Source organism: Streptomyces sp. NPDC031445 (genome assembly GCF_055581365.1).
Window position 1 is genome coordinate 113699 of the sequence record NZ_JBVIJO010000005.1, and the last position, 56842, is coordinate 170540.

Annotated in this window: 52 protein-coding genes (2 of these 52 cut by a window edge); 28 read left to right on the top strand and 24 right to left on the bottom strand. The window is 71.5% G+C overall.

The window, feature by feature from the left end:
- Nucleotides 1–322, top strand: the 3' portion of a protein-coding gene (locus ACZ5DC_RS15630; RefSeq protein ID WP_468652983.1) for a GNAT family N-acetyltransferase. 134 nt of this gene lie to the left of the window's left edge; 322 of the gene's 456 nt are visible here — the last part of the coding sequence; its start codon lies beyond the left edge, outside the window; the stop codon is at nt 320–322.
- A gap of 22 nt (nt 323–344) precedes the next feature.
- Here the strand turns inward: ACZ5DC_RS15630 and galK are convergent, their stop codons facing one another.
- The 3 genes from galK to galT are packed head-to-tail and all read right to left on the bottom strand — an operon-like array spanning nt 345 to nt 3519.
- Nucleotides 345–1499 (bottom strand): galactokinase, encoded by a 1155-nt coding sequence (gene galK, locus ACZ5DC_RS15635; protein WP_468652985.1) that lies wholly within the window; start codon nt 1497–1499, stop codon nt 345–347.
- Entirely contained in the window at nt 1499–2461 is a 963-nt protein-coding gene (galE, locus tag ACZ5DC_RS15640; RefSeq protein WP_468652987.1) for a UDP-glucose 4-epimerase GalE, read from the bottom strand. The genes galK and galE overlap by 1 nt, the downstream gene beginning before the upstream one ends.
- A complete protein-coding gene (gene galT, locus ACZ5DC_RS15645) occupies nt 2458–3519 on the bottom strand; it encodes a galactose-1-phosphate uridylyltransferase (protein ID WP_468652989.1) in 1062 nt (353 codons plus the stop codon). The genes galE and galT overlap by 4 nt, the downstream gene beginning before the upstream one ends.
- Nucleotides 3520–3713: 194 nt before the next feature.
- Between galT and ACZ5DC_RS15650 the strand changes: the two genes are divergently transcribed.
- Both ACZ5DC_RS15650 and ACZ5DC_RS15655 read left to right on the top strand, forming a co-directional pair.
- A complete protein-coding gene (locus tag ACZ5DC_RS15650) occupies nt 3714–5405 on the top strand; it encodes a sodium:solute symporter family protein (protein WP_468652991.1) in 1692 nt (563 codons plus the stop codon).
- A 20-nt stretch (nt 5406–5425) separates the two neighbouring features.
- Nucleotides 5426–5770: a hypothetical protein gene (locus ACZ5DC_RS15655; protein WP_468652993.1), complete on the top strand. Its 345-nt coding sequence runs from the start codon at nt 5426–5428 to the stop codon at nt 5768–5770.
- Nucleotides 5771–5867: 97 nt separating this feature from the next.
- On the opposite strand, the gene ACZ5DC_RS15660 is transcribed toward ACZ5DC_RS15655, so the two are convergent.
- The 4 genes from ACZ5DC_RS15660 to ACZ5DC_RS15675 form a co-directional block, all read right to left on the bottom strand.
- The gene (locus ACZ5DC_RS15660; RefSeq protein ID WP_468652995.1) at nt 5868–6557 is read right to left on the bottom strand and encodes a helix-turn-helix transcriptional regulator; all 690 of its coding nucleotides are present in this window, start codon (nt 6555–6557) and stop codon (nt 5868–5870) included.
- 150 nt (nt 6558–6707) lie between these two features.
- The gene (locus ACZ5DC_RS15665; protein ID WP_468652997.1) at nt 6708–8534 is read right to left on the bottom strand and encodes an outer membrane protein assembly factor BamB family protein; all 1827 of its coding nucleotides are present in this window, start codon (nt 8532–8534) and stop codon (nt 6708–6710) included.
- Between the two features lie 103 nt (nt 8535–8637).
- Nucleotides 8638–10509 (bottom strand): outer membrane protein assembly factor BamB family protein, encoded by a 1872-nt coding sequence (locus tag ACZ5DC_RS15670; RefSeq protein ID WP_468652999.1) that lies wholly within the window; start codon nt 10507–10509, stop codon nt 8638–8640.
- Nucleotides 10510–10744: 235 nt separating this feature from the next.
- On the bottom strand, nt 10745–12553 hold the full coding sequence (locus tag ACZ5DC_RS15675; RefSeq protein ID WP_468653001.1) for an ABC-F family ATP-binding cassette domain-containing protein: 1809 nt from the start codon (nt 12551–12553) through the stop codon (nt 10745–10747).
- 183 nt (nt 12554–12736) lie between these two features.
- Here ACZ5DC_RS15675 and ACZ5DC_RS15680 point away from each other — a divergent pair, with 183 nt between their 5' ends.
- Nucleotides 12737–13354: a Uma2 family endonuclease gene (locus ACZ5DC_RS15680; RefSeq protein WP_468653003.1), complete on the top strand. Its 618-nt coding sequence runs from the start codon at nt 12737–12739 to the stop codon at nt 13352–13354.
- A gap of 12 nt (nt 13355–13366) precedes the next feature.
- Here the strand turns inward: ACZ5DC_RS15680 and ACZ5DC_RS15685 are convergent, their stop codons facing one another.
- From ACZ5DC_RS15685 to rsmI, 6 genes are all read right to left on the bottom strand, one after another.
- Nucleotides 13367–14260 (bottom strand): 4-(cytidine 5'-diphospho)-2-C-methyl-D-erythritol kinase, encoded by an 894-nt coding sequence (locus ACZ5DC_RS15685; protein ID WP_468653005.1) that lies wholly within the window; start codon nt 14258–14260, stop codon nt 13367–13369.
- Nucleotides 14257–15138: a 16S rRNA (adenine(1518)-N(6)/adenine(1519)-N(6))-dimethyltransferase RsmA gene (rsmA, locus tag ACZ5DC_RS15690; RefSeq protein ID WP_468653007.1), complete on the bottom strand. Its 882-nt coding sequence runs from the start codon at nt 15136–15138 to the stop codon at nt 14257–14259. Before rsmA ends, ACZ5DC_RS15685 begins: the two co-directional genes overlap by 4 nt.
- Before the next feature lie 61 nt (nt 15139–15199).
- Nucleotides 15200–16543 (bottom strand): ubiquitin-like domain-containing protein, encoded by a 1344-nt coding sequence (locus tag ACZ5DC_RS15695; protein WP_468653009.1) that lies wholly within the window; start codon nt 16541–16543, stop codon nt 15200–15202.
- Nucleotides 16544–16708: 165 nt separating this feature from the next.
- Complete coding sequence (locus ACZ5DC_RS15700; protein ID WP_468653011.1) at nt 16709–17608, bottom strand: TatD family hydrolase; 900 nt, start codon at nt 17606–17608, stop codon at nt 16709–16711.
- Between the two features lie 49 nt (nt 17609–17657).
- Nucleotides 17658–18035, bottom strand: coding sequence for a hypothetical protein (locus tag ACZ5DC_RS15705; RefSeq protein WP_468653013.1), 378 nt, complete (start codon nt 18033–18035; stop codon nt 17658–17660).
- A gap of 238 nt (nt 18036–18273) precedes the next feature.
- Nucleotides 18274–19122: a 16S rRNA (cytidine(1402)-2'-O)-methyltransferase gene (gene rsmI / locus ACZ5DC_RS15710; protein WP_351790207.1), complete on the bottom strand. Its 849-nt coding sequence runs from the start codon at nt 19120–19122 to the stop codon at nt 18274–18276.
- A 148-nt stretch (nt 19123–19270) separates the two neighbouring features.
- Here rsmI and ACZ5DC_RS15715 point away from each other — a divergent pair, with 148 nt between their 5' ends.
- Together ACZ5DC_RS15715 and ACZ5DC_RS15720 are read left to right on the top strand one after the other, a co-directional pair.
- The gene (locus ACZ5DC_RS15715) at nt 19271–21028 is read left to right on the top strand and encodes a dolichyl-phosphate-mannose--protein mannosyltransferase (RefSeq protein WP_468653015.1); all 1758 of its coding nucleotides are present in this window, start codon (nt 19271–19273) and stop codon (nt 21026–21028) included.
- Nucleotides 21029–21378: 350 nt separating this feature from the next.
- Nucleotides 21379–22134 (top strand): DUF5677 domain-containing protein, encoded by a 756-nt coding sequence (locus ACZ5DC_RS15720; protein WP_468653017.1) that lies wholly within the window; start codon nt 21379–21381, stop codon nt 22132–22134.
- A 2970-nt stretch (nt 22135–25104) separates the two neighbouring features.
- Here ACZ5DC_RS15720 and ACZ5DC_RS15725 read toward each other — a convergent pair.
- On the bottom strand, nt 25105–25839 hold the full coding sequence (locus tag ACZ5DC_RS15725) for a GNAT family N-acetyltransferase (RefSeq protein WP_468653019.1): 735 nt from the start codon (nt 25837–25839) through the stop codon (nt 25105–25107).
- Entirely contained in the window at nt 25751–26509 is a 759-nt protein-coding gene (locus tag ACZ5DC_RS15730) for a GntR family transcriptional regulator (protein WP_468653021.1), read from the bottom strand. Before ACZ5DC_RS15730 ends, ACZ5DC_RS15725 begins: the two co-directional genes overlap by 89 nt.
- Nucleotides 26510–27299: 790 nt before the next feature.
- Here ACZ5DC_RS15730 and ACZ5DC_RS15735 point away from each other — a divergent pair.
- The 17 genes from ACZ5DC_RS15735 (at nt 27300) to ACZ5DC_RS15815 (ending at nt 42637) form a co-directional block, all read left to right on the top strand.
- Nucleotides 27300–27563 carry a DUF6284 family protein gene (locus ACZ5DC_RS15735; RefSeq protein WP_468653023.1) on the top strand — a complete coding sequence of 88 codons (264 nt, stop codon included), beginning with the start codon at nt 27300–27302 and terminating at the stop codon, nt 27561–27563.
- Nucleotides 27560–27874: a hypothetical protein gene (locus ACZ5DC_RS15740; protein WP_468653025.1), complete on the top strand. Its 315-nt coding sequence runs from the start codon at nt 27560–27562 to the stop codon at nt 27872–27874. The genes ACZ5DC_RS15735 and ACZ5DC_RS15740 overlap by 4 nt, the downstream gene beginning before the upstream one ends.
- 50 nt (nt 27875–27924) lie before the next feature.
- Nucleotides 27925–28755 carry a DUF2637 domain-containing protein gene (locus tag ACZ5DC_RS15745; RefSeq protein WP_468653537.1) on the top strand — a complete coding sequence of 277 codons (831 nt, stop codon included), beginning with the start codon at nt 27925–27927 and terminating at the stop codon, nt 28753–28755.
- The gene (locus ACZ5DC_RS15750; protein ID WP_468653027.1) at nt 28755–29096 is read left to right on the top strand and encodes an RRQRL motif-containing zinc-binding protein; all 342 of its coding nucleotides are present in this window, start codon (nt 28755–28757) and stop codon (nt 29094–29096) included. The genes ACZ5DC_RS15745 and ACZ5DC_RS15750 overlap by 1 nt, the downstream gene beginning before the upstream one ends.
- A 48-nt stretch (nt 29097–29144) precedes the next feature.
- Complete coding sequence (locus ACZ5DC_RS15755; RefSeq protein WP_468653029.1) at nt 29145–29642, top strand: hypothetical protein; 498 nt, start codon at nt 29145–29147, stop codon at nt 29640–29642.
- A gap of 19 nt (nt 29643–29661) precedes the next feature.
- Nucleotides 29662–30207, top strand: coding sequence for a plasmid transfer protein TraA (traA, locus tag ACZ5DC_RS15760; RefSeq protein WP_468653031.1), 546 nt, complete (start codon nt 29662–29664; stop codon nt 30205–30207).
- A gap of 17 nt (nt 30208–30224) precedes the next feature.
- A complete protein-coding gene (traB, locus tag ACZ5DC_RS15765) occupies nt 30225–32303 on the top strand; it encodes a plasmid transfer protein TraB (protein WP_468653033.1) in 2079 nt (692 codons plus the stop codon).
- 168 nt (nt 32304–32471) lie between these two features.
- A complete protein-coding gene (locus tag ACZ5DC_RS15770) occupies nt 32472–32780 on the top strand; it encodes a hypothetical protein (protein ID WP_468653035.1) in 309 nt (102 codons plus the stop codon).
- A 13-nt stretch (nt 32781–32793) separates the two neighbouring features.
- Nucleotides 32794–33087, top strand: a complete 294-nt coding sequence (locus ACZ5DC_RS15775) for a hypothetical protein (RefSeq protein ID WP_468653036.1) — start codon at nt 32794–32796, stop codon at nt 33085–33087.
- A gap of 86 nt (nt 33088–33173) precedes the next feature.
- Nucleotides 33174–33905: a DNA methylase gene (locus ACZ5DC_RS15780; RefSeq protein WP_468653038.1), complete on the top strand. Its 732-nt coding sequence runs from the start codon at nt 33174–33176 to the stop codon at nt 33903–33905.
- Entirely contained in the window at nt 33902–34744 is an 843-nt protein-coding gene (locus ACZ5DC_RS15785; protein ID WP_468653040.1) for a bifunctional DNA primase/polymerase, read from the top strand. The genes ACZ5DC_RS15780 and ACZ5DC_RS15785 overlap by 4 nt, the downstream gene beginning before the upstream one ends.
- A gap of 2 nt (nt 34745–34746) precedes the next feature.
- Entirely contained in the window at nt 34747–36225 is a 1479-nt protein-coding gene (locus tag ACZ5DC_RS15790) for an ATP-binding protein (protein WP_468653539.1), read from the top strand.
- A 442-nt stretch (nt 36226–36667) separates the two neighbouring features.
- Nucleotides 36668–36907 (top strand): helix-turn-helix transcriptional regulator, encoded by a 240-nt coding sequence (locus ACZ5DC_RS15795; protein ID WP_468653042.1) that lies wholly within the window; start codon nt 36668–36670, stop codon nt 36905–36907.
- An 82-nt stretch (nt 36908–36989) separates the two neighbouring features.
- Nucleotides 36990–38255 carry a tyrosine-type recombinase/integrase gene (locus ACZ5DC_RS15800; protein ID WP_468653043.1) on the top strand — a complete coding sequence of 422 codons (1266 nt, stop codon included), beginning with the start codon at nt 36990–36992 and terminating at the stop codon, nt 38253–38255.
- A 94-nt stretch (nt 38256–38349) separates the two neighbouring features.
- Entirely contained in the window at nt 38350–38913 is a 564-nt protein-coding gene (locus tag ACZ5DC_RS15805; RefSeq protein ID WP_468653045.1) for a hypothetical protein, read from the top strand.
- A 325-nt stretch (nt 38914–39238) separates the two neighbouring features.
- Nucleotides 39239–40873, top strand: a complete 1635-nt coding sequence (locus ACZ5DC_RS15810) for a penicillin-binding transpeptidase domain-containing protein (protein ID WP_468653047.1) — start codon at nt 39239–39241, stop codon at nt 40871–40873.
- Nucleotides 40874–40969: 96 nt separating this feature from the next.
- Nucleotides 40970–42637, top strand: a complete 1668-nt coding sequence (locus ACZ5DC_RS15815; RefSeq protein WP_468653049.1) for a penicillin-binding transpeptidase domain-containing protein — start codon at nt 40970–40972, stop codon at nt 42635–42637.
- Nucleotides 42638–42657: 20 nt separating this feature from the next.
- Here ACZ5DC_RS15815 and ACZ5DC_RS15820 read toward each other — a convergent pair whose 3' ends face one another.
- A complete protein-coding gene (locus tag ACZ5DC_RS15820) occupies nt 42658–42996 on the bottom strand; it encodes an SsgA family sporulation/cell division regulator (protein WP_468653051.1) in 339 nt (112 codons plus the stop codon).
- Nucleotides 42997–43146: 150 nt separating this feature from the next.
- Between ACZ5DC_RS15820 and ACZ5DC_RS15825 the strand changes: the two genes are divergently transcribed.
- The 4 genes from ACZ5DC_RS15825 (at nt 43147) to ACZ5DC_RS15840 (ending at nt 47037) form a co-directional block, all read left to right on the top strand.
- Complete coding sequence (locus ACZ5DC_RS15825; RefSeq protein ID WP_468653053.1) at nt 43147–44190, top strand: energy-coupling factor ABC transporter permease; 1044 nt, start codon at nt 43147–43149, stop codon at nt 44188–44190.
- Nucleotide 44191: 1 nt separating this feature from the next.
- Nucleotides 44192–44953: a cobalt ECF transporter T component CbiQ gene (cbiQ, locus tag ACZ5DC_RS15830; protein WP_468653055.1), complete on the top strand. Its 762-nt coding sequence runs from the start codon at nt 44192–44194 to the stop codon at nt 44951–44953.
- Nucleotides 44953–45711, top strand: coding sequence for an energy-coupling factor ABC transporter ATP-binding protein (locus tag ACZ5DC_RS15835; protein WP_366749734.1), 759 nt, complete (start codon nt 44953–44955; stop codon nt 45709–45711). Before cbiQ ends, ACZ5DC_RS15835 begins: the two co-directional genes overlap by 1 nt.
- 165 nt (nt 45712–45876) lie before the next feature.
- Nucleotides 45877–47037, top strand: a complete 1161-nt coding sequence (locus tag ACZ5DC_RS15840) for a serine hydrolase domain-containing protein (protein WP_468653541.1) — start codon at nt 45877–45879, stop codon at nt 47035–47037.
- Nucleotides 47038–47071: 34 nt separating this feature from the next.
- On the opposite strand, the gene ACZ5DC_RS15845 is transcribed toward ACZ5DC_RS15840, so the two are convergent.
- From ACZ5DC_RS15845 to ACZ5DC_RS15865, 5 genes are all read right to left on the bottom strand, one after another.
- Nucleotides 47072–47347 carry a DUF1876 domain-containing protein gene (locus ACZ5DC_RS15845; RefSeq protein ID WP_366749735.1) on the bottom strand — a complete coding sequence of 92 codons (276 nt, stop codon included), beginning with the start codon at nt 47345–47347 and terminating at the stop codon, nt 47072–47074.
- A gap of 77 nt (nt 47348–47424) precedes the next feature.
- Nucleotides 47425–48270: an EamA family transporter gene (locus tag ACZ5DC_RS15850; RefSeq protein ID WP_468653058.1), complete on the bottom strand. Its 846-nt coding sequence runs from the start codon at nt 48268–48270 to the stop codon at nt 47425–47427.
- Nucleotides 48267–48755, bottom strand: a complete 489-nt coding sequence (locus tag ACZ5DC_RS15855; protein WP_468653060.1) for a YbaK/EbsC family protein — start codon at nt 48753–48755, stop codon at nt 48267–48269. The genes ACZ5DC_RS15850 and ACZ5DC_RS15855 overlap by 4 nt, the downstream gene beginning before the upstream one ends.
- An 87-nt stretch (nt 48756–48842) precedes the next feature.
- Nucleotides 48843–51047, bottom strand: a complete 2205-nt coding sequence (locus tag ACZ5DC_RS15860) for an MMPL family transporter (protein ID WP_468653062.1) — start codon at nt 51045–51047, stop codon at nt 48843–48845.
- Nucleotides 51048–51150: 103 nt separating this feature from the next.
- On the bottom strand, nt 51151–51753 hold the full coding sequence (locus ACZ5DC_RS15865; protein WP_468653064.1) for a TetR/AcrR family transcriptional regulator: 603 nt from the start codon (nt 51751–51753) through the stop codon (nt 51151–51153).
- 180 nt (nt 51754–51933) lie between these two features.
- On the opposite strand from ACZ5DC_RS15865, the gene ACZ5DC_RS15870 reads away from it, so the two are divergent.
- Nucleotides 51934–55233: a S41 family peptidase gene (locus tag ACZ5DC_RS15870; RefSeq protein WP_468653066.1), complete on the top strand. Its 3300-nt coding sequence runs from the start codon at nt 51934–51936 to the stop codon at nt 55231–55233.
- 76 nt (nt 55234–55309) lie between these two features.
- Here ACZ5DC_RS15870 and ACZ5DC_RS15875 read toward each other — a convergent pair whose 3' ends face one another.
- The 3 genes from ACZ5DC_RS15875 to ACZ5DC_RS15885 form a co-directional block, all read right to left on the bottom strand.
- On the bottom strand, nt 55310–55534 hold the full coding sequence (locus ACZ5DC_RS15875; RefSeq protein ID WP_468653068.1) for a hypothetical protein: 225 nt from the start codon (nt 55532–55534) through the stop codon (nt 55310–55312).
- 89 nt (nt 55535–55623) lie between these two features.
- Nucleotides 55624–56508, bottom strand: coding sequence for an SDR family oxidoreductase (locus ACZ5DC_RS15880; RefSeq protein ID WP_366749743.1), 885 nt, complete (start codon nt 56506–56508; stop codon nt 55624–55626).
- On the bottom strand, nt 56505–56842 hold the end of the coding sequence (locus tag ACZ5DC_RS15885; RefSeq protein WP_468653070.1) for an alpha/beta fold hydrolase. 616 nt of this gene lie beyond the right edge of the window; 338 of the gene's 954 nt are visible here — the last part of the coding sequence; its start codon lies off the right edge, out of view; its stop codon occupies nt 56505–56507. Before ACZ5DC_RS15885 ends, ACZ5DC_RS15880 begins: the two co-directional genes overlap by 4 nt.

A 56842-nucleotide genomic window follows, 5' to 3' on the forward strand; every position in this document is an offset into this window, starting at 1 on the left:
CGAGACGCCCCTCCACCTGTGGGCCCTGGACACCGCGGGCGGCCTGGCGGGCGGCCTGGTCGGCCACACCTGGACGACCTGGCTGCACGTCACCTATCTCTGGGTGGACACCGCACACCGCGGCGCGGGCCTCGGCACCCGCCTGCTGGCGGAGGCGGAACGCATCGCCGCGACCGACCGCGGCTGCACGGCGTCCCGCCTGGAGACCTGGAACTTCCAGGCCCCGGACTTCTACCGGAAACAGGGCTACGAGGTGGTGTGCGTGATCCCCGACTACCCGCCGGGGATCACGGAGTACACACTGACGAAGCGACTGGGCTGACGAGTGCTCGGCTGACGGGGACTCAGACGAGTCGCCGGGCCCCCGGCGAGGGGATCGCTTCGAAGACTCGGGGAGCCGTGAAGTCCGCCGTGGCGAACGCCTCTTCGATCGCCTTGGTCAGGGTGCCGACGTCGGTCGCCTCCGCCAGGACGATCGCCGAGCCGCCGAAGCCGCCGCCGGTCATGCGGGCGCCCAGGGCGCCGGTGGCGAGGGCCGTGTCGACGACCAGGTCCAGCTCCGGGCAGGAGATGCGGAAGTCGTCGCGCAGGGAGGCGTGGCCCTCGGTGAGGACCGGGCCGATGGCGCGGGTGTCGCCGGCGCGCAGGAGGGCGACGGTGCGTTCCACCCGCTCGTCCTCCGTGACGACGTGGCGGACCAGGCGGACGACCTCCTCCTCGTCGCCGAGCCGGGCGAGGGCGGCGTCCAGGCCGTCGTAGGGGATGTCCCGCAGGGCGTCGACGCCGAGCAGGGCCGCGCCCTTCTCGCAGCCGGCCCGGCGCTTGCCGTACTCGCCGCCGCTGTGGGCGTGCTTGACCTGGGTGTCGACCACCAGCAGGCGCAGGCCCCCGGCCACGAGGTCGAAGGGGATCTGCTGCTGGGACAGGTCACGGGTGTCCAGGAACAGCGCGTGGCCCTGCTCGCAGCAGGCCGACGCCGTCTGGTCCATGATCCCGGTCGGCGCGCCGACGTAGACGTTCTCGGCCCGCTGGCACAGGCGGGCCAGCCGCCAGCGCTGCAGGCCCAGGTCGTACAGGTCGTTCAGGGCCAGGGCGATCACGACCTCCAGCGCGGCCGACGAGGACAGGCCCGCGCCCGTCGGGACCGTGGAGGACAGGTGGACGTCGGCGCCGGTCACCTCGTGACCCGCCTCGCGCAGCGCCCACACCACGCCCGCCGGGTACGCCGTCCACGCCTGGTCGGTCCCCGGGGCGAGGGCGTCCAGCCGCAGCTCCACGACCCCGCCCTCGACGTCCTCCGAGTGCAGGCGCAGGACGCCGTCGTCGCGGCGGGAGACCGCGGCGACCGCCTGGTGCGGCAGCGCGAACGGCATGACGAAGCCGTCGTTGTAGTCGGTGTGCTCACCGATCAGGTTGACCCGGCCGGGCGCCGCCCACACGCCCTGCGGTCCGGCCCCGTACAGCTCGGCGAAGCGCTCCGCGACCTGCTCTGCACCCACTAGTGCTCCTTCGAGATGTCCTGCGCGAACTGCCACGCGTCCGCGACGATGCCCGCGAGATCCGCGCGGGTCGGGTTCCAGCCCAGTTTCTCGCGGGCGGTGTCCGCGGAGGCGACCAGGACGGCCGGGTCGCCGCCCCGGCGCGGGGCCACCACCTCGGGGATCGGGTGGCCGGTGACCTCGCGGACGGTCTCGATGACCTGGCGGACGGAGAAGCCGTTGCCGTTGCCGAGGTTGCAGATCAGGTGCTCGCCCGGGGTGGCGGCGCGGACGGCCAGCAGGTGGGCCTCGGCCAGGTCGGCGACGTGGATGTAGTCGCGGACGCAGGTGCCGTCGGGGGTCGGGTAGTCGTCGCCGAAGACCGAGATCGCGTCACGGCGGCCCTGGGCGACCTGGAGGACCAGCGGGATCAGGTGCGACTCGGGGTCGTGCCGCTCGCCGTACGCGCCGTACGCGCCCGCCACGTTGAAGTAGCGCAGGGAGACCGCCGCCAGGCCGTGCGCGTGCGCCTCGCCGGTGATCATGTGGTCGACGGCGAGCTTGGAGGCGCCGTAGGGGCTGGTGGGCCGCGTCGGCGCGGTCTCCTGGATCGGGGTCTGCTCCGGCTCGCCGTAGGTGGCGGCGGTGGAGGAGAAGACCAGCTTGCGGACGCCGGCCTCGCGCATCGCGGCGAGCAGGGCCATGCTGCCGCCGACGTTGTTGTCCCAGTACTTCTCCGGCTTCACCACCGACTCGCCGACCTGCGAGAACGCGGCGAAGTGCAGCACGCCGTCGAAGGACGGGTCGAGCCACTTGGCGGCGTCGCGGATGTCGCCCTCGACGAAGGCCGCGCCGGCCGGGACGCCCTCGCGGAAGCCGGTGGAGAGGTTGTCGAGGACGGTGACCTCGTGGCCGGCCTCCAGCAGGTGCTGGGCCACGACACTGCCGACGTATCCCGCGCCACCCGTCACCAGGTACTTCATGAACTCGCTACCTCTCGCAGTCGCTCGGCCGCGCGCTCCGGCGGCACGTCGTTGATGAACACGCTCATGCCGGACTCGGAACCCGCGAGGAACTTCAGCTTGCCGGAAGTACGGCGGATGGTGAAAAGCTCGAGGTGCAGCGCGAAGTCGTCGCGCGTGACACCGTCGAACTCCTCCAGCGCGCCGAACGGGGCCTGGTGCCAGGCCGAGATGTACGGCGTCGCGGGCTCACCCTCGCCGAAGATCCGGTCGAAGCGCCTCAAGAGTTCCAGATAGACCTGGGGGAATTCTGTGCGGGCGGCCTCGTCGAGCGCGAGCAGGTCGGGCACGCGGCGCCTGGGGTAGAGGTGGACCTCGTACGGCCAGTGCGCCGCGTACGGCACGAAGGCCGCCCAATGTTCACCCTCGAGGACGACCCGCTCGCCGGCGAGTTCCCGTTCCAGGACCGCGTCGAACAGGTTCTCCCCGCCGGTGGCCTCCTTGTGGGCGGCGAGGGAGCGGAGCATCAGCGCGGTGCGCGGGGTGGTGAAGGGGTAGGCGTAGATCTGCCCGTGCGGGTGACCGAGGGTCACGCCGATCTCGGCGCCGCGGTTCTCGAAGCAGAACACCTGCTCGACGGAGGGCAGATGCGACAGCTCCGACGTGCGGTCCGTCCACGCGTCCAGCACCAGCCGCGCCTGCTCGACGCTCAGGTCCGCGAAGGAGGCGTCGTGGTCGGAGGTGAAGCAGACGACCTCGCAGCGGCCGGAGTCACCGGCGAGGGAGGGGAACCGGTTCTCGAAGACGACGACGTCGTACGAGGAGTCCGGGATCTCGCTGAGCCGGTCGCCGCGGGTGGGGCACAGGGGGCACTCGTCGGCGGGAGGGTGGTAGGTGCGGCCCTGGCGGTGCGAGGCCACGGCGACCGCGTCGCCGAGCAGCGGGTCGCGGCGGATCTCGGACGTGGTGACCGTACGGTCCAGCGGGCGCCGGTCGACCGCGTCGCGCACGGTGTCGTCCCGCAGGTCGTAGTAGATCAGCTCACGACCGTCGGCCAGCCGGGTCGAGGTCTTCTTCACGCCGGACTCCTTGTTCGGGCCCTACGGGTGTGTCCGCACCCAATCACTCAACACAAACAAACATAACAGACCACAACTCCACAACTCCTCGGTCGATCACAATCAAACAAAGAACACCAGTCGGAGTGTTCAAATATCGAACACGGCGGCGTAGGTTCCGCTCTGGATCAGTTCGCGCAACGAAGCGAGTTCTCATGCAAACCCCCACATACGCCCCCACCTACCTGGCGGCGGAGCTACGGCTCCCCACCAACTGGCTGGACTACACGATCCTGGCGATCTACTTCGTCGTCGTCCTGGGCATCGGCTTCGCGGCCCGCCGCTCGGTCAAGACGAGCCTCGACTTCTTCCTCTCCGGACGCTCGCTGCCCGCCTGGATCACCGGCCTCGCCTTCATCTCGGCGAACCTGGCGGCCACCGAGATCCTCGGCATGGCCGCGAACAGCGCCCAGTACGGCGCCTACACCGTCCACTGGTACTGGATCGGCGCCATCCCCGCCATGGTCTTCCTCGGCCTGGTGATGATGCCCTTCTACTACGGCAGCAAGGTCCGCTCGGTCCCCGAGTTCCTGCTGCTGCGCTTCGACCGCGGCGCCCACCTGCTCGCGTCGGTCCTGTTCGCGTTCGCCGCCATCCTGATCGCGGGCGTCAACCTCTACGCCCTCGCGATCGTCGTCCAGGCCCTGCTCGGCTGGCCGCAGTGGGTCGCCATCGTCGTCGCCGGCGCGTTCGTCCTCGCGTACATCACCCTGGGCGGCCTGTCCTCGGCGATCTACAACGAGGTCCTCCAGTTCTTCGTGATCCTGGCCGCGCTCATCCCGATCACCATCCTCGGCCTGAAGAAGGTCGGCGGCTGGGGCGGCCTGACCGACAAGCTGACCGCGGCCCACGGCGCCGACTTCACCACCGCCTGGGGCGGCACCGGCATCGGGCACGCCAACCCGCTCGGCGCGAACTGGCTGACCATCGTCCTCGGCCTCGGTTTCGTGCTCTCCTTCGGCTACTGGACCACCAACTTCGCCGAGGTGCAGCGCGCCCTGTCGGCGAAGAACCTCTCGGCGGCTCAGCGCACACCGCTCATCGCCGCCTACCCCAAGATCTTCATCGTCTTCCTGGTGATGATCCCGGGCCTGGTCGCCGCCGCGATCGTGCCGAAGTTCGGCGCCGCCGGCTCCGGCTACCAGTACAACGACGCGATCCCCTTCCTGATGCAGGAGCTGCTGCCCAACGGCGTGCTCGGCATCGCCGTCACCGGTCTGCTGGCGGCCTTCATGGCGGGCATGGCGGCGAACGTGTCGTCCTTCAACACGGTGTTCACCAACGACATCTGGGCGAAGTACGTGGTGCGGGGGCGCGAGGACGGCTACTACGTCCGCTTCGGCCGGCTGATCACCGCGATCGGCGTCTGCGCCTCCGTCGGCACGGCGTTCCTGGCGTCCTCGTTCTCGAACATCATGAGCTACCTCCAGACGCTGTTCTCCTTCTTCAACGTGCCGATGTTCGCCGTCTTCATCGTCGGCATGTTCTGGAAGCGGGCGTCCGCGAAGTCCGGCTTCTGGGGCCTGCTCGCCGGCACCGTGACCGCGATGGTCAACTACTTCGTCCTCTACAAGAAGGGCATCATCTCCCTCCCGACCGACCAGGGCGCCAACTTCGTCTCCGCCATCGCCGGCTTCGTCGCCGGCGCGGTGGTGATGGCCGCGGTGTCCCTGTTCACCAGGCCGAAGCCGGCGGAGGAGTTGCGGGGCCTGGTCTACGGCACCGCCACCCCCGGCATGTCCGAAGCGCCCGCCGCGGGCGACGACGCGTGGTACCGCAAGCCGGCCCTGCTGGGCTGGGGCGCGGTCGCGCTGGCCGCCGTCTGCTACATCCCGTTCTCGTTCTGACGCGGGAGGATCGAGGAACCATGACCGAGCATCCTGAACACCCCGAGCGGGCCCGTCGCCCGCACTACAGCGAGCAGGACGTCCAGCGGGAGGTCTCCGAGCTGGAGACCAAGTCGGCGACCGCGGCGCGCATCTTCGACCTGCGGCGCATCATCGGCGGCCTCTTCGTGGTCTACGGCGTCATCGTCACGATCACCGGGATCACCGACTCGCAGGCCGCGATCGACAAGGCCGAGGGCGTGAACATCAATCTGTGGACCGGGATCGGCATGCTGCTCCTGGGCGTCTTCTTCCTGGCCTGGCTGAAGCTGCGGCCCACTCCCCCGCCGCTTCCTCCGGAGGGTCTGCCGGAGGAGAAGGAGTAGGTCCGGGGCCGACAGGCCGTGTCCCGACCGCGGGCGCGCGGGGGCCGGTCGCGCGGTTCCCGCGCCCCTTCGGGGCGCTGCCTCGGCCGCGGGGCGCCTATCCGGGGCCGCCGACGCCCCGCGCGGGGCCCGCTCGGTCCAGGAGGCCCGTCCGGGCCGCCAGGGCCGCCGCCTCCAGGCGGGAGCCCACGCCCAGTTTCATCAGCACCCGCTGGACGTGCGTACGCGCCGTGCTCGGTGCGATGCCCATGCCCGCCGCGATCCGCCGCGTGTCCTCCCCGTCGGCCACCCGCACCAGCACCTCCACCTCCCGCGGCGTCAGCATCTCCAGCAGCCGCTGGGCCTCGTCATCGGGCTGCGCGGCCGGGTTCAGCAGTTCACCGAAGGCCCCCTGGAGCAGTTGCGGAGCCACCGCCGCCTCCCCGGCGCGGGCCTTCATGATGGCCCGCTCGACCCCCTCGATCCGCTCGTCGTGCCGCACGTACCCCGACGCCCCCGCGGCGAAGGCCGCCGCGATGCCGCGCGGTGACGTCACCGGGCCCAGCACCAGCACCGCCACCTGCGGACGCTCCCGCTTGATCTTGACCACCGGGTCGAAGATCCCCGGCTCGGCCGGTGCCGCCGTGCCCAGCAGGCACACCTCCGGCGCCCGCGCGATCACGAGGTCCGCCGCGCCCGCGGCCGGCGCCGCCGCGGCGAGCACCCGGTGCCCGCGCAGCTTCAGCGCGGACGCCAGCGCCTCCGCGAGCAGCCGATGGTCGTCCACGACCATGAGCCGCACTCCCATAGAGCAACCCCCCAGTCCCCCCGCCCTTCATGCCCCCGGAAGCTACACGCTTGTTCGACATCGCGCTGCCCCTCTTCATGAGAAGTGCCCCGGATCGATGAAATCCGGGGCACTTCTCGGCAAGTCACTCATTCAGGTGAGGCCGGCGGATCAGCCGTCCGCGCCGAACGCCATCACGAGGTACTCCTTGCTGTACGACGACATGTCCCGCTCCTTGGCGAACACGGCGGACATGTACAGCCGGCCCTTGCCGAAGCGGAGTTCGGCGTACTCCGGCAGCAGGTTGGCCTCGGAGTCCCGCACGCTCTTGGTGGACGGGTTCTCCAGCAGCCTGGTCACCTTGAACGAGCCGCCGTCGATGCTGACGACCTGGCCGCCCCTGTTGTACGGCGGCGCGTTGTAGGCGATCAGGCTGCCGCCGTCCATGCGCAGCGGGGAGAGCGTGTAGCCGTCGCCGGCCTCGGCGCGCTGGCCGGTCGGCTTGCCGGTCCTCAGGTCGAAGGCGACGATCTCGTTGGTCCGGGTGTACTCGCCCTTGCCGTCGTGCGCCTCGGTCATCAGGTACAGCCTGCCGTTGCCCGCCACGATCTGCCGGCAGTCCTCGACGCGGGTGGTGCCGTCGCAGCGGCCCCCGTACGTGTCGCCGGGCGCCGGGATGCGGGCGAGCAGCTTGCCGGTCCTGCCGTCGATGGAGAAGTAGTCCGAGACGCCGCTGCCGTCGCCCGCGCTCTGCCCGACGTCGGCCGCGACCACCAGCGGGTCGGTCGACACGACGGAGGCGTACGCGACGCCGTTCGGCATCCTGTACTCGGAGATCACCTTGCCGCTGACCGGGTCGATGGTCTGGATGTCGAGCTGCGGGTCGTCGTACTCGCCGCACTTGCGCACCGCGACCAGCCGGGTGCCGCCGCCGTACCCCTCGTCGTGGCAGGTGTCGTCCGGCTTCGGCTGCCACAGCGTCTTGCCGGACTCGATGTCGAACGCGGCGCCGCCGTCGGTGCCGCCGACCGCGACGGTGTGCTGAGCGACCGTCACATTGGCGAAGTTGACCGGGTAGTCACCGGACTTGACCGACTTCGTCCACAGTTTCTTCCCCGCGGTGAGGTCGATCGCGGCGACCTGACTGCATCCCGCGGACGAGCCCTTCGCCGGCATCCTCGGCTGGAAGGCGACCGCCGTCCGGCCGTCCCCGTCGACGTGCTTGCTGGCCGCGCAGACCGGGCCGGGCAGCTTGACCGTCCACAGCTCGGTGCCCTTCACCGGGTCGTAGCCGGTGATCTTCGCGATGCCGCTCTTGGCGTACACCGTGTCCGTCAGCCACGAGCCCGCGGTGCTGACCGTGTCGTCCGCCTTGGGCAGCGGCACCCCGAAGAGCAGCCGGGCGGACGGGTCGGCGGGCGCCTTCTCCTTGCCGCCGCCGGTGCCCCCGGAACCCTTGTCGTCCGGGCCGCCGGTGCCGCCGCCGGAGGACGCGGTGCCGTGCCTGCCGTCGTCCCCGGAGGACCTGGCGTACCAGATGCCGCCGCCGATGATCAGCGCGATGGCGACGGCCGCCGCGACGACGATGAACAGCACGGCGTTGTTCCGCCCGCCGCCGCCCGCCCCCGGCTGGGGCGCCATCGGCACGGTCGGCGGCTGCCCCTGGCCCGGATAGCCGTAACCCGGCTGCACGCCCGTCGGCTGCATGGGCTGCGTGGGCTGGGCGTAGGGGTTGTGCGGCTGGGCGCCGTAGCCGGGGAACTGCGGGGCGGTGGGGGCCGGGGGCTGCTGCGCGTACGGGTTCTGCTGCGCGCCGGGATAGCCGTAACCGGGCTGCGGCGGCTGCGGGGGCGGGACCGGCGGATAGCCGTACCCCGGCTGCGGCTGCCGCGGCGGCTGGGGAGGCTGGGCCGGCGGCTGCGGGGGCTGGGCCGGCGGCTGGTTCCCGGGCGGCTGGTCGGAGGGCTGGTTCGGGGGCGGCTGGGGCGGCTGGGTCATGGCGCGGGTACCTCGGTGACGCTCGGAAGGCCGTACGGCGGGCGGGACTCGAAAAGGACGGGCCGCGGCCGGCGCGGGGGCCGGCCGGGGCGGCGCGCCGGGCTCAGTTGCCGAAGGCCATCATGAGCTTCTCCTTCGAGTGGTCGTCGCCGGACAGCCGGCCCGAGGAGATGAAGAACCGCCCGCCGGCCCAGTCCACGACGCCGTCGTAGAAGGCGTCCTCGGCGCCGGCGGCGCCCTGCGGGTTCTGCAGGAGCCTGGTGGTCCTGTGGGACGAGCCCGTGACCGGCACCGACACCACCTGGCCGCCCGCGTCGTACGACGGCCGCACGTACGCGATGAGCTTGCCGCCCTCGACCTTCACCGGCGCCATCGGCCGGTCCGCCGGGGACTTCACCCGCCACTTCGCCTTGCCGTCAAAGAGGCTGATCGCGACGATCTCGTTGGCGCTGACGGTGGAGTCGGTGGGCAGGTAGAGCATGCCGGCGTCGACCGCGACGCCCTGGCAGCCCTGCAACTCGCGTTGGAGGACGGCCCAGCCGCAGCGGGGGGCGAACTTCTCGTTCACCTTCACCTCCGAGCGGAACGTGCCGTCCTCGGTGAACGTGGAGATGTTCCAGGCCTTCTTGTCCCGGTTGGTCAGGTAGACCACGAGCGGGTCGACCGAGTAGGCGCGGGTCACCTCCCAGCCCTTCTTGACCGTCCGGGTCCAGCGCACCTTGCCGGTCGCCGGGTCGAGTTCCTGGATCTCCTCGTGCTCCTTGGCGGTGCCGGCGCCGCAGGAGGCCACCTGGATCAGCCGGCCGGTGCCGCCCGCGAAGGCGGCCGGGAAGCAGGCCGCGCCGTACTTCTTCTTGTCGTACAGCTTCTTGCCGCTGTCGATGTCGTACGCGGTGCCCGACTGCGAACGGCCCACCATCAGCGTCTTGCCGCTGACCGTCAGTTCGACGCTGAGCGCGCTGTCGAACAGCCCGCCGTCGGCGACCTCGGCGCTCCAGCCCTTCTCGCCGGTGCGCAGGTCGAGCTGCTGGAGCTGGTTGCACTTGGCGCGGTCGCCGCCGCCGTTCATGTACGCCACGACGATCTTGTCGTCGGCCGACTTCTGCGGGGTGACCGCGCAGATCTTCTGCGGGAGGGCGAGCGGGCCCCAGGCGGTGCCGCCGTCCCCGGTGCGGAAGGCGAAGACCTGCTTGTAGGCCGCCTTCACCGCCGTGCCGCCGGTGATCCACATGCCGGGGGCGTCGGCGCCGGAGGCCGGGGCGTCGGGCGCCGGCTTGTACCAGAGCACCTTCGCCTCGCCGGGCCGGCGGCCCTCGTTGAGGTTCTCCGGGTCCTCACCGCCGCCGGACGTGGTCGGCGAGGCGGTGGCGGAGTTCTTGGGGTCGTCGCTTGGCCGGGCGACCGGCTTCTTCGTGCCGCCACCGCCGCTGTCGTCGCCGGTGACCGCGAACACCGTGCACCCGATGACGAACAGCGCGGCCACCGCGGACCCGATGATCAGCGCGGTCTTCTTCCGGGAGGCCCGCTTGCCGTCGAAGGGCCCGCCGGGCGCGGCGCCGGGCATGCCCGGGTACGGCGGCTGCTGCGGGTGACCGTAGCCGGGCTGCGGGGCGCCGTACCGGCCGGGCTGCTGCGGGTGGCCGTAGGGGCCGGACTGCTGCGGGTGGCCGTAGGGGCCGGGGGCGGCGCCGTACGGGCCCGGCTGCGGATAGCCGTAGCCCGGCGGGGGCTGCGGGGTCTGCTGCGGAGGACCGGCGGGCGGCTGCGGCGCGCCGAAACCGCCCTGGACCGGCGGGACCTGGGGAGCGGGGCCGAAACCGCCCTGGGCCGGCGGCGTCTGCGGGGCCGGGCCGAAACCGCCGGCCTGCGCAGGCTCGTCCTGTGCAGGCCGGTCCTGCGGAGGCTGGTCCCCCGGCGGCTGGTCCTGCGGCGGGCCGAATGCGCCGTGCGGCGGCTGGCCGGGCGGCTGAGTCATCAGCGCTCTTCCCCCTCGTTCACTGATTTTTAGCCACGCCCTGAGGTTCGTGACGGACTCAAGGTCGTTCTCAGACTGTTCTCAGACGGCTCTTTCTATCACCCGGTACGGACAGCACACGGGGCCGTGTCCTCCCCTGTTCCCAAGGGACGACCGGCCCGTGATGCCGTCGTTACGCGCCTTCACGCCCCCTTCACGCGGCGCTCGCGCCCCCCGCGTGAGCGGGCGTCAGGGATCAGGCGTCCTCCGCCAGTTCCAGCCAGCGCAGCTCCAGTTCCTCGCGCTCCCCGGCGAGGTCCCGCAACTGGGCGTCGAGTCCGGCCACCTTCGCGAAGTCGGTGGCGTTGTCGGCGATCTGGGCGTGCAGCTTGGACTCCTTCTCGGAGATCTTGTCCAACTGGCGCTCGATCTTCTGGAGTTCCTTCTTCGCGGCGCGCTGGTCGGCCGCGCTCCTCTCCTGCGTGGCCGGCTTGGGCGCCGCGGCGGCGGTCTGCGCGGCGACCGCCTCCTCCATCCGCTGCCGTCGCTCCAGGTACTCGTCGATGCCGCGCGGCAGCATCCGCAGCGTGCCGTCGCCGAGCAGGGCGAACACCCGGTCCGTCGTCCGTTCCAGGAAGAACCGGTCGTGGGAGATGACGATCATCGAGCCGGGCCAGCCGTCGAGGACGTCCTCCAGCTGGGTGAGGGTCTCGATGTCGAGGTCGTTGGTGGGCTCGTCCAGGAAGAGGACGTTGGGCTCGTCCATCAGGAGCCGCAGCAGTTGCAGCCGCCGCCGCTCACCGCCGGAGAGGTCCCCGACCGGCGTCCACTGCTTCTCCTTGCCGAACCCGAACGTCTCGCACAGCTGCCCGGCCGTCATCTCGCGGCCCTTGCCGAGGTCGACGCGCTCCCGGACCCGCTGCACGGCCTCCAGCACGCGCCAGGCCGGGTCGAGTTCGGCGACCTCCTGGGAGAGGTAGGCGAGCTTGACGGTCTTGCCGACGGCGATCCGGCCGCCGGCGGGCTGCTCCTCGCCCTCGGTCCGCGCGGCCTCGGCCATGGCGCGCAGCAGCGAGGTCTTGCCGGCGCCGTTGACCCCGACGAGGCCGATCCGGTCGCCCGGGCCGAGCTGCCAGGTGACGTGCTTGAGCAGCACCTTCGGCCCGGCCTGCACGGTGACGTCCTCCAGGTCGAAGACGGTCCTGCCGAGCCGGGAGGAGGCGAACTTCATCAGCTCGCTGCTGTCCCGGGGCGGGGGCACGTCCGCGATCAGCTCGTTGGCGGCCTCCACGCGGAAGCGCGGCTTGGAGGTGCGGGCGGGTGCGCCCCGCCGCAGCCACGCCAGCTCCTTGCGGATCAGGTTCTGCCGCTTGACCTCCTCGGTGGCGGCGATCCGCTCGCGCTCGGCACGGGCGAAGACGTAGTCGGAGTAGCCGCCCTCGTACTCGTACACGTCACCGCGCTGCACGTCCCACATGCGCGTGCACACCTGGTCCAGGAACCACCGGTCGTGCGTCACGCACACCAGCGCCGAGCGCCGGTTCTGCAGGTGCCGGGCGAGCCAGGCGATGCCCTCGACGTCGAGGTGGTTGGTGGGCTCGTCCAGGACGAGCAGGTCCTGCTCCTCGATGAGCAGCTTGGCGAGCGCGATCCGGCGCCGCTCGCCACCGGACAGCGGGCCGATGACGGTGTCCAGCCCCTTCGGGAAGCCCGGCAGGTCCAGCCCGCCGAACAGCCCGGTCAGGACGTCCCTGACCTTGGCGTCGCCGGCCCACTCGTGGTCGGCCATGTCGCCGATGACCTCGTGACGCACGGTGGCCGCGGGGTCGAGGGAGTCGTGCTGGGTGAGCACGCCGATCCGCAGTCCGCCGGAGTGCGTGACCCGTCCGGTGTCGGCCTCCTCCAGCTTGGCGAGCATCCGGATGAGGGTGGTCTTGCCGTCGCCGTTGCGTCCGACGACCCCGATCCGGTCCCCTTCCTGCACACCGAGCGAGACACCGTCCAGCAGGGCACGGGTGCCGTACACCTTGCTGACGTTCTCGACATTGACCAGGTTGACGGCCATTTCACTCCTGTGCGCGGGGCTGTGACGGTGTGCGGCTCCGCCGCGTGGGTCAGCCTTCTAGCGTAGGGCCTGCGGGGGCGGGGGCGGGGCGCGAGGAGGTTGTCACTCTTTGTGATGACGTGATCGGGAAAGGGTCGCTACGGTGGGAAGGCAGGCCGCAGGATCCCGTCCATGGGAGGAACCATGACCGCCGAGCCGATCTCCGAGGCCGCCGCGCCCGACGACGAGCCGTCCTCGCGATGGCCGGTGCCTCCGGCGGACGGCTGGACGGTGGACGACCTGTTCACCCTGCCCGGCCTCCCGCCGCACACCGAGTTGATCGACGGGAGCCTGGTCTTCGGGAGCCCGCAGCGGGATTTCCACAGCATTGTCATCGACCTGCTGGTGAGTGGCCTCCGCCGTACAGTGCCGACGAGGTTCAAGGTTCGCCGCGAGATGACCGTTGTCATCGACCGCAAAAACGGGCCCGAGCCGGACGTCTCCGTGCTCCACTCAGAGGCAGTCGCCAGCCGCAGCCAGACCTCGTTCCGAGCCGCCGATGTGGTCCTCGCCGTGGAGGTGGTCTCGCCGGATTCGGAGTCCCGCGACCGTGACACCAAACCGCGCAAGTACGCAGCCGCGGGGATCGATCACTTCTGGCTGGTGGAGATGGTGGGAGAGGACGAGCGGCCGGTCGTCTACGTGTACGAGCGTGATCCGGTTACCAAGAGTTACACTGTCACCGGCATCCACCACGACCGGCTGAAACTGTCCGTCCCGTTCGACATCGACATCGACCTGACGGAAATCGACTCCCTCTGAGCCGCCCACCGCTCAGAGCACCGTCGCCCCCGCCACCGGCCCCACCGCCACCCGCACCGCCCTGCACGTCCCCGATGCCCCGAGGGCCCCGGCCACCTTCTGCGCCGACTCCGCGTCCCGCGTCAGGAAGGCCGTCGTAGGCCCGGATCCCGAGACCAGCGCGGCGAGCGCACCCGCCCCGCGCCCCGCCGCCAGCGTGCCGGCCAGCTCGGGGAAGAGGGACAGCGCGGCCGGCTGGAGATCGTTGGAGACCGAGGCGGCCAGCGCCTCGGCGTCCCCCTTCGCCAGCGCCGCCACCAGCTCCGCCGAGGCCACCGGCTCCGGGATCTCCCGGCCCTCGGCCAGCCGGTCGAACTCCCGGAACACCGCCGGCGTCGACAGCCCCCGCTCCGCCATCGCGAAGACCCAGTGGAAGGTGCCGCCCGCCTCCAGGGCCGTCAGCCGCTCACCACGCCCCACCCCGAGCGCCACACCGCCGACCAGGCTGAACGGCACGTCACTGCCCAGCTCCGCGCAGATCGCCAGCAGTTCGGCGCGCGAGGCGCCCGTGCCCCACAGCCGGTCGCAGGCGAGCAGTGCGCCCGCGCCGTCCGCGCTGCCGCCCGCCATGCCACCGGCGACCGGGATGTCCTTGGCGATGTGGACGTGGACGTTCGGTTCGATCCCCCGGCGCGCGGCGAGCGCGATCGCGGCGCGCGCGGCGAGGTTGGTGCGGTCCAGCGGGACCTGGGCGGCGTCCGGGCCCGCGCAGGTGATCCGGAGCTCGTCCGCGGGGGTCACCGTGACCTCGTCGTACAGCCCGACGGCGAGGAAGACGTTGGCGAGGTCGTGGAAGCCGTCGGGGCGGGCGGCGCCGACCGCGAGCTGGACGTTGACCTTGGCCGGGACCCGGACCGTGACGCTCACGCGCCCGCCTCCTTGTGCTCGGCGATCCGCGCGAACTCCTCCACCGTCAGCGACTCCCCGCGCGCCTGCGGCGAGACCCCGGCCGCGACCAGGGCCGCCTCGGCCGCCGCCGCGGACCCGGCCCAGCCGGCGAGCGCGGCCCGCAGGGTCTTGCGGCGCTGGGCGAAGGCCGCGTCGACGACGGCGAAGACCTCGGCCTTGGAGGCGGTGGTCTTGACCGGCTCGGCCCGCCGCACCAGGGACACCAGCCCGCTGTCGACGTTCGGCGCGGGCCAGAAGACGGTGCGCCCGATGGCCCCGGCCCGCTTCACGTCGGCGTACCAGTTGGCCTTCACGGACGGCACGCCGTACACCTTGTTGCCGGGCGCGGCGGCGAGCCGGTCGGCGACCTCGGACTGCACCATCACCAGCGTCCGCTCGATGCTCGGGAAGGTGTCGAGCATGTGCAGCAGCACGGGGACGGCGACGTTGTACGGCAGGTTCGCCACCAGGGCCGTCGGCGCCGGTCCGGGCAGCTCGGTGACGTGCATGGCGTCGGAGTGGACCAGCGCGAAGCGGTCGGCGCGGTCCGGCACGCGCGCGGCGACGGTGGCGGGGAGGGCGGCGGCGAGGACGTCGTCGATCTCCACGGCGGTGACGCGGTCGGCGGTCTCCAGCAGCGCGAGGGTGAGCGAGCCCAGCCCCGGGCCGACCTCGACGACCACGTCGTCGGGGCGGACCTCGGCGGTACGGACGATACGGCGGACCGTGTTGGCGTCGATCACGAAGTTCTGGCCGCGCTGCTTGGTGGGACGGACACCGAGCGCCGCCGCGAGTTCGCGGATGTCGGCGGGACCGAGGAGGGAATCGGGGGTGGGGCTTGGGGTGGGGCTGCTCACGGGACAAGGGTACGGGGCCGTACCGGGCCGGGTCGCCAGGTGCGCCGGAGCCAGGGCCCCCCTACCCCCGCAGCCTCACCCCGCAGTGCGGCCACGGGGTCGCCCCCCGCCGGATGTACAGCTTCTTCGCCCGGTACGTCTGTTCTTCCGCCGAGGCGTCCTGGGGACGGCCCGCGCCGCCGAGGCTCTGCCAGGTGCGGGTGTCGAACTGGTACAGCCCGCCGTACGTCCCGGAGGGGTCGACCGCGTCGGGCCGGCCGCCGGACTCGCAGGCGGCGAGCGCCCGCCAGTTCAGGCCGTCGGCGCCGCTCACGGCGGGCGGCCGGGGCTTGGTGCCCACCTTGATCACCTGTGCGCGCGGCTCGCGCACCACCTCCGACCTCTCGGGCCGCGGTCTCTGCCGTACGCCGTTGACGGTGCGCACGCGATAGGTGGTCCGGCGCAGTCCGGGCTGCCCGGGCCGTGCGACGACCTCGGTGCCCTGGAAGACCGTGGGGTCCGCGGTCCGCTCGACGGCGAACGGGATCTGCTCCTCGTGGATCTCCCGGGTGCTGCTCACCCGCAGCACGGTCACCGTCTGCCCGTCGCGCGGGAAGCTGTCCGGCGGGACGGAGGTGGTGTCCTGGCCGCGCAGCGTGATCCCGGCCTCCTCGACCGCTTCCCGGACGGTGGCCGCGTTGGTGCGGATGGTGCGGGTCCGGCCGTCCGCCAGGACCGTGACCGCGCGTTCGGTGCGCACGTCGAGCGCGAGCCCGGCGCGTCCGATGCGCTGGGAGCGCGAGGTCGACAGATACGCGCCCTCGGCGCGCACCCCCAGCTCGTCCAGCGCGCCCTCCACCGTGCGCGCCGTCGTCCACACCTCGCGCCGGCGGCCGTCCAGGGTGAGCCGCACCGGGCGCCCGTAGCGCACCGCGACCGCGTCGCCGCTGGCGAGCGCCGTGCCGGGGGCGGGCGCGATCATGTCGTGCGCCCCTACGCGTACGCCCTCCTCGGCGAGCAGTTCGCCCACGTCGTCGGCGAACGTGTGCAGGCTGCGCTGCCTGCCGTCGACGCTCAGCTCGACCGCCTTGTCGTTGGCGACGAAGGCGGTGGTGCCGCCGGCCAGGAAGGCCACGACCAGCGCCTGCGGCAGCAGGCGGCGCACGGTGGAGTCCGGGCGCTCGCCGTAGCGGGTCCGGCGCCGGCGCGGGACCCGCCCGCCGGTCTCCTCCGCCTCCTCGGACACCCCGGCCCGGGGGGCCGGCGTCTGCCGGGGCAGCGGCGCCGGCTCGGTGACGAAGTACGCCTCGGCCTCGTAGGCGGGCCGGTAGGTGTCCTCGTGGATGCCGAACGGCAGCGTCTCCGCGGTGGGGACGGGGGCGTCAGGGCCGTAGGGGTCGTACGTCTCGTACGGCGACGTGCTCACGCCGACACGCTCCAGGGGCCAGGGGTCCGGATCGGGCCCCCAGAACCTAGCGGAGCGCCGGTCACTCTCCAAAGCGACGCGACTACGGACGGTGGCGACCCGAACGGGTGGCCGGGGCCCCGGACGGGCGGCCCGGCCGGACGTCCGGGGCCCCGGAACGGGCGGTCAGTAGCCGAAGACGCGGGCCGTGTTCGCGGCGAGGGCCGTCGCCAGCGCGTCCTCGTCGACCCCGCGCACGGCGGCCATCGCGCGGACCGTGACCGGAATGAGATACGGCGCGTTGGGCCGTCCGCGGTACGGCGCCGGGGTGAGGAAGGGCGCGTCGGTCTCCACCAGGACCAGCTCCGGCGGGGCGACGGCGAGGGCGTCGCGCAGGTTCTGGGCGTTCTTGAAGGTGACGTTGCCGGCGAAGGACATGAAGTAGCCCTCGCGGGCGCAGATCCGGGCCATCTCGGCGTCGCCGGAGTAGCAGTGGAAGACGGTGCGCTCGGGGGCGCCCTCCTCCTTCAGGATCCTGAGGACGTCGGCGTGGGCGTCGCGGTCGTGGATGACGAGCGCCTTGCCGTGCCGCTTGGCGATCTCGATGTGGGCGCGGAAGGAGCGCTCCTGGGCGGCCTTGCCCTCGGGGCCGGTGCGGAAGTGGTCCAGGCCCGTCTCGCCGACGCCCTTCACCTGCGGCAGCCCGGCCAGCCGGTCGATCTCGGCGAGGGCCTCGTCCAGCGCCGCGTCGCCGCCGGGCTCCCGGGCGCCCTGCCGCGACCACCCGTCCGGGTCGCCGTGGACGATGCGCGGGGCCTCGTTGGGGTGGAGGGCGACGGTGGCGTGGACGTTCTCGTACGCCGCCGCCGTCTCGGCGGCCCACTGCGAGCCCTTGAGGTCGCAGCCGACCTGGACGACCGTCGTGACGCCCACCGAGGCGGCCTTCGCCAGGCCCTCCTCGACGGTGCCGGACTGCATGTCGAGGTGGGTGTGGGAGTCGGCGACGGGCACCGCCAAGGGCTGGGGCAGCGGCGGTGCCGCGTTCTTGTCGGCGTCCTTGGGGCTGTGACCGGCGTTCGAAGGCATGTTCCGATCCTACGGAAAGGGGCATGCCGTCGAACGGCCGGCGATCCGCTCAGCCCGCCTTGCGCTGGAACGGGTGCAGCAGGTCGGACAGGTGCCAGTGGTGCGGCGCGCCGACCGGGCCGGCCTGCGGCACCGGGTGGTGCCGCCGCTCGGCCGTGCCGCGCACCGCGGAGACCTGGCCCGCGCGCATGATCCGTACGACATGGCCGTCGCAGTTGTGGCAGGACGGCCGGCTCAGCGGCGACGGCACGACCTGGCCGTCGGCCACGTACAGCACGAACTCCTCCCCCTGGGCGTTCGTGTGGTGCTCTATCTCGTACGACTGCTCCCAGCCGTGCCCGCAGCGCATGCAGGCGAACGAGTACGACTCGTGAACGACGGCTGTGGCTGTGGCGCGAAGACCGGTCCGCCCTGCTATGTCACTCATGCCAGCTCCCTGTCGGACGGGTGCGTCCCTCTGGACGGGTGCGTCCCTTCGACCAGTGGACGCCTCCACCGGCGCGGGCGCAGCAGGGCTGTCGAGTGTTGGAGGCGATTTGGACATCGCTTGCCAAACGGTCGCGAATGAGACGGCTGTGCTTTGCCATCGACGCCAGCCTTTTGCCCCCTCATGGGGCGCGCGGCGGCGCTCCGCGGGGGCGCGGGGGCCTGTACGACGGCCCGCCTCACCCGGCGGCGCGCTTGGCCGCCACCACCGCGTCGAACACGACCCTCTTCGGCAGTCCCGCCTCCGCCGCCACCGCCGCGATGGCCTCCTTGCGGCGCTCGCCGGCCTCCTCCCGGACCCGCACCCGGCGCACCAGCTCCTCGGCGTCCAGTTCCTCGGGCCCGGTCTCGGGCGCGCCCTCGACCACCACGGTGATCTCGCCGCGCACGCCCTCCGCGGCCCACCGCGCCAGCTCGGCCAGCGGACCGCGCCGCACCTCCTCGTACGTCTTGGTCAGCTCGCGGCAGACGGCGGCCCGCCGGTCGGCGCCGAAGACCTCGGCCATGGCGGCGAGGGTGTCGTCGAGCCGGTGCGGGGCCTCGAAGTAGACGAGGGTCCGCCGCTCGCCGGCGACCTCGCGCAGCCGGGACAGCCGTTCCCCGGCCTTGCGGGGCAGGAAGCCCTCGAAGCAGAAGCGGTCGACGGGCAGCCCGGACAGGGCGAGCGCGGTGAGCACGGCGGACGGCCCCGGCACGGCGGTGACCCGGATGTCCTGCTCGACGGCGGCGGCGACGAGGCGGTAGCCGGGGTCGGAGACGGAGGGCATCCCGGCGTCGGTCACCAGCAGCACGCGCGCGCCGCCGAGCAGCTCCTGGACCAGTTCCGGGGTGCGGGCCGACTCGTTGCCCTCGAAGTACGACACCACGCGGCCCTTCGGCGTGACGCCCAGCGCCTGGGTGAGCCGGCGCAGCCGCCGGGTGTCCTCGGCGGCGACCACGTCGGCGCCGGCCAGTTCCTCGGCGAGCCGGGGCGGCGCGTCCGCGATGTCGCCGATGGGGGTACCTGCCAGGACAAGGGTTCCAGTCACACCCCCATCCTCCCAGGGAATCCCGGGCCGCCCGCCCGGGCTCCCGGGGCCGTCGCCGGGCGGCCGCGAGCGGGACGGAGCCGACCGTGTCCCGACCGGTACCGCACATGCGCGGGACTCGCACAGGACGTTTCCCTACGATGGCGCGGTGACCACTACCGCGTCCTCCATGGACCTCCGGCAGGACCAGGCACCGCACGACCGCCGGCCGTCGTGGCAGCGCCGGCTGCGCCGATTCGGGTACGCGCCGGCCACGGACGCGCCCTCGGGCGACGTGCGCGACCGGCTGGTGCCGCCGTACGCCGAGCCGAGCCCCCGGCTGTGGCGGGCGCTCGGCGTGCCGCCGCTCCTGGCCGAGCGGCTCACCCGGTGGTCGGGCTGGGGCGGGCCGCTGCTGGTGACGCTGATGGCGGGCGTCATGCGGTTCTGGAACCTGGGCAGCCCGCGGGCGGTGATATTCGACGAGACGTACTACGCGAAGGACGCGTGGGCGCTCGTCCACCGCGGCTTCGAGGTCAGCTGGGACCGGTACGGCAAGAGCGCCAACGACATGGTGCTCCAGCAGCACGGGCACCTGGCGATCCCGACGGACCCGGCGTACGTGGTGCACCCGCCGGTCGGCAAGTACGTCATCGGGCTGGGCGAGCTGGTGTTCGGGTTCGACCCGTTCGGCTGGCGGTTCATGACGGCGCTGCTGGGCACGCTCTCCGTCCTGCTGCTGTGCCGGATCGGCCGCCGGATGTTCCGCTCGACGTTCCTGGGCTGCCTGGCGGGCGCGCTGATGGCCGTGGACGGCCTGCACTTCGTGATGAGCCGGACCTCGCTGCTCGACGGCGTGCTGATGTTCTTCGTGGTGGCCGCGTTCGGCTGCCTGGTCGTCGACCGGGACCGGGCCAGGGAGCGGCTGGCCGCCGCGCTGCCGGCCGCTCCTGACGGGCGGGTACGGCCCGACGAGCGGGTCGCCGACGCCTTCCGCTTCGGGTGGCGCCCGTGGCGTTGGACGGCCGGGGTGATGCTGGGCCTGGCCGTGGGCACCAAGTGGAACGGGCTGTACGTCCTGGCCGCGTTCTGCGTGATGACGGTCCTGTGGGACGCCGGCACCCGCAAGGTGGCGGGCGCGCGCCGCCCGTACCTCGCCGTCCTCAAGTACGACACGGGCGGCGCCTTCCTGGCGACGGTCCCGGTGGCGCTGGTGGTCTACCTGGCCTCCTGGACGGGCTGGATCCTCTCCCCGGCCGACGGCACGGGCGGCTACTACCGCAACTGGGCGGCCACCGACGGCAGGGGCGGCACCTGGTCCTTCCTGCCGGACTGGCTGCGCAGCCTGTGGCACTACGAGCACGAGGTGTACAACTTCCACGTCCACCTGGACCAGCCGCACACGTACCAGTCCAACCCGTGGAGCTGGATCGTGCTGGGCCGCCCGGTGTCGTACTTCTACGAGTCCCCCTCCCCCGGTGCCGACGGCTGCCCGGTGGACGCCGGCCAGAAGTGCGCGCGGGAGGTGCTGGCGATCGGCACGCCGCTGCTGTGGTGGGCGGCCTGCTTCGCGATCCTGTACGTGCTGTGGCGCTGGGCGTTCCGCCGGGACTGGCGGGCCGGCGCCATCGCCTGCGGCATCGCGGCGGGGTACCTGCCCTGGTTCCACTACCAGGAGCGGACGATCTTCCTCTTCTACGCGGTCGTCTTCCTGCCGTTCCTGTGCCTGGCGGTGGCGATGATGATCGGCGCGATCCTGGGCCCCCGGGGTTCGACCGACACCCGCCGTGTGATCGGCGCCTCGGCGGCGGGCGTCCTGGTCCTCCTGATCGCCTGGAACTTCATCTACTTCTGGCCCCTCTACACGGGCCAGGCCATCCCGATCGACTCGTGGCGGTCGCGGATGTGGCTGGACACCTGGGTCTAGCTGGGCGGACACATCAAGAGGGCGCGGCCGTCGGCCGCGCCCTCTTGATCGTTGTTGGTTGTCGGCGGTCACCGCTGGCCGCCCTCGAACGGCCCAGGCACGGCCCGGAGGTGACCCACGGCAGATTTACAGACCGCGCGGCCCAAGGCGACTGACCTGGCAAAATCACCGCCACCAGGCACACAACCCCACGCCTACCCCACGAAGCGTAGGTCCGCCGGTTTACGCCCACTGAGCATCGTGAGGAACAACGGACCGTTCGACGTCTCTCAAGACAGGAATCTTGTCCTTCTCGCATATCACGCTAATCACTGTGCGCTGCGGTGTTGCGCTCAGGCACCCTTGCCTCCATGACGAAGGTTGAGCAAGACAACGCTCGGGCCATCGCTGGCCTAGAAGCATTGACAGAGCTGCTGGAATCGGGTGTGGCGACCTTCGCCCCTGCTTCGGAAGACCAACGGCCGTTCCTAGTTGGATGGGGCCTGCTGGCAGCCTTGCACGGCCAGGCGTCCGCCGTGGTGCTGCTTCATCGCAGCGGGTTCGGCCACGAGGCCGCCCCGAATCGTCGCTTGATGATCGAGTACATGGCGCAGATTCAATGGCTGGCGAGGGACGGCGGGGCCGCTGTCGATTCTCTGAATAAGGCGCTCCAGCACACTCAGGACAAACTGCGCAAAGCGATAGACCAGGGCGATACCTTTTCGTACGACGATGAGGTAGCTGCGTCGGCCGACGCAGTCGCGGCGGCAGTCATCACGCCCAACGCGGCCAACCAGTACGCGAACACCAGCAAGTTGCTGAATAGCCTGGCGACCAAGGGCCTGCTGGAAGTATGGCTCGGTGAAACGCAGCTATCGCACTCGGGGCTGCCGGCCGCTCAGGCGTTCCGTGATGACTCCGGCGAGGCCGTGCGACTGCTCGCACGGCCGGAGTATGGGAAGGCTCCCGACCCAAGCGAGCGTTCGCCGCTCATGGCCTGCCTGCTGCTTCACCTCGGCATGCAGGCGTTCAACGACTTGATGGCGGGTCGGCCCTGGACCGCAGACCTTGACCGCATCGGCCGGGAGGTCGGCCTGATCGAGGACGAAGGCCCCGTTGGTTCCTGACGCCACCTGACTGGCAGATTTTGAGCTGGCTCCACACAGTGACACTTCAGTTGTCTGGCGGGCAGGATTGAGCTGCGACGCGATGGTCGGCCGTGTCGGGCAGCCATCAGAACAGGGGGCGGCAGTGACGCACAACGGGACGCAGGAGACCCGCGAAAAGTGGGCTCAGGAGGCTTACTCGGTACTGGTCGGCGTGGCGCGCAGCTACCACGCGGTCATCACCTACAAGGAACTCGGAGCGGAGGTCCAAGAGCGATCCGGCATCCACACCCGCGCCCCATTGCAGTACTGGATTGGTTCGGTCCTGGGGAAGGTGGTCCGCGAAGCCCACAGAAGAGGTGACCCGCCACTGACGGCCCTCGTTGTACATAGCGACGACGGCATGGTGGGCGAGGGCTACAAGGAAGTTCTTGAGGTCGCGGGACAGCCACCAGTGCACGAGGTGTTGGACCGGGAACGACATGCCGCTGAGGCTCGGCTCGCCTGCTACCGGAGATTCGGAGCAAGTCTGCCTCCAGGCGGAGGAGTGCCCGCCCTCGCTCCCAGATACCAGGCGACCATCGAGCGGCGGCGCGCACAGACTGCTGAGCCGCCGCCTGTATGCCGGGGCTGCTTCGTCCAACTCCCGGCAACCGGTGTCTGCGACTCTTGCAACTAGGCGGCACCTTTACAGGCCGCGCGAGGGTGGCTCCCTCTGCGTCTCGTCTCGGTCAGGACTCACGGGTCCCACTCCTGACCTACTACCAGGCAGTTCGTGCAGTGCCGACGGGAACACCACACGGCCAACCTCAGTGGCAACTACCGCTGCCCCTGTCGGGACCTTCGCCTCTGAGAGGGCATTCCAAGCGGCGAGGGTCAGTCGACTGAGTTCCGGTATGCGCTGCGAATGGATGGCACCGCGGGAACGGCTGCGCGCAAGGTTACGAGGCTGCCAATCACCGGAAGTGCGCCGCCGGCGGCTGTTCAATGGAGGGGCCGTTGCCAGTTGAAGGGCGTGCTCCAGCGCAAGTCCGCAGACCGCGGAGCCCATGGCTTCAACCTCCAACTGTTCGGACCGTGGTGCCTCAGCGAGCAGCAGCGGCCAGCGGATCAGCACCACCCTCTCCCAGACTTCGGGTGGCACCGTGTTGGCTAGGTGATGGCTCTCGCCTACTGGAAGGTCGCGCAGGCGACGTTCGGCCTCCTGCGTTTGTCCCACGTAGCAAAGCCCTGCACCTGATGCAAACACTCCGTAGAGCACCGGGCCCGTAGTGACAGAGCTGTCGCTTTCGCCGTGCATCTCGGTCAGTAGGGCTCCCACGCGGTGAGCGAACTGGTACCGGCGCTCCTGCCACCGCGCCAGCAGTGAGGTATCCCCCAACAGAGTCATCAGCGAAGATCGCCAGGCGTGACAGGCGTCCTCGTACGCTTGGTCACTCACTGGCCCCCCAAGAGATCATCCACGCACCGCAGCGTAGACCCCCGCACCGAAGCCCACGGGACGGCCAGGAGCCGTCCCATTTACAGTCTGCGCGGCCATCACGCCGTGAGCTGGCAGCTTTACGCTTTGTCGCTCAGTTGCCCCACAGGGGCCCCACCGGACTGTGCGCCACCCCACCCAGCGCCACATGAGGTGGCGTGCCTCACCTCTGCGTCTACGCGGCGACAGGTAGGGCATCTACGGTTCGCCCTCGCGCGGCTCACACCAGCCAAGCCCTCGCGGTCCGGCCGCCAGATCAGCGTGACAACCAGAGCCACAACAGCAGTAGCAGTTCCGATCGGAGCAGCCAGAGACGGCCACACCAGGAGAAGCACCGTAACCACGGCTCCAAGGCCAGCGAGACTGGCGAGCGCAAGCCAGCGCCGCCTCCTCTCCATCCTCTGCGGCCTTTCATCAGCCCTTGAGGACGCACCTGCGGGGCTACCCTGAGTTAACGCCTGCGGCTCGGTAGGTAGTGTCACCACTGACCTTTCTCTCTGACACGGATGAGGTCAGGGGCGGCTCCCGCACCATCGGGGGCCGCCTTTCGTTGGCCACACCGCCCCACTGCGCGGCCAGAATGAGGCAAGCGTGCACCCTTCCGCATCCCGGCACTTTGCATTGATTCACGAAAGCAACGGCAAACGGGAGACTGTTGTCGCTATAGAGTGGGCATCTGACCTGCATGGTTTTACAAACCGTCCTAAGCATCACATTGCAATGCTTAGGACGGTTGAGGACGCAAGGCCGCGCAGGTGGAAGAGTTGCCAGCCCTAAAGCCGCGCGCCCCGGCGGCTGGCTGGTGGCCGACTCACACGGACACCCGCGCGCCAGCATCGGCGGCCGAGCGCGACGCCGATCCTGAGAGGCGTTGCATCGCGTCACGCTCAGATTTTACTTACACATTACCGACAGCGTTGTGAAGCCCTAGGTCTGATAGGCCCCTATTCGCTCCTGGCAGCGGGTACGCAGTTGGCCCGGCCTGCGAAGGGATGGCTGCGGTGCTGGTCGCTGCCTGTCGTCGGCGGTCGTCCTCGGAAGGCCCAGACAGGGCCCAGTCCCCCGGCACTACTGGCAAGCCGGGTGGGATGGATGCGCTCAGGGAGGTAGCGGACGTCAGCTCTGTGCCCTGTCCTAGACCTAGTACCAGGGCTCGTCCTGTGCCTCTCGTTGGACCTCAGCGATACGCTCCGCCTCCTCAAACGTCGCTTCCGCCTCCGCCAAGAATTCACCGAGATGGGTGGTCGCCAGGGTCCAGGCATCCGCCGGCTTCGGGAGCCTCTTGCCGTCCAGCCGCGCTTCCAGGACCCTCCGGATGTCGGCGAGCGCGACGCCGTGAGCCGCTAGCTCAGCCTCGCCCCCGTGGAGGCAGCGCCAGTTACTTGCGGAGTTGGCGAGTAACGGCAAACACTATGCCTCCCCGGCCGACCTGTCCGCGTCACCTCAAGCCGGATTGAGCGAGTGAGTATCCCGCGCCACACGCGACGCGGGATACTCAAAAGCTGTTGGCGTCAGGGTGTGGTGCCGTTCCCACCTGTCATGCCGTCGTTAGCTCCTGCCTGTGCCCGCTGGTGCGGTACCTCGGGTGACGCTGCTGTATCTCGGTCGCGCCTCTCGGGCGACCCAACAGCCAAGAGGTCATTTGGCAGAGTTAGCTCACCCGCCCGACGTTGAGCGAGCCACCCCGAGCGCCTGTGCGACGGTGCCTCCGTGCGCACGTGCTGGAAGCCCAACCGTTCGTAGTAAGCGTGTAGCCCGGTGTTCGTACGCCACGTGTCGATGCGCACCCAGCTTCGCCCTTCCAAGGCGGCAAGTCGGGACATCCAGTCAATAAGGCGCGTGCCAAGCTGCCGACCGGACGCTTCACGGGCGACGATAAGTTTGTAGAGGTACAGGGCTGTTTCAGGGCGATCGGCATCGGTCCAAAAGTCCCGGTCCACGGGGCCGCGGCTGACGGTGGCGAGCACCTCGCCCCGCTCACCGACGGCGACCCATGCCCTCCCCTCATCTATACTCGCGCGCCACTTCGAAATAGCGCGCTCGCCAGTCTCCGGATCGCTCCACTGGTCGGTGCCCTTGGTACGTAGCCACCCTTCGGCCTCTGCGCGCAGAGCCAAGAGGGCCGGTACGTCCTCCGCCGCTGCTGGGCGGAGGTACTCAGTCCGTACTGACTTCATAGAGGATCTTGTGCCTGTCTCCTGGGAGGATGGTGACCATGCAGCGGAGGGGACGATCGTCCGCGTCATAGCCCGTTCGGGTGTGTTCTGCCACGGGAGTAGCCGCAGGGAGGCCAAGTAGCTCCGCTTCCTGGTGAGTCGGCATCCGAACTGAAATTTCGTCCACGTACTTGGCTTGCACGAGCCCGAGGGACGCGAGGATGCCGCCGGGTGCCGAGACGTCTCGGGGCTCCATCAGGGGCGTGCCGACCACGAGTTCCTGAGGGAAGTACGAGTCGGCGAGAGCGTAGGGCCGGTTGTCTATGAACCGGACGCGCTTGCGTGCCACGGCCAAGCCGTCGGCAGGGAGCCCAAGACGTTCTCGGACGTGCGGCGGAGGCACGACGATGGAGACCGAGATCTCTTGGCGCGGAGCGTTCCCGTTCTCCGCAATGGCGCTCGCCCACTGGTCGCCGGCGGTTCGCCCTTCCACCGCGTTCGCGTGTCGGCTGCGGCTTTCGAGCGTCGTCCAGTTCCAGACGACAGGGGGGTAGTCCTCGCGGACGTACTTGCCCTGTCCCTGCCCGGTGACGACCAAGCCCTCCTCAATCAAGAGGCGGACGCCGGCCCGGACGGTCTCGCGGCTGTAGCCGTACTGGCTCATCATCTTTGATTCGCTGGGCAGGGCCTCGCCTGGCGCCAACCTGCCGGACTGGATCTGTTCCCGCAGGTCGTAGGCAATTTCCTGAGCCTTCGTCATACCGCGTCGTACTGGCAAGGCGACCCCTCTGCTCCGACTCCTCCGTACAAGTTAGACCAGGGGGCTTGACCATCCAAGCGCGGCTCGTGCAATCTCTTGCCACGGCACTCCTCCAGACAAGTCGTACGGGGTGTCACGTACGGTTCTGCCGTACATGCGTCGCCCAGAGGAAAGCCCGCAGGGGTGAGTCCGAAGTGAGCGGTTGTTGTCTTGAGAACTGAACAGAGTGCCAAGTTGGCGGGGTGTGAGTCCCCGCCTCCGTAGCGGCCCGGGTGATGGCCGCCGGCGGCCACTTCGTGGCAGGTGAACGTGTCCTGTCCTGCGTGTCAGCTCTGGAGAACAGTCCTGGGGATCAGCCCTTCATTGCGTGGAGGTCAACCCCGGGGGTGCCACCTGGTACGCGCCGCCCTGCTGGCGTCAGAGCAGTGACGATGACGCACCCGACGTGCCCGGCTCGGGACCGGCGCTCCGTGGCAACGGAACGCCAGTGAAGCCGTGTCCCTGCGATCTGCGGGAGGTCGGTGTGAACCGACGACATACCTGGGCGCCGCCGGTTCACGGACCGGCCGGCGGCGCCCTCTTCGCATCTCTGGTCCGCCTCTGGCCTCGCGGCGCCTGACGCTGCGGCCGGCTGCCTCTCCCGCCCGTCCGGGGTCGCGTCCACTGCGACAGTCCGTACGGGCGGGAGTGCGGGGAGCCGGACATTCCGACTTCAACGGCGCGCGGCCCCGGTGCGGGAACACCGGGGCCGCTGTTCGGGCCGTTCACCTGTGAGAGGAACCACGACCCAATGGACCACATCGTCACTGTTCAGGACGCTGTTACCGCGTTCGCCGACTTCATGGAGCCGACCGACGCGGAGCTGGACACGATCGAGCAGGAGATGCCGCTGATCCTGGCGGACGTCGACCTGCTCGACGCGCAGATCATCAGCCTGGACCGCACGCCGAGCGAGCTGGACGCCCGCCGGCTGCGGCGAGCCCGCCGCCGGGTGCTGGCCGCGCGGCGGGAGCTGGCCAACCGGTCCACCGTGGTCACGGGGGTGGGCGCGTGAGCACCCAGACTCTGGCCACGCAGGCGCCCGTCCTCACGTACCTGGCCACCCTCGCCATCGCTCATCCGGACCTTCCTGCCGCCTACCTCACGGTCAGCAAGTACGGCACGGGTGAGTTGGGCGTGGGGCTCGACAGTCCTGCGGCGGTGGAGGCGTGGCGGGAGGCGCTGGGCGTCACCCCGGCCGCCCTGGTCGTCGACCGGATCGGAGACCGGCCGTCGCTGGAGTTCACGGCGACCGCCTACGGAATCAAGTTCCAGGTCTACGCCACCTACACCCCGGCCACGGCGGCAGCGGGAGGCGCAGCGTGAACCGCAAGGGCCGCATCCTCCTGGTGGCCGCGCTGGTCGCGGTGGTCGGCATGGCGTTCCGGGTCTCGTGGAACGCGCTGCGGGACATCGCCGGCACGGTCGGTGCCGACACCACCGCGGCGACGCTGTACCCGTTCGTGGTCGACGGGCTCATGGCGCTCGCCCTGGTCGCCACCCTCGTCCTGGCCGGCGACGACCGCAAGTTCGCCCTCCGGGTGCTCGGCACCTACACCGCCGCCTCGCTGGTTCTGAACTACGTGCACGGCCTGGTCCCCGAGCTGCATGGGCGCGGGGTCGCCTGGGGAAGGCTCGCCGACTGGGACCCGGCGAACTGGGCCCTCGTCCTGCTGGCCACTTCGCTTCCGGTCGGCTCGATCTACTTCGGCTCTGATCTGGTTGCCAAGGTGCTGCACCACCGCACTGTCGCCCCGGCGGAGCCGGTGTACGGGCCGGACGCGCAGGAATCCGCACCCGCCCCGCACGCCACCGCACACCCCGAGCAGGCGTCCTCGCCGATCATCACTGACCCCCCGGCAGGCGTGCCCGGTTCGGAGCCGTCTGCCCTGGTCACACCCCGTGCGGACGCCGAGCGGACTCCCGCACCGCACGCCCCGTACACCGTCCGCACACCCGAGACGGAGTCCGCCGCTGAGGCACTGCGGCAGGCGCAGTTCGAGGACGCGGAGCTGGAGCGGATGCGGCAGGACGCACGCCGTGCGTACGCCGAGTCCGCACAGGCGGGCCGCCCGCTCAGCGCCCGTGCGCTGGGGGAGGCGTTCGGTATGAGCGAGTCGTGGGGGCGTAAGCAGATCCTCGCCGTACGAGACGAGGATGAGCCCTCCCGCCCGCACCTGCGGGCCGTCGACACCGCGGCAGTGTGATGGCTGCCGTCCCCGTCTACCCGTGGCGACTGGCCCCTGGCGGTCTGGCCACGCTGCGGCAACTGCGCGCGGCCGGACTGCGGCCGGGAGGGCAGGACGTGGCCGCGCAGGTCGAGCGTCCGCGCCGCCGCGGCGGCCCGCTGGTCGCCTACCTGTACCGGATCGACCAGGCCCGGCCGGTGCGCCCGATGACCCCGGCCAAGTGGGCCGCGCTGGCGAGGGCCAACACCGCTCGTCGCATCTGCCCGGAGTGCCGCCGGGACGCCGGTTACGTGATCCCGGTCGCGCTCGGCATGTGCACTCCGTGCGCCTTCCCGGACGACCAGGCCGCTGCGGCCTGAGCAGCACAGCACACCCCAACCTGACTGCCTCCCGCGAGGAGATTCGCTGTGTCCAGCCGTACCCGTGCCCGCGGCGCCAAGGCCGCGGGCGTCCACACCGTCCACATCCCCCGCCAGCGCGGACGCCGCGCCGCGCAGCCGTTCGTGATCGTCGTCCCCGAGCAGCCCTCCCTCAGCCGGGAGGCCGCCGGATGGGTGGGCCGCATGCTGTGGCGCCACCGCGGCGCCCTCGCCCCGACCGGCCTCGCCATGTTCGCCCTCGCCGCCGCCGGCGTGCTCCACACCATGGCGCCGTGGACCGGCCTGGTCCTCGCCGCCCTGGCCACCGGCCCGGCCGTGTGGGTGCTGCTCATGCAGCGCCGCCGCCCCGGAACCGGCTCCGTCCTCGCCTGGCGCATCGGCCTGGCCGCGCTGGCGACGCTGGCGGGCGGCTGGCTCGCCGCCGCAGCCGGGTTCGGTCCGCTCACCGGCCCGCTCGGCTGGCTGTGGCTGCTGCTGGGGGGCACCGCACAGACCGCCTGGCTCATCGTCCGCCGCACCCACTGACCCCCGAAGGAGTCGACCAATGGCCTCCACCAACAGCCGCGGCGGCAACGCCAACGTGCCGAAGTCGAACAAGTTCGCCAACGCCGGGGCCGCGGCCGGTGGCTTCGTCGGCGGACTGGGCAGCTCGTTCGCGCCCCCGGTGAACGTCACCATCAACCGCACCACCAACCACCACCCCGCCGGCAGCGGCGGCGGGCGCCGGCCGCACGCCGAAGCCCTGCTCCCTGAGCCGGACTTCTCCTCGCCGGCCCTGGTGCGGATGTACTGCAACGCCCTGCGGGCCGCCGCGGTGACGCTGTCCATCGAGGTGGCCATGGGCGCCGAGATCATGAAGGGCGTCCTGGCTGCCGTGCCCGACCCGGAAGGGCGGGCGTTCGGCTCGCGGATCAGGGCCCAGAAGGTGGCCCGCAAGATGCAGCGGGCCGCGGACGCCCTGCGGGACGCGGCGAAGAACGCCGCCGCCTGCCACTCCACGTTCCAGCAGGAATTCGAGGAGGAGATCAACCGCGTCCGTCACCGTGCCCGCCGGCCGCAGCAGCCGGTCATGAACTGGGCCCAGCAGTAGGGAAGGAGTGATTGTCCATGGCACGCAACAGCCGTTCGGTGGCCTACGGCCACGAAGGGACGACCGCCTACCTCGCCGACCCCAACGCAGTCGGGTCGGGCGGGGGCGTGGGCGTGTACCTGCTCAACCGGGTGAAGCCGCATCTTCCGCCCTGGCTCGGTTGGGCCGGGACGGGTCTGGCCGGGGCGCTGGGCTCGTTGCGGTGGGAAGCCTCCGCCGGAGCCGGCGTCGGTCTCACTCTGGCCTCCGTCGCCCTGACGGGGGCGACGTGGTGGGCGGGGAAGTCGACCAGTCAGCAGCGTCGTCTGCACTCGGCCATCACCGTTGCGGCGGGGTCGGCGTGGGTGACCGCTGCCTGCCTCGCCGGCCCCACCACCGGCCCGCTGGACGACCTGTTCCTGATGGGCGGGCCCGTCGTGGCCCTGTCGTGGAACGTCCGCATGGTCCTGCGCCGCAACGACGCCGACCCGCAGGGCAGTGGCGACAAGGGGCTGTTGGAGAAGGTCGGTCTTGCGCGTGCGCAGATCGGGCAGGCGAAGGTGGAGCCGAACCGGGTCACCGCGCCGCTGGCGCTGGAGCCGGGCGAGCAGACCAACGACGACGTCTCCAAGGCCCTGGCCCGGATCGCGTCCGCGCTGGACCTGCCCGTCTCCGCCGTGCGCTACCACCCCTCGCCGGACTCCAGCCGGCGAGGTGAGCTGGTCATCGTCCCGGAGGACATGCTCGCGCAGCCGGCGGAGTACGAGGGGCCGTCGAACCTGGGCGGTTCGATCGCGGAACCGCTGGTCATCGGCCGCTACGACGACGGCTCCGCTCTGGTGATCTGGCTCCCTGGCGACCCGGAGGCCAAGCGGAACAGCACGCACGTCCTGATCGCGGGCGGCACGGGCTCGGGCAAGGGCGAGACCGCGCTGAACCTGATGACGGAGATCCTGTCTCGCCGGGACGTGCTGCTGTGGGTGTCGGACCCGAAGGCGTTCCAGGACTTCGCGCCGCTGCGGCCGGGCATGGACTGGTCCGCGGAGGGCGGGGCGGATACGGAGGTTATGGTCGAGGCGGTCAAGGCCATCATCCCCGCCCGCACCCGCTGGCTCGGCGCCCACGGCTACCGGCAGTGGGTCCCCGCCGCCGCCGACACCCAGACCGATCCCGCCCACTCCTGCCAGTCCGGCCGGGCGTGCGGGTGCGCCGGCATGCCGTTCCTGGTCGCGTGGTTCGAGGAAGCGGCGAACACCCTGCGCAACCTCGGCGACGACGCGTTCACCGGGATCGCGCAGGAAGCCCGCTCCGCCGGCGTCTCCCTGATCGTGTCCCTCCAGCGCCCCTCCTACGACCAGATGTCCACCAGTACCCGGGCCTCCCTGCCGTCCGTGATCGCGCTCGGCTGCGACCCCCGCGACGAAGGGTTCTCGCTGCCCGAGGCGGTCATCGACGCCGGCGCCCACCCCGGCGCGTGGGGCAACCGGCGCCCCGGCTACTGCTACGTCGTCTCCCCAGGCATCCCCGAGGACCGCCACCCCTCCCCGGGCCGCACCTTCGCCTTCCCCGCCCGCGCCGTCCCGCTCATGGAACAACTCGCGGCATGGGCACTGCGGGAGGGCGCGAGTGCCGACCCGGTCACGGCCGGCGCGGTGACCGCGGTCGCCGGCCGCGCCTACACCGGCCGCACCGCACCCGACCCCGTCCCCGCCGCGGGCGGTCCGCGGCTGACCGCCGTACAGGGAGACAACGCCATGAACGACGAACACGGGCAGGGGTACGGGCCGCTGGTCGACCCCGAGGACGCCGGCATCGACCCCGACGCCGAACTGCCCGGCGACCAGGACGGCGACGACGCGCCGATCTTCGGACAGGAGACCGGCCGCAAGCCGTCCCCCAAGGAGGCCCGGGAACTGTTCGCGCTCGCCCTGGAGGAGTTCGAGCGGGCCGGACAGATGGTCGTGGGCCCGGTCGACTTCATGGACTGGTGCGACCGCAACAACCTCTCCCGCCCGTGGGTGTCCGCCCGGCTGAAGGAAGCCGCCATGGACGGCCGGCTGGAGCCCACGAACAGCACCGGCCGCTGGCGCATCGTCCCTACTCTGGCCGCGGCCTGACACCTGACACCGTCACGGACCCTGACACCCAAACCCTTAGGCAGACGGACTGTCACGCGCCCCTGACACCCCCGTGACACCCCGTCTCGCATCCGGCCCTGACACCCAACCGCGGGCCCGCGCCACGTCGGCGCGGGCCCGCCGGCTCACTCGAAGGGAAGCCACGCCATGCCGCACCGCGACCCGCCGGGGATCATCACCCCACACATCCCCGCCGACGCCTACCGCCGCGCCGAAGCCACCGGACAGCCGGTCGTCATCGTCATCCACACCACCGACGGCACCGGCCGCCCCCTCCGCCACTTCCTGTACCCGCTCGCCGTCGCCGGCGCCGGTGCCATCGGCATCTTCGCCACCATCGCCGCGCTGCTGGCCCTGCTCGACTTCGCCGTCCACACCGCCGTGTCCATCGCCGCCGCGACCGGCCCGATCAGCGTCGGCGGCATCACCGTCAAGCTCTTCGGCTCCAAGCGCTGACAGGAGACCACCCGTGATCCGACTCCGCATCCAGCTCACGCACTGGCCCCGCCGGGCCCTGATCCTCACCGACACCCCCCGCCCCAACTGCCCGAAGTGCGGCGGGGACGGCGGCACCAACCGCGACTACGGCGACCCGGAGACCGGAGAGTGCGCGGGCACCGACTGGGAGCCCTGCACCTGCTGGGACGAGACCCGCCGCCGGGTCCTGCTGCCCCTCCCGCGCCGGCCCTGGTGGCTGCGCCGCCGCGACACCGGCCGTGACCCGTGGGCGCCCGGCGGCTACAGCGACGAACCGCCCTTCTAGCTACGCCGAGGGCGGCCCCCCATTCCGCCAAGAACCGGGGCCGCCCTCGTTCCACCCATCCAACTGAACAGTGGAGGTCTCCCAGCATGACCCAACCGACCGCCATCGGGCGAGTGTCCGACGACCGGCCGCGCCTACTGGATCTGTTCTGCTGCGCCGGGGGTGCCGGTACTGGCTACCATCGCGCCGGCTTCCAGGTCGACGGCTGCGACATCGCCGACCGCCCGAACTACCCCTTCCACTATCACCAGGGTGACGCGCTCGCCTACCTCGCCGCGCTGATCGCGACGGGCGAGATCCGCCGGTACGCCATGGTCCACGCCTCCCCGCCGTGCCAGGACAAGTGCTCGCTGACCGTGGGCACCAACCGGTCCCAGGGATGGGGCGGCACCCACGAGGACCTCGTGGCGCCCACCCGCGACCTGCTCGACCGGACCGGTCTGCCGTACGTGATCGAGCAACCGAACGGACGCGCGGAGATCCGCAAGGATCTGACCCTGTGCGGGGAGATGTTCGGTCTCGGGGTGATCCGGCATCGCAACTTCGAGTTGGGCGGCTGGACCACGGCCCGGCCGGCGCACGTCCCGCACCGGGGCCGCGTCCGCGGATACCGGCACGGCCGCTTCTACGACGGCCCCTACGTCGCCGCCTACGGCAACGGCGGCGGCAAGCCGTCCATCACCGAGCTTCAGGCCGCGATGGGCATCACGTGGACAGACGTTCGCGAGGAACTGACCGAGGCCATCCCGCCCGCCTACACCGAGTTCATCGGCCACGCCTACCTCGCCGCCACCAACGCGTCAGGGGCGGCGGCATGAGCACCACTCGTGACCTCCTGCCCACCGCCCTCGACCTGACGGCGGCCGGCGTGCCGGTGCTGCCCCTGCGCCGGCGAAAGGTGCCGTTCGGGAACTGCCGCGCGTGCGCCAAGAACGTCTGCGGCGGACGACCGAACATGAAGAACGCCGGTCCCTGCCAGTGCCCGGCACCCTGCCACGCGTGGGCCGCCGCCACCACCGACCCACAGGTGATCACCTCGCCAGCGTGGGCGCCGGCATGGCGTGAGGCCGTCTGCATCGGCTACCACCCCGGCGGGGCCGGGCTGACCGTGGTGGACCTGGACGACGCGGCGGCCGTCGCGTGGGCCCGCGAGACGCTGCCCTCTACCCGGACCGTGCCGACGACGCGCGGTGAGCACTGGATCTACCGGGGCGCCATGACCTCCCGCAACGCGGCCCGGCCCGGCGTCGACATCAAGTCGTCCATGGCCTACGCCCGCTACCTCGGCCCCGGCACCGGCCACATCGCCGACCTGCCCGACGCCGTGCGCGCCCTGGCCATCAAGACACCCTCCCCGGCCCGGCCGGCGCCGCACGCCGTCACCGTGCCCGCAGGGCCCGGGGAGTGCCCGCACCGCACGCCCACCTTCCTGGAAAGCGGCATTGCCATGGCCGTGGAGCGGATCACCGAGGCGCGCAGCGCGGTCCACGCGACCGTGTACCGGACGTTCCTCGCCGTGCTGTCCACGCACGGCCGGTGCGGCTGCCTCACCGACACCCACGTCACGCGGCTGTTCGCCGCCGCGCAGACCAAGGGTGAGTCCCCGCGGCACTGCACCGACGCGTGGACCAACGCCCGCACCACGTTGGGACTGTGACCATGACGGACGACGACAAGAACCCCGCCCGCCAGATCATCACCGACTACGCCCAAACGCACTTCCGGTACTTCCGCACCGCCGACGGCACCGTCTACGCGCAGCGCAACGGCCACCCCGTGGCCCGCCCGATCCGCTCCCAGGGCACCACCGGCAGCCACCGCCAGGAACTCATGGTCGGACTCTTCCGCGACGGCATCGGCGTCTTCAACGGCACCGCCCTCAAGGAGGCGTTGGACCTGATCGAGGCTCTCGCGCTGACCGAGGACGTGCAGCCCGTGCACATCCGCGTTGCCCCCGGACTCGACGGAGCCACGTGGCTGGACCTCGGGCGCGCCGACGGGCAGTCCGTCCGCATCCACCCCACTGGCTGGGACATCGCCGTCCCTGACCCGCGTGAGGTGTGCTGGCGACGCACCCAGCTCACCGGGGAGCTGCCCCTGCCGGCCAAGGACACCGACGGCAAGGGTATCGACCTGCTGCTCAGGTTGTGCAACTTCGCCAACGCGGAGACGGAGTGCCTGGCCATCGCCTGGCTGATCGGCTGCCTCGGCCCGTCCGTACCCGTCCCCGCTCCGTTCCTCACCGGCCCCCAGGGCGCCGGCAAGTCCACTGGTGGGCGGATGCTCGTGCGGGTCATCGAGGGCATGAGCGGGGACCTGCGCCGGGCCCCGAAGGACGAGGAAAACCTGATCGCCGCTGTTGCGGCCGGATGGGTCACGGCCCTGGACAACCTCTCCCACATGACGCCGGACCTGTCCGATGCCATGTGCTGCATCGTCACCGGGGCTGAGAACGTCAAGCGCGCGCTGTTCACCGACGGGGACGTGTTCCGTGCCCGCTACCGCCGTCCCCTGCTTCTGACCGGCATTGACGTGGGCGTCATCCGGCCCGACCTCGCGGAGCGGCTCCTGCCCTTGCGGCTGGAGCGGCCCAAGGTCCGGCGGACCGAGGCGGAACTGTGGGCGGAGTACGCCGAGGCGCTGCCGGTCATCCTCGGGTCGTTGCTCGACCTGACGGTCAAGGTCCGTGCGGCAGAGGCGGACATCCCGACCGACCTGCGGATGGCCGACTTCGCGCACCTGTGCGCGCAGCTCGACGCGGCGACCGGCCTCGGCGCGCTGAGCGCCTACCGGGCCAGCCTGGACGACCTCAACGACGACGTCATCGAGGGCGACCTGCTCGCACAGACCGTCCTGAAGCACGCCGCCGGCATCGAGCCGGGCACCGAGCAGCGGATGACGTCGGCCGAGTGGCTGCACTGCCTCACGGGCCTCTACACGGGCGAGGACTTCCGTCCCCTGCCCAAAGGGTGGCCGACCACCGGCAAGGTGCTCTCAGACCGCCTCAAGCGCCTTCAGCCCACCCTCGCCGCCCGGGGCGTCCTCATTGACTGGGGCCGCACCAAGACGTCCCGCTACATCGAGATCACGCGGCCGGCCGCCCCACTGCCCCCGCACGAGCAAGCAGCGGCCTTCTGACCGCGCGGGACCACGACCGCCCGCACAAGCAAGAGGAGCACCCGTCCCCGCGTGCTCCTCTTGCTGTTCGGCGGCGGCGCCGCCCTGCAACGGTCGTGCCGCGAAGCGGCCCGTTCTTCACTCTCTGAGCCGCGCACCACAACAGACACCAACCCCTCCCTTGTCCGAAGTAGAAAGACTCTGCGTCACCTGCGTCACCCACCCCCCTCAAACGGTCGGTGACCTGCCCAAAGACGGGTGACGCAGACAGCCGATCTCTGCGTCACCCCGCGTCACCTGCGTCACCCGGTGACGAAGGTCTGCGTCACCGGTGACGCACCCTCCCGGTCCTGCGTCACCTCAAAGCAGCAGGTCAGGCGAGTGAATGACGCAGATGACGCGGGTGACGCAGAAATCCGCACCTCGGACACACGCGGCCACGCCCTCCCCGCTTGGAGTCCCTATGGCAAAGCCGACAGATCTCGACCCCCGCGCCACCCTCCGAGGCGGTCTCCCGGACCGGTACCTCACCCCCGACGACATCGCCGCCATGTTCGGCGTGCCCCTGGAGACCGTCTACCAGTGGCGCAAGAAGCGCACCGGACCGCCCGGTTTCCGCATCGGCAAGCACCTCCGCTACGACCCCGCCGACGTACGCGCCTACGTCACCAACCGCAAGGACGCCGACCGCGACGCTGCCTGAAACGGCCAGCACCCAGCTTCGCGCCACCACGGGGAGGCCCGCCGGCCCTCCCCGCCTCATATTCAGAAGGGACCGCGCCTTCATGGCAGGCCACATCCAAGACCGCTGGTACAAGACAGAGACCGACGCCAACGGAAAGTCCGTGAGGGTCAAGACCGACCGCTATGGCACCGGCATGCGCTACCGGGCTCGCTACATCGGCCCCGACGGCACCGAGAAGTCCAAGAGCTTCCCCGACCGTCAGAAGCGGCTCGCAGAGCAGTGGCTCGCCCAGATCGAGGCGGACATGTCGCGCGGCCAGTACATCGACCCCAAGTCGAGCCGGACCACCTTTCAGCAGTACGCGGAGCGTTGGGTGACGACGCACACGGGCGAAATCAACAGCCGTGAGGCTGCGGAACGGCGGCTCAGGCTTCACGCCTACCCCCATCTCGGCTCACGCCCCCTCGGCTCGTTCAAGCCGGAGCACATCCGGGCCTGGATCGCCGCACTGGAAGCCACCGTGCCGGCAGAGTCGCACCGTCGCATCATCGTCGGCACCGTGTCGGCCGCGCTGAGCGCGGCGGTCGATGACGGGCTACTCAGCAAGAACCCCTGCCGTGCCCGCACGGTTCAACTCCCCAAGCCGAGCAAGCCGCGCGTCGTCCCGTGGACGGCAGAGCAGGTCTTCGGCGTGCGTGCCGACCTCCCTCCGCGCTATCAGGCGGCCGTGGACGCTGGCGCGGGCTGCGGACTGCGACAGGGTGAGATCTTCGGCCTTGCCGTCGAAGAACTCGACTACGAGGGCGGGTGGCTCACCGTCGGCCATCAACTCAAGCGCATCCGCGGCAAATACGTCTTCGCTCTGCCGAAGGGTGGCAAAATCCGGGATGTCCCGCTTCCCAAAGCCGTCGCCACCGCGCTCAGAACACACGCGACGAAGTTCGAGCCGGTCGAGGTGACGCTTCCGTGGCGCACGCCTGACGGCCCGCCTGTGACGAAGCGGTTGCTTTTCAGCGGGCCTGAGGGCAATCACGTCCGCGTGAGCAACTTCAACGACCACCACTGGAAGCCCGCTCTGGCCGCCGCCGGCATCATCCCGGCACGGGAGGAGGGCGAGCGGTACGCATCGGCCCCCCAACACGGCATGCACGCACTCAGGCACTTCTACGCGTCCGTTCTCCTGGACGCCGGCGAGAACATCCGGGCCCTGAGCCAGTACCTCGGGCACAGCGATCCGGGCTTCACGCTCCGGACTTACACGCACCTCATGCCGAGCAGCGAGGGGCGTACCCGGAAGGCCGTCGACAGCCTTTATCTGACGGCTGAGCCCGGTCAACGTGCTGCGTCAGTCCACGAGGCGGCATAGAAGCCACTGGTCGGGCCGCTGCCCGCGTTTGGGGCAGCGGCTCAACCGCTGAACTGTCGGACACAAGTGTGATCAGTTGCGAAAGAATGCTGCGATGGATCAAGGGATTGCTGGCGTGATCGCCGGGATAGCGGGTCTAGTGGGTGCCGGGGTCGGCGGACTCGCCACCGCTTACGGAGCCCGAATCGGAGCGCAGAAGACGATTGAAGCCGCACAGACTCAGGTCGCCCATCAATCAGCAGCCGAGCACCGTCATTGGGTGCGCGACCAACGGAGGGAGGCCTGCGCAACCTTCCTGGACAAGTTCGGAGTCTTCGCAATGGTTGCTGTCGACTGCGTAACGGCTGTCGATCATGGAACGCGGCTCGACGAGGAGCACAGCCGCCAACTGATCGACCTTACTAGGCAACTGGTCGTCGCGAACGCACAACTGCAACTGTGGGGACCCGCTCACCTGACGGCCTGCGCCCAGGAGCTCACTAGCGCTGCCACCGCGTTCTTCCATCACCTGGCCGCATGGGAGAACGTCCGGACTGCGGGCGACGCAGAGTCCAGGCGACAGCACCAACAGAGGAGCGATGACCTTTGGCTCGCAATCCCTCTCAAGCGCAACGCCTTCATGGATGTCTCGCGCGATGTCCTCACCACGCACGAGTGAACGCCATTCGAGACCTCCCGCTGGTGTCGCCCTAACCCGTGATCACGGCCCGTAGACGGCCCAGATGACTCATCCTGGCTGCACGGCGATGAAAGCGCCGTGCTCAGACCCCCAAGGCCCTTGCTACGGCACACTTCATCTACTTCTGGCCCCTCTACACGGGCCAGGCCATCCCGATCGACTCCTGGCGGTCGCGGATGTGGCTGGACACCTGGGTCTGAGTCACGGTTTCGACAACTCCCGTCATGCGGGGAGCGCAACCGCTTACAGTGCCCCCACCTGTTTTGAACATGTTCAACAGGCTGAACGGGAGGGGAAGCGCACCATGCGCAACGGGGTCAAGGCGGCCGTCATCGGCGGCGTGTGCGTCACGGTGCTCGGCGGCGCCGGGTACGGGCTGTACAACGTCGCGTCCGCGCTGAACGGTGACGACGGCCCGGGGGGCCCGGTGGCCGTGCGGACCGGTCCGCCCAGCGGCTCCGAGGTGAAGGAGACGACCGGCGCGTTCTTCAGCGCCTGGCAGAAGGGCGACGCGGCGGCCGCGGCGTCGTACACCAACTTCCCGGAGGCGGCCCGGGAGCTGCTGTCGGCCTACGGCCACGACGCGCACATCGGCGCGGTGCGGATCACGCCCGGCCGGGCCACCGGCGACACGGTGCCGTTCACGGTGCGGGCCACCGTGTCGTACGCCGGCGCCTCCCGGCCGCTCTCCTACCGCAGCGCGCTGACCGTCGTACGCGGCCAGACCTCGCACCGTGCGCTGGTCGACTGGCAGCCCTCCGTCGTCCACCCGCGGCTGCGCAAGGGCGACACGCTCACCACCGGCGAGTCGGCCGCCCCCGAGGTCGAGGCCGTGGACCGCAGCGGCAAGGTGCTCACCCGGGTGACGTACCCGTCGCTCGGTCCGATCCTGGACGAGTTGCGCCGGCGCTACGGCGACAAGACCGGCGGCCGGCCCGGGGTGGAACTGGTGATCCGGCATCAGGCGGCGGCGGACGGCAGCCAGGTCGCGGACACCCCGCTGCTCACCCTGGCCAAGGGCAGGCCCGGCAAGCTCCCCACGACGCTCAGCGCGAGCGCCCAGGCGGCGGCCGAGAAGGCCGTGCTGAAGTACCCCGACTCCTCGGTCGTGGCCGTCAAGCCCAGCACCGGCGAGATACTCGCCGTCGCCAACAACCGCGACGACGGCTTCGACGCGGCCCTCCTCGGCGAACGCGCCCCCGGCTCCACCATGAAGATCATCAGCGCGGCGACCCTCATCGACAACGGCCTGACCACCGCGAACGGACCGGCGCCCTGCCCGCCGTCGGCCGTCTGGCAGAGCCAGACCTTCCAGAACCTCAAGGGCTTGACGCCGGACGGGCACGCCACCCTCGCCGACAGCTTCGCCCGCTCCTGCAACACGGCGTTCGTGAAGTTCGCGGACGAGGTGAAGCCCGACTCCCTCACCCGCGAGGCCGAGGACCGCTTCGGGCTCGGGCGCGACAACTGGCAGATCGGCGTGCCCACGTTCGACGGCCGGGTGCCGGCGGCCGGCGGCCCGGACACCGCGGCGGGCCTGATCGGCCAGGGCCAGGTCCAGATGAGCCCGCTGAACATGGCGTCCGTGACGGCCACCGCGAAGACCGGCACCTTCCACCAGCCGCTGATCGTGCCGCTGCGGCTGGACGACCGGAAACCGGCCCGCGCGCGCGGCCTGTCGCCGGCCACGGCCCAGCAGCTGCGCGCCATGATGAACCGCACCGCGCGCAGCGGCACCGCGGCCGGCGTGATGGCCGGGATGGGCGGGGACGTCGGCGCGAAGACCGGCTCGGCGGAGGTCGACGGGGAGGCGCGGTCGGACAGCTGGTTCACCGGTTACCGCGACGACGTCGCCGCGGCGGCCATGGTCCAGGACGGCGGGCACGGCATCGACGCCGCCGGGCCGATTGTCGCAAGCGTGCTACGGAACGCGGGCTGACGTCACCCGGGAAGACGGGGACTTTAAGGTGATTGCCGTCGTTGGGGAATGTGCGGGCTGCGGGGACCCTGGGAAAGGTGCGGAGGAACTGAGGCTGTGGGCAAGAGAAGGCGCGTCGCCGAGCGACGGAAGACCCGGCCCGCCGTGCTCGGCGGGATGATCGCCGTGGTGGTCGGCGGTGCCGGGCTCGGCGTCTACGCGCTGTACGACGGCGGTGCCGCGGCCGACGAGCGGTCCGCCACCACGGCCGGCCACCGGACCGTCAGGACCGGCCCGCTCACCGCCACCGAGGTCCGCACGGCCTCCACCCGCTTCCTGACCGCCTGGCAGCAGGGCGAGGCCGAACGGGCGGCGGACGCCACGGACGACCCCGCCGCCGCCGGGAAGGCGCTCACCGGCTTCGCCAAGGACGCCCACCTGAAGGACGTCACGCTCAAGCCGGGGACGGCCAAGGGCGCCGAGGTGCCGTTCTCCGTGCGGGCCACGGTGGCCTACCGGGGCCTCAGCAAGCCGTTCGCCTACCGCAGTTCGCTCACCGTCGTGCGCCGGGCGAGCGACGGCAAGCCGCTGGTCGACTGGCACTCGGCCGTGCTCCACCCGGAACTGCGGGACGGCGACACGCTGGTGACCGGCGCGTCCGGCACCCCGCCGGTCAAGGCGCTGGACCGCGACGGCGGCGAGATCACCACCGCCAGGTACCCGTCCCTCGGCACGGTGCTGGACGGGCTGCGGGAGAAGTACGGCAAGACGGCGGGCGGCACGGCGGGCGTCGAGCTGCGCGTGGTGCGCGGCAAGGCCGCCAAGGAGGCCAAGCTCTCCGACAAGACGCTGGTCGAGCTGAGCAAGGGCACCCCGGGCACGGTGCGGACGACGCTCAGCCCCGCCCTCCAGGCCGCCGCCGAGCAGCAGGTCGAGGGGCGCGCGCGTGCCTCGGTGGTCGCGCTGCGGCCCTCGACCGGCGAGATCCTGGCGGTCGCCAACGGCGGCCACGGCTTCAACACCGCCTTCCAGGGCTCCCTCGCCCCCGGCTCCACGATGAAGGTCATCACCTCGTCGCTGCTGATCGACAAGGGCCTGGCCTCCGCGGACAAGAAGCACCCCTGCCCGAAGACGGTCACCTACGGCGGCTGGAAGTTCCACAACGACGACGACTTCGAGATCAAGGGCGGCACGTTCAAGGCGAGCTTCGCCCGGTCCTGCAACACCGCCTTCATCAGCCAGGCGAAGAAGCTGAAGAACGACGACCTGACCAAGCAGGCCCAGCAGGTCTTCGGGCTGTCCATGAACAACTGGGCGATCGGTGTGCCCACCTTCGACGGCTCGGTGCCGGTGCAGTCGGCGGCGCAGATGGCGGCCTCGCTGATCGGCCAGGGCGGGGTGCGCATGAACCCGCTGAACATGGCCTCCGTGGCGGCCACCGTGAAGTCGGGCAGCTTCCACCAGCCGTACCTGGTCCCGCCGTCCGTGGACCACCGCACGCTGGCCACCGCCTCGCGCACCCTGTCGCCGAAGACGCTGTCCCAGCTGCGCGAGCTGATGCGGTACACGGCCGCGTACGGCACGGCCGCCCAGGCGATGGCGGGGCTCGGCCCGGACTACGGCGCGAAGACCGGCTCCGCCGAGGTGGACGGGCAGAAGAAGCCGAACGGCTGGTTCACCGCCTACCGGGGCGACCTCGCCGCAGCCGGTGTGGTCCAGGCGGGCGGGCACGGCGGTGACACGGCCGGCCCGATCGTGGCGAAGCTGCTGAAGCTCGGGGGCTGACCGGCTCCGCCCGGCCGCGATCAGCTCCGCACGGGCTCGACGGTGTAGGTGCGGCGCAGGAACCGCACCAGCGTCTTCGACTCGAACTGCACGACCTCGACCCCGTCGTCGGTGTGGAACTCGACCACCGCCTGGACGCGCCCGCACGGCCACACCCGGACGTCGCCGCTCTCGGCCGGCGCCCGCAGTCCCCGTTCGAGGAGCGCGCGGGAGAAGGTCCACTCGTGCGGTCCGGGCAGCCCGATCCGGACGGAGCGGGGATCGGCGTCGGGGTCGTACCGCAGCACGACGGGTACGGCCCCGGGATCCTCCTCGTCCGTGACGATGTGAGCGCGCGCGTACTGTTCGACTACAGACATCGGACCGCCCTCTCACGCACCGTGACGTATGCGAAAGCCGTGCATCCGCTTTCCCTCAAGAGTGGCACATTTTCCGGTCCGCGCCTCCGCTGGAGATGGAGAGCCGGTCTCTCTTGCAAGACATTCGCAACAAGGGCCTAAAATCGTACGGTGCATGTACCTGACGGATTCATCGACGCCCCGACCTCCGCGGTCACCGGAGTGGTCGCCGCCGGCGCCCTCGCCGTGAGCCTGCGCGGCGCCCGCCGCGAACTCGACGAGCGGACGGCCCCGCTGGCCGGCCTGGTGGCGGCGTTCATCTTCGCCGTGCAGATGCTCAACTTCCCGGTCGCCGCCGGGACCAGCGGCCACCTCCTGGGCGGCGCCCTGGCCGCGATACTCGTCGGGCCCTACACGGCCGTCCTGTGCGTGTCGGTCGTGCTGCTGATGCAGGGCGTGCTGTTCGCCGACGGCGGGCTGACCGCGCTCGGCGTGAACATCACCGACATGGCGATCGTCACGACCGTCGTCTCCTACGCCGTCTTCCGCGGCCTGCTCGCCGTGCTGCCCCGCAAACGGCGCTCGGTGACGGTGGCCTCCTTCGTCGCCGCCCTGGTGTCCGTGCCGGCCGCGGCGGTCGCCTTCACGCTGATCTACGCGGTCGGCGGCACCACCGACGTCTCCCTCGGCAAGGTCGCCACCGCGATGATCGGCGTCCATGTCCTGATCGGCATCGGCGAGGCGGTCATCACCGCGCTGACGGTCGGCGCGGTCGTCGCCGTGCGCCCGGACCTGGTGTACGGCGCGCGGGGCCTGCGGCAGCGGCTCCGGTTGCGGGTGAACGGCGAACTGGTGGACGCGCCCGCCCCGACGGCGCCCGTGGCGGCGCGCACCTCCCGGCGCACGCTGTGGATCACCGGCCTCGTCACCTCCCTGGTCCTCGCCGGCTTCGTCAGCTTCTACGCCTCCGCGAACCCCGACGGCCTGGAGAAGGTCGCGCACGACAAGGGGATCGACAAGAAGGCGAAGCAGCACACCACGGCCGACTCGCCGCTCGCCGACTACGGCGTGAAGGACATCTCCGACGCGCGGCTGTCCGGCGGCCTCGCGGGCGTGATCGGCGTCGGCGTCACGGTCGTCGCGGGCAGCGCGGTGTTCTGGGCGCTGCGCAGGCGGCGCGCCGACGACGTGTCCCCCGCGAGCACCGGCGTCTGACGTGGGAGCGGGACACGCACACCGGCTCTACCGGCACGGGCACTCGCCCGTGCACGGCCTGCCGCCGCACACCAAGCTGGCCGCCGCGTTCCTGTTCGTGGTGGTCGTCGTGTCGACCCCGCGCGAGGCCATGTGGGCGTTCGCGGTGTACGCCGTGCTGCTCGCGGTCGTCGCGCACCGGGCGCGCGTGCCCGCCCGCTTCCTGCTCGGGCGGCTGCTGATCGAGGTGCCGTTCGTCGCGTTCGCCGTGCTCATGCCGTTCGTGGCGGAGGGCGAGCGGGTGCACGTGCTCGGGCTCTCGCTCAGCGTGAACGGGCTGTGGGGCGCCTGGAACGTACTGGCCAAGGGCACCCTCGGCGTCGCCGCGTCCGTGCTGCTGGCGGCCACCACCGAACTGCGCGAACTGCTGCTCGGGCTGCAACGGCTGAAACTGCCGCCGCTGCTCGTGCAGATCGCCTCCTTCATGATCCGCTACGGCGACGTCATCACCGACGAGATGCGCCGGATGCGGATCGCCCGTGAGTCGCGCGGCTTCGAGGCGAAGGGCGTGCGGCACTGGGGTGTGCTCGCCAAGTCCGCCGGCGCGCTGTTCATCCGCTCCTACGAGCGCGGGGAGCGCGTGCACCTCGCGATGGTGAGCCGGGGGTACGCCGGTTCCATGCCGGTCATCGACGAGGTGACCGCGTCCGGCGCGCAGTGGCGGCACGCGCTCAGCCTCCCCTGTGCCGCCCTCGTCGTCTGCCTGCTGGGATGGATGCTGTGATGGTTCCTGTGACTGCTTCCCTGGAGGTCTCCGGCCTCGCCTTCGCCTACCCCGACGGACACCAGGCCCTGTTCGGCGTGGACTTCTCGATCGCGCGCGGCGAGCGGGTCGCGCTCCTCGGCCCGAACGGCGCCGGCAAGACCACCCTGGTGCTGCACCTCAACGGCATCCTGGGCGGCGGCACCGGCACAGTGACCGTGGCCGGGCTCCCGGTGTCCAAGCAGCACATGGCCGCGATCCGGCAGAAGGTCGGCATCGTCTTCCAGGACCCGGACGACCAGCTGTTCATGCCGACCGTGCGCGAGGACGTGGCGTTCGGTCCGGCCGCCGCCGGGATCAAGGGGGCGGCGCTGGAGGAGCGGGTGCACACCGCGCTGGAGCGGGTCGGGATGCGGGAGTTCGCCGACCGGCCGCCGCACCACCTGTCCTTCGGCCAGCGCCGCCGGGTCGCGGTGGCCACCGTGCTCGCCATGGAGCCGGAGATCCTGGTCCTGGACGAGCCGTCCTCCAACCTGGACCCGGCCTCGCGCCGCGAACTCGCCGACATCCTGCGCTCCCTGGACGTCACGGTCCTCATGGTGACGCACGACCTGCCGTACGCCCTGGAGCTGTGCCCGCGCTCCCTCGTCCTCAGCGAGGGCGTGATCGCGGCGGACGGCCCGACCGGCGCGCTGCTCTCCGACGAGGAGCTGATGCGGGCGCACCGGCTGGAGCTGCCGTTCGGCTTCGACCCGAAGTCCGTGGCCATGGGCGCGTGACGGGCCGTGCCGGACGCGGACCCGGCCGGCGGCGCACCCGACGCGCGGCGCCATCGACGTAACGATTCTGCCGGGCCGGTCCGACCGAGGAATCGCAGGCTCGTCCCCCGTGTTGCACCCACTGTCGCAGGAGACAGCTGGGCGGAAGGGGCGGCGGGCGTGGACGTGGACGTGAACGGCACTGTGGCCGAGGGCTTCGAGCCGGTCAGGGAGGCGTTCGCCGCGAACTTCGCGCTGCTCGGCGAGCGCGGAGCGGCCGTCGCCGTCTACCGGGACGGACACCGGGTCGTGGACCTGTGGGCCGGCACCCGGGACGTGGACGGCACGGCCCCCTGGCAGCGCGGGACCGCGCAGATCGTGCGCTCCGCCACCAAGGGCGTCGCCGCCGCCGCGCTGCTGCTCCTGCACCAGCGCGGCGAACTGGACCTGGACGCCCCGGTCGGCACCTACTGGCCGGAGTACAAGGCGGCCGGCAAGGAGCACACGCGCGTACGGGACCTGCTCGCGCACCGGGCGGGCGTGCCCGTGCTGGACCGCCCGCTGACCCCGGCCGAGGCCGCCGACCCCGACCTGGGCGCCGCCGCCGTGGCCGCGCAGGCGCCGGTGTGGGAGCCGGGCACCGCCCACGGCTACCACGCCCAGACCTTCAGCTGGCTCACCGGCGAACTGCTCCGCCGGATCACCGGCCGCCCGGCCGGCGACTGGATCGCCGAGGAGATCGCCGGGCCGGCGGGCGCGGACCTGTGGCTCGGCCTGCCGGAACCGGAACAGGCGCGCGTGGGGCGCGTCGGCCCGGTGGACGCGCCCGAGACCGCCGGCGGGCTGAAGACCCGCCCCAAGCGGGCGGTGGCCGAGGCCTACGCCGACCCGGACTCCCTGACCCGCCGCGCGTTCGCCGCGATCACCCCGTTCCCCGACGAGAACGACCCCGGCTACCGCGCCGCAGCCCTGCCCGCCTCCAACGGCATCGCCACGGCCGACGGGCTGGCCCGCTTCTACGCCTCGCTCATCGGCGGGGTCGACGGCGGGACCCGGCTGTTCACCCCGCGGACCATGGAGCTGGCCCGCGCGGAGGAGTCCGCCGGACCGGACCGGGTGCTGGTGGTGGGCACCCGCTTCGGCCTCGGCCACATGCTGCACGGTGCCGCGTCGCCGCTGCTCACCCCCGGCTCCTTCGGCCATCCCGGGCGCGGCGGCGCGCTCGGCTTCGCCGACCCGGACACCGGCGTCGCCTTCGGCTACGTCACCAACGGCTTCCGGCAGAGTGTGACGGCGGACCCGAGGGCGCAGGCACTGGTACGAGCGGTCCGCACGGCGCTCGCCTGAGCCATGCGCGCCCTCGGCGCACGCCGGACGCGTGTCACACGTGGATCGGGTGCGAGGTCCGTCCGGACGCCTGGTCGATCTCCTCGTGTGCCTTGGTCAGCAGGTGCATGGCCAGTTCGTTGAGGGCGCGGGCACCGGCGATCTCCTCGCCGACCCGGGGCTGGTTGGCGTCGACGCCGTGCCGGCTGGCCCGGCCGTGGGCCCGCACCTCGGAGCCGTCGGGCAGGCGCACCAGGGCCGCCGCGCGCGTGTGCTGATCGTCCTCCATGAACTCCATCTCGATGTGCCATCCCACAGCGGTGTGCATCATGACGACCACCTCCGAAAACCGCTGCTTCCAGGGTGCGTCACGGCACCCGGCCCGTCATGTCGGCACCGTGCGCCGCGCTAGCCGGCCCGCAGCATCAGCCCGATGCCCACGACCACCAGGCCCGCCGCCGCGATCCTGGGCGCCCCGAAGCGCTCCTTGAAGAACAGCGCGCCGATGGCGGCGCCGACGATGACGGACGACTCGCGCAGGGCGGCGACCGGGGCGAGCGCGGCCCGGGTCTGGGCCCACAGCACCAGGCCGTACGCGGCGACGGACAGGGCGGCGCCGAGGAGGCCGAGGGCGGCGTACGGCCGCAGGAGCCGGATGGTGCCGGCACGCGCGCGTGCGTACAGGAACGCGGGCAGCACCGCCCCCTGCACGGCCATGAGCCAGGCGACGTAGCCGGAGGGCGTGCCCGAGGCCCGTACGCCCATGCCGTCGATGACGGTGTACACGGCGATGGTCAGGCCGGTCGCGAGGGCCGCGCCGATCGCCGCCCAGTCGGGCCGCCGCCCGCGCAGTCCCCACAGTCCGACCCCGCCGAGCCCCAGGCAGGACACGGCGATGCCGGCGGCCGCCCAGGCGCCGGGCACCTCGTGCGCGAAGACGGCGGCGAGCACGGTCACCACGAGCGGGGCGCTGCCGCGCGCGAGGGGGTACGCCTGCCCGAAGTCGCCCAGCCGGAACGAGGTCATCAGCAGCGCGTAGTAGGCGATGTGCACGACGGCCGAGGCGAACAGGTACGGCCAGGCGGGGCCCGCCGGGAACGCCGTGAACGGTGCCGCCGCGAGCCCGATCAGCAGTCCGCCGCCGGAGATCAGGGCGAAGCCGACGAGCTTGTCGGTGATGCGGTGCGCGATGGCGTTCCAGCCGGCGTGGGTGACGGCGGCGAGCAGCACGGCCGTCGCGACCAGCGGTGTCACGCGTGCCGCTCGCGCACGTCCACCAGGGTGGCGCCCGCGTGGGCGACGAGTTCCTCCGGCCCGATCGGGAAGACGGTGTACGGCGTGCCGGCCGCCGCCCAGACCACCTCGTGGGCGAGCAGCGAGCGGTCGGCGAGGACCCGTGTGCGGGTGCGGTGCCCGAAGGGCGGCACCCCGCTGATGGCGTACCCGGTGGTCTCGCGCACGAGCCCGGCGTCGGCCCGGGTGACCTTCGCGGCCCCAAGCTCCTGCCGCAGCCGCTCGACGTCCACCCGCGAGGCTCCGTCCACGAGCACCAGCACGGGCACCCCGTCGGCGGCGAAGACCAGTGACTTGCAGATCCGGCTCAGCTCGCACCCGATGGCGGCGGCGGCCTCGGCGGCGGTCCGGGTCGCCTCCGGGAAGCTGCGGACCCGGGGCAGCAGCTCCCCCAGTCCCGACTCCTGCACGGCGGCGGCGAAACGAGGATGGGCGGTCGTCGTCATGGGCGCACGCTAGCGGGAAAGCCGGTGAGGGTGCAGCCCCGTCCCCACGGGCACCCTCACCGGCGGCTCTGTGTCAGGAGCGGTACGTCAGGCCCGTACCAGCTCCTTCTCGTCCTCGCGGGCGGCGTGGGCGCGCAGGCCCTCGCCCTCCACGTCCACGTTGGGCAGGGCGCGGTCCAGCCACTTCGGCAGCCACCAGGCCCGCTTGCCGAGCAGGGCGAGGACCGCCGGGACGATGGCCATGCGGACGAGGAACGCGTCGAAGAAGACGGCGATGGCGAGGCCGAAGCCGATCATCTTGATCATCGACTCGCTGGAGCCGATGAAGCCGGAGAAGACAGCGATCATGATGACGGCGGCGGCGGTCACGACCCGGGCGCCGTGCCTGAAGCCCGTCACCACCGCCTGGCTGGGCTTCTCGCCGTGGACGTACGCCTCCCGCATGCGGGTCACGAGGAACACCTCGTAGTCCATCGCGAGGCCGAAGACGACGCCCACCATGAAGATCGGCATCATCGACATGACCGGGCCGGTCTCCTCGACGTTCAGCAGGCCCGACAGCCAGCCCCACTGGAAGACCGCGACCACGGCGCCGAGGGCCGCCATCACGCTGAGCAGGAAGCCGAGCGCCGCCTTCAGCGGGACCAGGATCGAGCGGAAGACCACGATCAGCAGGAGGAAGGCCAGGCCGACGACCAGGGCCAGGTACGGCAGGAGCGCGTCGTTCAGCTTCTGCGAGACGTCGATGTTCATCGCCGTCGAGCCGGTGACCAGGACTTTGGAGTCGGTCGTGCGGGCGATGTCCGCGCCCTTGTCGCGGATGGCGTGCACCAGGTCCTCGGTGGTGGTCGAGGACGGCTTGGAGCCGGGGACGACGGTGATCGTCGCGGTGTCGCCGGCCTTGTTGGGCGTGGCCGGGGTGACGGTGACGACGTCCTTCAGGCCCTTGATCTCGTCGCCGACCTCGCGGAACGCGGCCTTGGGGTCGGCGCTGTCCTTGGCGTCGACGACGATCATCAGCGGGCCGTTGAAGCCGGGCCCGAAGCCCTCGGAGAGCAGGTCGTAGGCACGGCGCTGGGTGGTCGAGGCCGGCTGGGAGCCGTCGTCGGGCAGGCCCAGTTCCAGGGAGGAGGCCGGGATCGCCGCCGCGCCGAGGCCGAGCACCCCGAGCAGCAGCACGGCGACCGGGCGGCGGACGACGAAGCTGGCCCACCGGGTGCCCATGTTGGGGCGGCCCGGCTTCTTCGGCGTGCGGCCGCCGCCCAGCAGCCTGCTCTTCTGGCCGGCCGGCCTGATCCTGCGGCCGGCGTAGCCGAGCAGTGCCGGGATCATGGTCAGCGCGATGAGGACGGCGATGGCGACCGTGCCCGCCGCGGCGACGCCCATCTTCGTCAGCATCGGGATGTTGACGACGGAGAGGCCGACCAGCGCGATGACGACGGTGAGGCCGGCGAAGACGACCGCCGAGCCCGCCGTGCCGACGGCGCGTCCGGCCGCGTCCTCGCGCTCGCGGCCCTCGGCGAGTTCGGCGCGGTAGCGGGAGACGATGAAGAGGGCGTAGTCGATGCCGACGGCGAGGCCGATCATCGAGGCCAGGGTGGAGGTGGTGGTGCCCAGGTCCAGGGCGCTGGCGAGCGCGGTGATCGCGGAGACGCCGATGCCGACCCCGATGATGGCGGTGAGCAGCGGGAATCCGGCCGCGAGCAGCGAGCCGAAGGTGATGACCAGGACGACCGCGGCGACCGCGATGCCGATGATCTCGCTGGAGCCGGTCTCGGGGGCCGCGCTCAGCGCGTCACCGCCGATCTCGACGGTGAGACCCGCGTCCCGCGCGTCCTGGGCCGCGCCCTTCAGCGCGTCCTTGGAGGAGTCCTCCAGCTCCATGCCGGAGACCCCGTACTTCACCGAGGCGTAGGCGATGGTGCCGTTCTTGCTGACGGCGTGGCCGGTGTAGGGGTCGGCGACGGAGGCGACCTCGGAGCCGCTGCGCAGCTCCTTGACGGTCTTCTCGACGGTCGCCTTGTTGACGGCGTCCGTCATCTTCTCGCCCTTGGGGGCCTTGAAGACGACCCGGGCGGTGGCGCCGTCGGCGCTCATCCCGGGGAAGCGCTGCTCCAGCAGGTCGAAGGCCTTCTGAGCCTCGGTACCGGGGATGGAGAAGGACGTGTTGCCGGCGGCCGGCGCGGAGGCGGCGCCCACCCCGGCGAGGGTGAGCAGCGCGACCCATATGAGGGCGACGAAGTGCCGTCGCCGGAAGGCGAGGCGTCCGAGTTTGTAGAGGAACGTGGCCACGGAGGCGTACTCCCGGTCAGGTCGTTGGGTTCGGCTGGGCAGGGGTGATCAGCCCGACGACGTGAGCGGTGACGTCAGGTGGTGGGCTTGCTGGGGAAGAGCGTCAGCTCGCGGTGACGCCGAAGGCGGGGAGGACCACGGCGTCGATGTACGAGAGGAGGAAGTCCTGCGTCGGCGGCTGCTCGTCGATCAGTGTGCGGGCGGCGAACGCGCCGATCATCATGTGCATCATGAATCCGAGCGCGGGGTTGTCCGCGCGGATTTCGCCCCGGTCGATCGCCCGTTGCAGCACGCGCCGGAACTCCGCCATCTCCGGCTCGACGAGGTGCTCCCGGAACGCTGTGAGCAGGTCCGGGTTGCCGTGCACCGCCATGGCCAGGCCCCGCATCAGCGCGGAGCTCTGTTCCATCTCGCAGTCGTCCGCACGCAGGGTGAGCGCGTGCAGATCGCCTCTGAGGGAGCCGGTGTCGACGTCGCCGGCCCGGCCCGGCTTGCTGTGCCGCACGGCCTTGGCCACCAGCTCGGCCTTGCCGCCCCACTGGCGGTAGAGCGTGGCCTTGCTGGACCGGGTGCGGGCGGCCACGGCGTCCATGGTGAGGGCGTCGTAGCCGACCTCGCGGAGCAGGTCGAGCACGGCCTCGTACAGCTCGGCCTCGCGCTCGGGCGTGATGCGGCTGCGACGTGTCGCCGCTACGGCTTCGGTCATGCCCGTCACCTTCCCGCTCCGGAGCTTCTTCCTCGTACATCCATGAAGATACCCCGTGCGCCAACGAAACGAAACCGTTTCGTACGTGGGGTGGGTCACGAAGGTGAAGGGCCTGTAAGGAACCGGGCGGCGCGGACCCCACGAGTTGCCCGCGCCGTATGACCGGAAAAGCATGGGGACGTGAGCTATCTGCGCCTTCCCCACCTCAGCGGTGACCTGCTGTGCTTCGTCGCGGAGGACGACCTCTGGCTGGCCCCCCTCGACGCCCCGGGCCGCGCCTGGCGGCTCACCGCGGACCGCACCAAGACCGGCCACCCGCGCTTCTCCCCCGACGGCCGCCGGATCGCCTACACGACCTGGCGCAGCCTCGCCCCCGAGATCCACCTCGTCGACGCCGACGGCGGCCCCGGACGCCAGCTGACGTACTGGGGCAGCACCGACACCCAGGTCTGCGGCTGGACCCCGGACGGCGACATCCTGGCCGTGGCCTCCCACGGCCAGCCCTTCTCCCACTTCACCTGGGCCTACAAGGTCCCCGCCGACGGCGACCCGGGCGGGCGGCTGCCGTGGGGGCCGGTCGCCGACATCCAGTGCGCCGACCTCGCCGGCGAGCACAGGACCCTGCTGCTCACCGGCACCCCGCCGCACGAACCGGCCTCCTGGAAGCGGTACCGCGGCGGCGCCATGGGCCGGCTGTGGCTGCACGGGCAGCGCCTGCTCCCGGACCTGGAAGGCCATCTGGCCTGCCCCATGTTCGTCGCCGGCCGGATCGCCTTCCTCTCCGACCACGAGGGCGTCGGCAACCTCTACTCCTGCGCCTACGACGGCACCGACCTGCGCCGGCACACCGACCACGACGCCTTCTACGCCCGGCACGCCGCCGGCGACGGCGACCGGGTGGTCTACCAGTGCGCGGGCGACCTGTGGCTGGTGGACGACTTCTCGCCGGGCGGCATGCCGCGCAAGCTCGACGTCCGGCTCGCCGGACCGCGCACCGGCCGCCGCCGCTACCAGGTGCCGGCCGCGCAGAACGTCGACGGCATCTCCGTGGACGAGACCGGCCGGGCCAGCGCGGTCGTCGTCCGCGGCAGCCTGTACTGGCTCACCCACCGCGACGGCCCGGCCCGTACGATCACCGACACGCCCGGCGTCCGGGTACGGCTGCCGGAGATGCTGGGCTCCACCGGACAGATCGCCTACGTCACCGACGCCGAGGGCGAGGACGCCGTCGAGATCGCCCGCCTGCCCCGCGCCACCGGCGACCGCCCGCCCCGGCGGCTGGCCTCCGGCGCGCTGGGCCGGGTCCTGGAGATGGCCTGCGACCCCGAGGGCGAACGCCTGGCCGTGGCCTCGCACGACGGGCGGCTGCTGCTGATCGACGTGCCGGAGGACGGGGCGGCGGAACCGGAGGAAGCCGCGCCGGAGCCGGAGCAGGGCGAGGGGGAGAGCGGGGCGGCGGCCGGCATCACCGAGCTGATCCGGTCCCTCAACGGCCCGGTCCGCGACCTCGCCTTCTCCCCCGACGGCTCCTGGCTCACCTGGTCGCACCCCGGCATCGGCCGCTCCCTGCGCCAGATCAAGCTGGCCCGCATCAAGGACCGGCTGGTCGTGGACGTGACGAACGGCCGCTTCGAGGACGAGAACCCGGTCTTCACCCGCGACGGCCGCTACCTCGCCTTCCTCTCCTGGCGCGGCTTCGACCCGGTCTACGACGTGCACACCGGCGACCTGTCCTTCCCGCTCGGCTGCCGCCCGTACCTGGTCCCGCTCTCCTCGGCCACCCCCTCCCCGTTCGCCCTGAACCCCGAGGGCCGCCCGGCCGCCGGCGGGCTCGATCCGCTGGAGGACGAGGAGACCGGCGAGGCCGGCACGGTGACGGTCGAGGCCGAGGGGCTGGCGGACCGCGTCACGCCGTTCCCGGTCATCGCCTCCAAGTACTCCGGGCTCTGCCCGGTCGCGGGCGGCGGCCTGGTCTGGCTGCGCTGGCCGATCTCCGGCGCGCTCGGCGAGACCTTCGTCAACCCGGCCGACATCAGCGGACGCCCCACTCTGGAGTACTTCAACATCGCCAAGGCGAAGAAGTCCGAACTGGTCGACCACCTGGACTGGTTCACCGTGAGCGGCGACGGCACCCGGCTGGTCGTCGTGGACGAGGGCGACCTGCGGGCGGTGCCGTCGACCGAGATCGGCGACGCGGACTCGACCGTGTGGATCGACGTGCGCCGCATCCTGCACCAGGCCGACCCGCCCGCCGAGTGGCGCCAGGCCTACGACGAGGCGGGCCGCCTGATCCGCGCCTACTTCTGGGAGCCGGGCATGTGCGGCATCGACTGGCCCGCGGTGCTCGAGCAGTACCGCCCGCTGGTCGAACGGGTCGCGTCCCCCGACGAGTTCGCCGACCTGCTCCGCGAGGTCCTCGGCGAGCTGGGCACCTCGCACGCCTACGTCACCGCCGCCCGCCGCAACGAGGGCCCGCCGCACTACCAGCGCTGGCAGGGCCTCCTCGGCGCCAACTTCGTACGCCGGGACGGACGCTGGGTGGTCAAGCGCATCCTCGCCGGCGACTCCTCCGACTCCAGGGCCCGCTCGCCGCTGGCCGGCACGGGCATCCGCGAGGGCGCCGTCCTGACCCACGTCGAGGGCCGCGCGGTCGACCCGGTGGCGGGCCCGTACCCGCTGCTGGCCGGCTCGGGCGGAACGACCGTGGAGCTGACGTTCACCCCGTCCGAGGACGACACCGGGCACGCCCGCCGCGTCGCGGTCGTCCCGCTCGTCGACGAACGGCCGCTGCGCTACCAGGACTGGGTCGCCAAACGCCGGCAGGTCGTCCGCGAGTTGAGCGGCGGCAGGTGCGGCTACCTGCACATCCCCGACATGGGCGGCTCCGGCTGGGCCCAGTTCAACCGCGACCTGCGCATGGAGGTGTCCCGGCCGGCGCTCATCGTGGACGTGCGCGGCAACGCGGGCGGCCACATCAGCGAACTCGTCGTCGAGAAACTGACCCGGACCATCCTGGGCTGGGACCTGACCCGGGACGCGCAACCGGTGTCGTACGCCTCGAACGCCCCGCGCGGGCCCATCGTCGCCCTCGCCGACGAGGCGACCTCCTCCGACGGCGACATGATCACCGCCGCCTTCAAGCTGCTGAAGCTCGGCCCGGTCGTCGGCCAGCGCACCTGGGGCGGAGTGGTCGGCATGACCGGACGGCACCGGCTCGGCGACGGCACGGTCATCACCGTACCGATGAACGCGGCCTGGTTCGACGCCTACGGCTGGTCCGTGGAGAACCACGGCGTCGCCCCCGACCTGGAGATCCTGCGCACCCCGCTGGACTGGGCGGAGGGCCGCCACGCCCAGCTCGCCGACGCGGTGGAACTCGCCCTGGAACTGCTGGAGTCCGACCCGGCGGCGATCCCCCCGACCTACGACGGCGTCCCGGACCGATCCCGCCCGAAGCTGCCCCCGCGGGCGGCTTCCTGACCTGCCGGACCCGACGCGGGGTGCCCTCCCGGAAGAAGGGCACCCCTCGTCAACCGGCCGGAGCCGAGCGCAGCGGTCAGGCGTCGTAGTCCCGGTCGTACCGGTCCTGCATCTGCTGCTCCGTGTCCTCGATGTCACGGTGGTTCTGGCCGCCCCGCTCCGACGGCTGCTGGCCCTGGCGGCCCTGCTGCTGGCCCTGGCGGCCCTGCTGCGGACCGCGCTGGCCGGCCTTCTCGCGGCCCTGGTCCATCTTGTCCTTGGCCTGGCGGGACTTCTCCTGGAACTGGTCCTTCATACCCATGTGGGTTCACTCCCGTGATGAGTGGGGGTCCGGCCCCGTCGGTGGGGCCTCGACCAGATTCACACGGGCGAACACGGTGTGCATGTCGATCAGTTACGGTGCGTAGCGCGAGCCGCCTCGTCGGCCTCCCCGCCTGCGCCGACGAGCCCGGAACGCATGCCCTTCAGGCGGGGCGCGAACCGCTTCATCTCGCGCTGCCCGACCGTCCCGATGAGCCCCGGCAGATATCCGCGCACCCCCTGCATGCCACGCAGCCACCACTGCCCGTACACGTGCGCCGAGCGCCGCTCGATCCCCTCCACGAGCCGGTCCACGGCGGGGCCCAGCGGATAGGTCTTGTTGGACGGCCAGGGCAGCCGCTGCCGCAGCTCCCGCATGACGTCGTCCTGGTCGGCCCCGCGCACCATGTCCGTGTCCGTCCACGACAGGTACCCGACGCCGACGCGGACGCCCTGGTAGCCCACCTCGGCGCGCAGACTGTGCGCGTACGCCTCCACGCCCGACTTGGACGCACAGTACGCCGTCATCATCGGCGCCGGCGTGATCGCGGCGAGCGAGGCGATCTGGAGCAGGTAGCCGCGGCTCTCCACGAGCACCGGCAGGAACGCCCGCGCGGTGACCGCCGAACCGATGAGGTTCACCTCGATGACCCGCCGCCACGCCTGCGGATCGGAGTCGGCGAACGGACCGCCCGTCGCCACACCGGCGTTGGCGACCACGATGTCGACCTTCCCGAACCGCGCCTTCACCTCCTCGGCGACCCGGCTCATCGTCTCGTGGTCGGTGACGTCGGCGTACCAGTGGGCGCTGTCGCTGTGCAGCCGCCCGGAGACCTCCTTCAGCGCCTCCTCCTCCAGCCCGACCAGCGCCACCTTCGCGCCGCGCGCGGACAGTTTGCGCGCCAGCAGCTCACCGACGCCGCGCGCCGCTCCCGTGACGACCGCGACCTGCCCTTCGAGGCTGACCCTGCTCATGCGCCCTCCTTGATCTGCGCGGGGGTGGAACCGTGCCCGGGGACGGCCCCCGTGACATACGTGCCGACGAGTTCCCGGATGCGGGCGGTCACCGGCTGCGGGGCCTCGACCGGGGTCATGTGGCCGACGCCGGGCAGCTCGGTGAGGCCGACGCAGTGCGGCAGCGCGGCGACCAGCGCCCGGGCGTGCACCGCGGGCGTGAGCCGGTCGGACGCGCCGTGCAGCACGGCGGTGGGCACGCTCAACCGCCGTACGCCGTGGTCGAGATCGAGCCCGGCGAGGACGGCCGACCAGGCGTGGCGCGCGGCACGCGGGCAGGAGTGCACGATCCGCG

What these genes read in the sequence shown, in the direction of transcription:
- ACZ5DC_RS15705 (WP_468653013.1), bottom strand. Translation starts at nt 18,035, where the DNA reads ATGAGTGACATAGCAGGGCGGACCGGTCTTCGCGCCACAGCCACAGCC.
- ACZ5DC_RS15665 (WP_468652997.1), bottom strand. Translation starts at nt 8,534, where the DNA reads ATGACCCAGCCGCCCCAGCCGCCCCCGAACCAGCCCTCCGACCAGCCG.
- ACZ5DC_RS15780 (WP_468653038.1), top strand. Translation starts at nt 33,174, where the DNA reads ATGACCCAACCGACCGCCATCGGGCGAGTGTCCGACGACCGGCCGCGC.
- ACZ5DC_RS15820 (WP_468653051.1), bottom strand. Translation starts at nt 42,996, where the DNA reads ATGTCTGTAGTCGAACAGTACGCGCGCGCTCACATCGTCACGGACGAG.
- ACZ5DC_RS15675 (WP_468653001.1), bottom strand. Translation starts at nt 12,553, where the DNA reads ATGGCCGTCAACCTGGTCAATGTCGAGAACGTCAGCAAGGTGTACGGC.
- ACZ5DC_RS15720 (WP_468653017.1), top strand. Translation starts at nt 21,379, where the DNA reads ATGACGAAGGTTGAGCAAGACAACGCTCGGGCCATCGCTGGCCTAGAA.
- ACZ5DC_RS15735 (WP_468653023.1), top strand. Translation starts at nt 27,300, where the DNA reads ATGGACCACATCGTCACTGTTCAGGACGCTGTTACCGCGTTCGCCGAC.
- ACZ5DC_RS15660 (WP_468652995.1), bottom strand. Translation starts at nt 6,557, where the DNA reads ATGGGAGTGCGGCTCATGGTCGTGGACGACCATCGGCTGCTCGCGGAG.
- ACZ5DC_RS15845 (WP_366749735.1), bottom strand. Translation starts at nt 47,347, where the DNA reads ATGATGCACACCGCTGTGGGATGGCACATCGAGATGGAGTTCATGGAG.
- ACZ5DC_RS15725 (WP_468653019.1), bottom strand. Translation starts at nt 25,839, where the DNA reads ATGACGCGGACGATCGTCCCCTCCGCTGCATGGTCACCATCCTCCCAG.
- ACZ5DC_RS15670 (WP_468652999.1), bottom strand. Translation starts at nt 10,509, where the DNA reads ATGACTCAGCCGCCCGGCCAGCCGCCGCACGGCGCATTCGGCCCGCCG.
- ACZ5DC_RS15795 (WP_468653042.1), top strand. Translation starts at nt 36,668, where the DNA reads ATGGCAAAGCCGACAGATCTCGACCCCCGCGCCACCCTCCGAGGCGGT.
- ACZ5DC_RS15880 (WP_366749743.1), bottom strand. Translation starts at nt 56,508, where the DNA reads ATGAGCAGGGTCAGCCTCGAAGGGCAGGTCGCGGTCGTCACGGGAGCG.
- ACZ5DC_RS15810 (WP_468653047.1), top strand. Translation starts at nt 39,239, where the DNA reads ATGCGCAACGGGGTCAAGGCGGCCGTCATCGGCGGCGTGTGCGTCACG.
- ACZ5DC_RS15785 (WP_468653040.1), top strand. Translation starts at nt 33,902, where the DNA reads ATGAGCACCACTCGTGACCTCCTGCCCACCGCCCTCGACCTGACGGCG.
- ACZ5DC_RS15745 (WP_468653537.1), top strand. Translation starts at nt 27,925, where the DNA reads ATGGCGTTCCGGGTCTCGTGGAACGCGCTGCGGGACATCGCCGGCACG.
- galE (WP_468652987.1), bottom strand. Translation starts at nt 2,461, where the DNA reads ATGAAGTACCTGGTGACGGGTGGCGCGGGATACGTCGGCAGTGTCGTG.
- ACZ5DC_RS15875 (WP_468653068.1), bottom strand. Translation starts at nt 55,534, where the DNA reads ATGGGTATGAAGGACCAGTTCCAGGAGAAGTCCCGCCAGGCCAAGGAC.
- traA (WP_468653031.1), top strand. Translation starts at nt 29,662, where the DNA reads ATGGCCTCCACCAACAGCCGCGGCGGCAACGCCAACGTGCCGAAGTCG.
- ACZ5DC_RS15805 (WP_468653045.1), top strand. Translation starts at nt 38,350, where the DNA reads ATGGATCAAGGGATTGCTGGCGTGATCGCCGGGATAGCGGGTCTAGTG.
- ACZ5DC_RS15700 (WP_468653011.1), bottom strand. Translation starts at nt 17,608, where the DNA reads ATGCCTTCGAACGCCGGTCACAGCCCCAAGGACGCCGACAAGAACGCG.
- ACZ5DC_RS15835 (WP_366749734.1), top strand. Translation starts at nt 44,953, where the DNA reads ATGGTTCCTGTGACTGCTTCCCTGGAGGTCTCCGGCCTCGCCTTCGCC.
- ACZ5DC_RS15730 (WP_468653021.1), bottom strand. Translation starts at nt 26,509, where the DNA reads ATGACGAAGGCTCAGGAAATTGCCTACGACCTGCGGGAACAGATCCAG.
- ACZ5DC_RS15770 (WP_468653035.1), top strand. Translation starts at nt 32,472, where the DNA reads ATGCCGCACCGCGACCCGCCGGGGATCATCACCCCACACATCCCCGCC.
- traB (WP_468653033.1), top strand. Translation starts at nt 30,225, where the DNA reads ATGGCACGCAACAGCCGTTCGGTGGCCTACGGCCACGAAGGGACGACC.
- ACZ5DC_RS15800 (WP_468653043.1), top strand. Translation starts at nt 36,990, where the DNA reads ATGGCAGGCCACATCCAAGACCGCTGGTACAAGACAGAGACCGACGCC.
- ACZ5DC_RS15855 (WP_468653060.1), bottom strand. Translation starts at nt 48,755, where the DNA reads ATGACGACGACCGCCCATCCTCGTTTCGCCGCCGCCGTGCAGGAGTCG.
- ACZ5DC_RS15865 (WP_468653064.1), bottom strand. Translation starts at nt 51,753, where the DNA reads ATGACCGAAGCCGTAGCGGCGACACGTCGCAGCCGCATCACGCCCGAG.
- ACZ5DC_RS15750 (WP_468653027.1), top strand. Translation starts at nt 28,755, where the DNA reads ATGGCTGCCGTCCCCGTCTACCCGTGGCGACTGGCCCCTGGCGGTCTG.
- ACZ5DC_RS15650 (WP_468652991.1), top strand. Translation starts at nt 3,714, where the DNA reads ATGCAAACCCCCACATACGCCCCCACCTACCTGGCGGCGGAGCTACGG.
- ACZ5DC_RS15655 (WP_468652993.1), top strand. Translation starts at nt 5,426, where the DNA reads ATGACCGAGCATCCTGAACACCCCGAGCGGGCCCGTCGCCCGCACTAC.
- ACZ5DC_RS15680 (WP_468653003.1), top strand. Translation starts at nt 12,737, where the DNA reads ATGACCGCCGAGCCGATCTCCGAGGCCGCCGCGCCCGACGACGAGCCG.
- ACZ5DC_RS15790 (WP_468653539.1), top strand. Translation starts at nt 34,747, where the DNA reads ATGACGGACGACGACAAGAACCCCGCCCGCCAGATCATCACCGACTAC.